The organism is Pauljensenia sp. C0254C2 (genome assembly GCF_056583835.1).
On record NZ_JBWPJO010000012.1, the window covers coordinates 1 to 57,671 of the forward strand.

At 59.7% G+C, this 57,671-nt stretch carries 50 protein-coding genes (1 of these 50 running past the window's edge); 43 read left to right on the forward strand and 7 right to left on the reverse strand.

Annotated features, from left to right (window positions below; genetic code table 11):
• Nucleotides 1-309 precede the first annotated feature (309 nt).
• From AC1DA5_RS08560 to AC1DA5_RS08630, 15 genes are all read left to right on the forward strand, one after another.
• Nucleotides 310-2,934 (forward strand): HAD-IIA family hydrolase, encoded by a 2,625-nt coding sequence (locus tag AC1DA5_RS08560; protein ID WP_480289897.1) that lies wholly within the window; start codon nt 310-312, stop codon nt 2,932-2,934.
• On the forward strand, nt 2,927-3,112 hold the full coding sequence (locus AC1DA5_RS08565) for a hypothetical protein (protein ID WP_058236824.1): 186 nt from the start codon (nt 2,927-2,929) through the stop codon (nt 3,110-3,112). Before AC1DA5_RS08560 ends, AC1DA5_RS08565 begins: the two co-directional genes overlap by 8 nt.
• A gap of 1 nt (nt 3,113) precedes the next feature.
• The gene (locus tag AC1DA5_RS08570; RefSeq protein ID WP_070727363.1) at nt 3,114-3,950 is read left to right on the forward strand and encodes a TlyA family RNA methyltransferase; all 837 of its coding nucleotides are present in this window, start codon (nt 3,114-3,116) and stop codon (nt 3,948-3,950) included.
• Entirely contained in the window at nt 3,950-4,789 is an 840-nt protein-coding gene (locus AC1DA5_RS08575) for an NAD kinase (RefSeq protein WP_058236919.1), read from the forward strand. Before AC1DA5_RS08570 ends, AC1DA5_RS08575 begins: the two co-directional genes overlap by 1 nt.
• Nucleotides 4,790-4,828: 39 nt before the next feature.
• Nucleotides 4,829-6,505, forward strand: a complete 1,677-nt coding sequence (gene recN / locus AC1DA5_RS08580; RefSeq protein ID WP_480289899.1) for a DNA repair protein RecN — start codon at nt 4,829-4,831, stop codon at nt 6,503-6,505.
• Complete coding sequence (steA, locus tag AC1DA5_RS08585) at nt 6,498-7,679, forward strand: putative cytokinetic ring protein SteA (protein ID WP_480289901.1); 1,182 nt, start codon at nt 6,498-6,500, stop codon at nt 7,677-7,679. Before recN ends, steA begins: the two co-directional genes overlap by 8 nt.
• Nucleotides 7,680-7,690: 11 nt before the next feature.
• Nucleotides 7,691-8,695 carry a copper transporter gene (locus AC1DA5_RS08590; RefSeq protein WP_480289903.1) on the forward strand — a complete coding sequence of 335 codons (1,005 nt, stop codon included), beginning with the start codon at nt 7,691-7,693 and terminating at the stop codon, nt 8,693-8,695.
• Nucleotides 8,696-8,699: 4 nt separating this feature from the next.
• Nucleotides 8,700-9,353 (forward strand): NUDIX domain-containing protein, encoded by a 654-nt coding sequence (locus AC1DA5_RS08595; protein ID WP_480289904.1) that lies wholly within the window; start codon nt 8,700-8,702, stop codon nt 9,351-9,353.
• A 126-nt stretch (nt 9,354-9,479) separates the two neighbouring features.
• Complete coding sequence (locus AC1DA5_RS08600) at nt 9,480-10,175, forward strand: helix-turn-helix transcriptional regulator (RefSeq protein WP_070727355.1); 696 nt, start codon at nt 9,480-9,482, stop codon at nt 10,173-10,175.
• 70 nt (nt 10,176-10,245) lie between these two features.
• The gene (gene sufB / locus AC1DA5_RS08605) at nt 10,246-11,694 is read left to right on the forward strand and encodes a Fe-S cluster assembly protein SufB (RefSeq protein ID WP_058236818.1); all 1,449 of its coding nucleotides are present in this window, start codon (nt 10,246-10,248) and stop codon (nt 11,692-11,694) included.
• A gap of 1 nt (nt 11,695) precedes the next feature.
• On the forward strand, nt 11,696-12,847 hold the full coding sequence (gene sufD, locus AC1DA5_RS08610) for a Fe-S cluster assembly protein SufD (RefSeq protein ID WP_480289907.1): 1,152 nt from the start codon (nt 11,696-11,698) through the stop codon (nt 12,845-12,847).
• Between the two features lie 32 nt (nt 12,848-12,879).
• Nucleotides 12,880-13,629 carry a Fe-S cluster assembly ATPase SufC gene (sufC, locus tag AC1DA5_RS08615; RefSeq protein WP_070727349.1) on the forward strand — a complete coding sequence of 250 codons (750 nt, stop codon included), beginning with the start codon at nt 12,880-12,882 and terminating at the stop codon, nt 13,627-13,629.
• A 16-nt stretch (nt 13,630-13,645) separates the two neighbouring features.
• Nucleotides 13,646-14,926, forward strand: coding sequence for an aminotransferase class V-fold PLP-dependent enzyme (locus AC1DA5_RS08620; protein WP_070727345.1), 1,281 nt, complete (start codon nt 13,646-13,648; stop codon nt 14,924-14,926).
• On the forward strand, nt 14,926-15,396 hold the full coding sequence (sufU, locus tag AC1DA5_RS08625; protein ID WP_058236814.1) for a Fe-S cluster assembly sulfur transfer protein SufU: 471 nt from the start codon (nt 14,926-14,928) through the stop codon (nt 15,394-15,396). Before AC1DA5_RS08620 ends, sufU begins: the two co-directional genes overlap by 1 nt.
• Nucleotides 15,389-15,832, forward strand: a complete 444-nt coding sequence (locus AC1DA5_RS08630) for a metal-sulfur cluster assembly factor (RefSeq protein ID WP_227469361.1) — start codon at nt 15,389-15,391, stop codon at nt 15,830-15,832. Before sufU ends, AC1DA5_RS08630 begins: the two co-directional genes overlap by 8 nt.
• 18 nt (nt 15,833-15,850) lie before the next feature.
• On the opposite strand, the gene AC1DA5_RS08635 is transcribed toward AC1DA5_RS08630, so the two are convergent.
• From AC1DA5_RS08635 to AC1DA5_RS08660, 6 genes are all read right to left on the reverse strand, one after another.
• Entirely contained in the window at nt 15,851-17,749 is a 1,899-nt protein-coding gene (locus AC1DA5_RS08635) for an AMP-binding protein (protein WP_082628525.1), read from the reverse strand.
• A 74-nt stretch (nt 17,750-17,823) separates the two neighbouring features.
• A complete protein-coding gene (gene ypfJ, locus AC1DA5_RS08640) occupies nt 17,824-18,711 on the reverse strand; it encodes a KPN_02809 family neutral zinc metallopeptidase (protein WP_058236813.1) in 888 nt (295 codons plus the stop codon).
• A gap of 16 nt (nt 18,712-18,727) precedes the next feature.
• On the reverse strand, nt 18,728-20,074 hold the full coding sequence (gene tgt / locus AC1DA5_RS08645; RefSeq protein ID WP_480289909.1) for a tRNA guanosine(34) transglycosylase Tgt: 1,347 nt from the start codon (nt 20,072-20,074) through the stop codon (nt 18,728-18,730).
• Nucleotides 20,067-20,768, reverse strand: coding sequence for a queuosine precursor transporter (locus AC1DA5_RS08650; RefSeq protein WP_480289911.1), 702 nt, complete (start codon nt 20,766-20,768; stop codon nt 20,067-20,069). Before AC1DA5_RS08650 ends, tgt begins: the two co-directional genes overlap by 8 nt.
• Nucleotides 20,769-20,801: 33 nt before the next feature.
• Nucleotides 20,802-22,814 (reverse strand): DEAD/DEAH box helicase, encoded by a 2,013-nt coding sequence (locus tag AC1DA5_RS08655; RefSeq protein WP_083314514.1) that lies wholly within the window; start codon nt 22,812-22,814, stop codon nt 20,802-20,804.
• Between the two features lie 228 nt (nt 22,815-23,042).
• A complete protein-coding gene (locus AC1DA5_RS08660; protein ID WP_480289914.1) occupies nt 23,043-24,434 on the reverse strand; it encodes an MFS transporter in 1,392 nt (463 codons plus the stop codon).
• An 89-nt stretch (nt 24,435-24,523) separates the two neighbouring features.
• Here AC1DA5_RS08660 and aspS point away from each other — a divergent pair, with 89 nt between their 5' ends.
• The gene (aspS, locus tag AC1DA5_RS08665; protein WP_480289915.1) at nt 24,524-26,380 is read left to right on the forward strand and encodes an aspartate--tRNA ligase; all 1,857 of its coding nucleotides are present in this window, start codon (nt 24,524-24,526) and stop codon (nt 26,378-26,380) included.
• Between the two features lie 60 nt (nt 26,381-26,440).
• On the opposite strand, the gene AC1DA5_RS08670 is transcribed toward aspS, so the two are convergent.
• Nucleotides 26,441-28,084: a DUF4091 domain-containing protein gene (locus AC1DA5_RS08670; RefSeq protein WP_480289917.1), complete on the reverse strand. Its 1,644-nt coding sequence runs from the start codon at nt 28,082-28,084 to the stop codon at nt 26,441-26,443.
• A gap of 153 nt (nt 28,085-28,237) precedes the next feature.
• Between AC1DA5_RS08670 and AC1DA5_RS08675 the strand changes: the two genes are divergently transcribed.
• The 27 genes from AC1DA5_RS08675 to AC1DA5_RS08805 all read left to right on the forward strand — a co-directional run.
• On the forward strand, nt 28,238-28,855 hold the full coding sequence (locus tag AC1DA5_RS08675) for an L-threonylcarbamoyladenylate synthase (protein ID WP_058236807.1): 618 nt from the start codon (nt 28,238-28,240) through the stop codon (nt 28,853-28,855).
• Between the two features lie 140 nt (nt 28,856-28,995).
• Complete coding sequence (locus tag AC1DA5_RS08680; protein WP_480289919.1) at nt 28,996-30,441, forward strand: L,D-transpeptidase family protein; 1,446 nt, start codon at nt 28,996-28,998, stop codon at nt 30,439-30,441.
• An 11-nt stretch (nt 30,442-30,452) separates the two neighbouring features.
• Nucleotides 30,453-31,793 carry a replication-associated recombination protein A gene (locus tag AC1DA5_RS08685; RefSeq protein ID WP_480289921.1) on the forward strand — a complete coding sequence of 447 codons (1,341 nt, stop codon included), beginning with the start codon at nt 30,453-30,455 and terminating at the stop codon, nt 31,791-31,793.
• Nucleotides 31,794-31,905: 112 nt separating this feature from the next.
• Nucleotides 31,906-32,529 carry a 30S ribosomal protein S4 gene (gene rpsD / locus AC1DA5_RS08690; protein ID WP_058236804.1) on the forward strand — a complete coding sequence of 208 codons (624 nt, stop codon included), beginning with the start codon at nt 31,906-31,908 and terminating at the stop codon, nt 32,527-32,529.
• 124 nt (nt 32,530-32,653) lie between these two features.
• Nucleotides 32,654-35,344, forward strand: a complete 2,691-nt coding sequence (gene alaS / locus AC1DA5_RS08695) for an alanine--tRNA ligase (RefSeq protein ID WP_480289923.1) — start codon at nt 32,654-32,656, stop codon at nt 35,342-35,344.
• A 24-nt stretch (nt 35,345-35,368) separates the two neighbouring features.
• A complete protein-coding gene (gene ruvX / locus AC1DA5_RS08700; protein WP_480289948.1) occupies nt 35,369-35,866 on the forward strand; it encodes a Holliday junction resolvase RuvX in 498 nt (165 codons plus the stop codon).
• A gap of 136 nt (nt 35,867-36,002) precedes the next feature.
• Entirely contained in the window at nt 36,003-37,151 is a 1,149-nt protein-coding gene (mltG, locus tag AC1DA5_RS08705) for an endolytic transglycosylase MltG (protein WP_480289924.1), read from the forward strand.
• The gene (locus AC1DA5_RS08710; protein ID WP_058236801.1) at nt 37,117-38,001 is read left to right on the forward strand and encodes a shikimate dehydrogenase; all 885 of its coding nucleotides are present in this window, start codon (nt 37,117-37,119) and stop codon (nt 37,999-38,001) included. Before mltG ends, AC1DA5_RS08710 begins: the two co-directional genes overlap by 35 nt.
• Nucleotides 38,002-38,003: 2 nt before the next feature.
• Nucleotides 38,004-38,699, forward strand: coding sequence for a prepilin peptidase (locus AC1DA5_RS08715; protein ID WP_480289925.1), 696 nt, complete (start codon nt 38,004-38,006; stop codon nt 38,697-38,699).
• A gap of 57 nt (nt 38,700-38,756) precedes the next feature.
• Nucleotides 38,757-39,968 (forward strand): chorismate synthase, encoded by a 1,212-nt coding sequence (gene aroC / locus AC1DA5_RS08720; protein WP_480289927.1) that lies wholly within the window; start codon nt 38,757-38,759, stop codon nt 39,966-39,968.
• Entirely contained in the window at nt 39,965-41,563 is a 1,599-nt protein-coding gene (gene aroB, locus AC1DA5_RS08725) for a 3-dehydroquinate synthase (RefSeq protein WP_480289928.1), read from the forward strand. Before aroC ends, aroB begins: the two co-directional genes overlap by 4 nt.
• A complete protein-coding gene (locus tag AC1DA5_RS08730) occupies nt 41,553-42,086 on the forward strand; it encodes a shikimate kinase (protein WP_480289930.1) in 534 nt (177 codons plus the stop codon). The genes aroB and AC1DA5_RS08730 overlap by 11 nt, the downstream gene beginning before the upstream one ends.
• Nucleotides 42,087-42,128: 42 nt before the next feature.
• A complete protein-coding gene (gene efp / locus AC1DA5_RS08735) occupies nt 42,129-42,692 on the forward strand; it encodes an elongation factor P (protein WP_058236796.1) in 564 nt (187 codons plus the stop codon).
• A 2-nt stretch (nt 42,693-42,694) separates the two neighbouring features.
• Entirely contained in the window at nt 42,695-43,360 is a 666-nt protein-coding gene (gene nusB / locus AC1DA5_RS08740; RefSeq protein ID WP_480289931.1) for a transcription antitermination factor NusB, read from the forward strand.
• A gap of 153 nt (nt 43,361-43,513) precedes the next feature.
• Nucleotides 43,514-44,086 carry a bifunctional pyr operon transcriptional regulator/uracil phosphoribosyltransferase PyrR gene (gene pyrR, locus AC1DA5_RS08745; RefSeq protein WP_070727319.1) on the forward strand — a complete coding sequence of 191 codons (573 nt, stop codon included), beginning with the start codon at nt 43,514-43,516 and terminating at the stop codon, nt 44,084-44,086.
• A complete protein-coding gene (locus AC1DA5_RS08750; RefSeq protein ID WP_058236793.1) occupies nt 44,086-45,078 on the forward strand; it encodes an aspartate carbamoyltransferase catalytic subunit in 993 nt (330 codons plus the stop codon). Before pyrR ends, AC1DA5_RS08750 begins: the two co-directional genes overlap by 1 nt.
• Complete coding sequence (locus AC1DA5_RS08755) at nt 45,071-46,393, forward strand: dihydroorotase (protein WP_058236792.1); 1,323 nt, start codon at nt 45,071-45,073, stop codon at nt 46,391-46,393. The genes AC1DA5_RS08750 and AC1DA5_RS08755 overlap by 8 nt, the downstream gene beginning before the upstream one ends.
• A complete protein-coding gene (gene carA / locus AC1DA5_RS08760; protein WP_058236791.1) occupies nt 46,390-47,592 on the forward strand; it encodes a glutamine-hydrolyzing carbamoyl-phosphate synthase small subunit in 1,203 nt (400 codons plus the stop codon). Before AC1DA5_RS08755 ends, carA begins: the two co-directional genes overlap by 4 nt.
• Complete coding sequence (gene carB / locus AC1DA5_RS08765; RefSeq protein WP_480289936.1) at nt 47,576-50,890, forward strand: carbamoyl-phosphate synthase large subunit; 3,315 nt, start codon at nt 47,576-47,578, stop codon at nt 50,888-50,890. The genes carA and carB overlap by 17 nt, the downstream gene beginning before the upstream one ends.
• On the forward strand, nt 50,887-51,735 hold the full coding sequence (gene pyrF, locus AC1DA5_RS08770; protein ID WP_070727309.1) for an orotidine-5'-phosphate decarboxylase: 849 nt from the start codon (nt 50,887-50,889) through the stop codon (nt 51,733-51,735). The genes carB and pyrF overlap by 4 nt, the downstream gene beginning before the upstream one ends.
• 101 nt (nt 51,736-51,836) lie before the next feature.
• Entirely contained in the window at nt 51,837-52,148 is a 312-nt protein-coding gene (gene mihF / locus AC1DA5_RS08775; protein WP_058236788.1) for an integration host factor, actinobacterial type, read from the forward strand.
• Nucleotides 52,149-52,157: 9 nt separating this feature from the next.
• A complete protein-coding gene (gene gmk / locus AC1DA5_RS08780; RefSeq protein ID WP_480289938.1) occupies nt 52,158-52,730 on the forward strand; it encodes a guanylate kinase in 573 nt (190 codons plus the stop codon).
• 43 nt (nt 52,731-52,773) lie between these two features.
• Entirely contained in the window at nt 52,774-53,040 is a 267-nt protein-coding gene (gene rpoZ, locus AC1DA5_RS08785) for a DNA-directed RNA polymerase subunit omega (RefSeq protein ID WP_058236787.1), read from the forward strand.
• A gap of 2 nt (nt 53,041-53,042) precedes the next feature.
• On the forward strand, nt 53,043-54,263 hold the full coding sequence (gene coaBC / locus AC1DA5_RS08790; protein WP_480289940.1) for a bifunctional phosphopantothenoylcysteine decarboxylase/phosphopantothenate--cysteine ligase CoaBC: 1,221 nt from the start codon (nt 53,043-53,045) through the stop codon (nt 54,261-54,263).
• The gene (metK, locus tag AC1DA5_RS08795) at nt 54,260-55,462 is read left to right on the forward strand and encodes a methionine adenosyltransferase (protein ID WP_480289942.1); all 1,203 of its coding nucleotides are present in this window, start codon (nt 54,260-54,262) and stop codon (nt 55,460-55,462) included. Before coaBC ends, metK begins: the two co-directional genes overlap by 4 nt.
• A gap of 4 nt (nt 55,463-55,466) precedes the next feature.
• Nucleotides 55,467-56,084 (forward strand): vitamin K epoxide reductase family protein, encoded by a 618-nt coding sequence (locus AC1DA5_RS08800; RefSeq protein WP_058236784.1) that lies wholly within the window; start codon nt 55,467-55,469, stop codon nt 56,082-56,084.
• A gap of 6 nt (nt 56,085-56,090) precedes the next feature.
• Nucleotides 56,091-57,671: the 5' portion of a primosomal protein N' family DNA-binding protein gene (locus AC1DA5_RS08805; RefSeq protein WP_058236783.1), read on the forward strand. Its footprint extends 417 nt past the window's final position; the window shows 1,581 of its 1,998 coding nt (coding positions 1-1,581); it begins with the start codon at nt 56,091-56,093; the stop codon falls past the right edge of the window.

Consider the following 57,671-nt stretch of genomic DNA (forward strand, 5'->3'; position numbering starts at 1 on the left):
AGTAAGACACTGCCGCAATCAACCGTGAGTTGGGGGTGGGGTACAGGCCTGGAGACAGGCACGTACCCCACCCCCCCCTTTTTTACGCGCACACGCAAGCCCGCACACCCAGCGGGGCTGACCGACCGGATACCCAGTCAACCAACATAGTAGTGCACGGGCAACTGCCCGCCTCAGACGTGTATCTGCGCACGAAATTCATGAGCTGACAGGTATGTCAGCGCATATCAGGTAGCATTAACAGCAGTATTAACGTGTGAAGCAGCTCCGTAGATAGGGCGGGACACAGACGAATAGGGGAGACCATTCATGGCAGACGAACGACACGATCGATCGAACGACTTCCGCTCACGAGGCGAGCGTTCATGGAGGGGCTCCTCAGACCGCCGAGGCTTCGGCCGTCGAGATGACCAGGGAGGTCGACGCTCTTCCGGTGGCTACCAGTCACGCAATCGTCGCTTCGATGACGGCGAATCACGGCGAGACGGTGGTTTTCAGCGTGACGGTGGTTTCCGACGCGACGGTGAGTCACGACGCGGAAGCGGACAATGGCAGCAGCGCGACAATGACCGTGATTTCAAACGCGGCAGCTTCAACCGCTCAGACCGTGACCGCGACCGTCATGGCGAGGGGCGCGGCTTTAGAGAACGTGACGATCGTCGCGGCGGACGTTCTGACGGTTTCGACCGCGATGGCAGAAAGCGCTTCAACAGACGAGGTGACGGTAAAGGCAGGAATCGGTCAGACCGAGGCGATCGGAATGACCGTCATGACCACTCCGAACGTGGCAGCCGTTTCGACCGAAACGATCGTGGAGACCGCAGGCGCGATGACCGCTCCGGTTCACGTCACGACCGAGGAAACAATCAGCGCGGCGATGCCAACTACGCGAGCACCGAAGAATACGTGTCACCTCACGGTGATGAGCCGACAATTCCAGCCGGCGTATCAGCCAGTGAACTCGACTCTGAAGCCCTGCGTTCACTCAAGACGCTATCGGGAGCTAACCATGACATCGTGGCACGCCACCTCGTTATGGCCGGTCAACTCATTGATCTGGATCCCGAGCAGGCCTACGAGCATGCCCGCGCCGCAGCCAAGCGAGCCGGTCGTGTCGATACAGTACGCGAAGCAGCCGCATTGACTGCCTACGCATCGGGACGCTATGAAGAAGCACTGCGTGAGGTGCGAGCCGTGCGACGCATGCGCGGAGACCAGTCTCTGCGCGCTGTGGAAGCGGACTGTGAACGCGGACTGGGCCATCCAGAACGAGCAGTTGACATTATTGACAAGACCGACACCGCCGCTCTTGACCTGGGTGAACAGGTCGAACTCGTCCTCGTTTCGTCTGGTGCGCGTGCGGATCTAGGACAAAACGAAGTCGGCCTGGTGCTGGTCGATGATGCGCTGGCAGCCTTGCCTGAAGATGCCGACACCGAATATGTGCGCCGCCTGATGAGCGTCAAAGCCGATCGTCTGCGCGAACTGGGGCGCGACGAGGAAGCCACTCAAGTCGAAGAATCGATGCCGCCAGAAATCGAAGATCCCGACATCGTGGACATCGAAATGATTGCTGATGCGGATGTCACCAAGCGTGGCAGCACGTTGCACGGAACCGACGAACCACTGTCCAGTCTCTTTGACACAGCGTTGCTTGACCTGGACGGCGTGGCATGGATGGGGTCAGACCCCATTGAGCATGCGGCCCCGTCCGTCGTCGCCGCGCGTGAGAACGGCATCAAGACGGTGTTCGTGACCAATAATGCCTCACGTCCGCCTCAGGCAGTCGCTGAAAAGCTGAATTCGATGGGATTCGAAGCGGACGAATCCATGATCATGACATCCGCGATGGACGTGGCGGCTATTATGAGCGACGAGCTCGATGACGGCGCCAAGGTCTTTATGGTTGGTGGTCCCGGACTGCGCGAAGCTCTCGAAAAAGCTGGATTCACCCTCGTTGAACGTGCAAGTGACCAGCCAGATGCAGTCGTCATGGGACTGGACCGAACTGTCGGCTGGGAACAGATGTCGCAGGCTGCCTACGCGATTCAGGCCGGCGCCCGATTCTTTGCCTCCAATATGGACTCCACACTGCCGACAGAAGAAGGCTTTGCCCTCGGAAACGGCTCTCTGGTGACCGCCGTAGAACATGCCACCAAACAGCGTGCAACCGCGGCAGGTAAGCCGACGCCCGGAATCTACCAACGCGGTGCGAACCTGGTCGAAGCACACAATCCACTGAGCGTGGGAGACCGACTCGAAACCGATATTGCCGGCGCTGTCTCAGCTGGCTACCCTGCCCTTCACGTGCTTACCGGTGTCCATCAGGCAGCAGATGTGATTCGGGCACGAAAGGGTCAGCGACCCACCTACCTCGCCCTTGACATGCGAGGGTTGAACGAGGCTCATCCTCATCCCAAACATCACAAGGACAACACGTGGACCTGTGGGTACTCCCAGGTAGCATCGGTGACCAAGTGGGGCACGCTGCGCCTGGACGGTATCGAGTTGACTGAACCGACCACGGTCACCCTGGATTCGTATCGTGCGCTGGCAGCCGCAGCGTGGGCTGTCGAATCAGATGAGCCCGTGCGGTGCCCGGAATTGACGGTTGTGCCCAACGACGATCCGGCAGGGATTGTGACCCCGCCTGAACCTCAGGACGAATCGGAAGACGAAGCGGAAAATCCCGAGGTTTCAGACGCCATTGACGCGGAATTGGCTGAAGATACGCGCCCGGATTCCGAAGTCGAAGAGGAAGCCCTCAGCACAAACAATCCGATCCCGGCGTTCCTTCCTGGTGAAGAAGAACTCGAAGCTCTGCTGCGCGAGGGCGCAGATGACGAGACCGGCGTGAAGACCGCTGAAAGCGAGGATGACGCTGCCGCAGCGGACAGCGCGCAGGACGTGTCGCAGGACAGCGCCAGTGAGTGAGAACGACCCCGTGACACCGCGCCCTCATGATCCGCATGATCGTGAGGACGCGGTCACAATTCCCAACGGAGAAGTCGAACTCGACGGATTGAACGAGGCAAGCGCACAGATTCAGGTACGCACGCTGGCAGGATTCGATGCGCAGCTTCGTGCTGCCCTCGAGCACGTGAGCCGCTGAGATGAAACTCAGGAGAATCGACTCCGAACTGGTGCGCCGCCACCTGGCACGCTCACGCACCCACGCTCAGGAACTTATCCACGATGGGCGCGTCAAACTCGACGGGCAGGTGGTGCTCAAGCCGGCTCGACAAATGGATCCTGCACAGGCAATCGTCATTACCGAGGGGGACGCCGTCGACTACGCTTCACGCGGTGCCTACAAACTTGCCGGCGCGCTGGACGCCCTCGGAAAATCAGCACCGCGCATACAGGGGCGACGGTGTCTGGATGCGGGAGCATCGACGGGCGGGTTTACTGACGTCCTGTTGCGGCGAGGCGCACAGCAGGTGATCGCTGTTGACGTGGGATATGGGCAGCTTGCCTGGAAGCTGCAGTCGGACCCTCGCGTCGAGGTGCGTGATCGCACCAATATTCGCACGCTCACGCCCGCTGATATCACGCCACCCGTTGACCTGGTGGTGTCCGACTTATCGTTCATTTCACTGACACTGGTGATCCCGCCGCTGATTTCCGTGGCAACACCCGACGCGGACTACCTGTTGATGGTCAAGCCTCAATTTGAGATCGGCAAAGACAGGCTCGGCCACGGAGGCGTGGTGCGTGACCCCGATCAGCACGTGGAAACGGTGGAAAAAGTCGCGCAATGTGCGCGTAGCAATGGGTTGGATATATACGCCGTTCAGGCTTCACCGTTGCCGGGTCCTGCCGGTAATGTCGAGTATTTCCTGGCGATGCGCTCAGGCCATCCGGATGCGATCTTGGAGCAAAACCTGCACAATCGGATTGTCAGAGCAGTACAGGAAGGGCCGGCAGTGAAGGGAAGGAAACATTCGTGATTCAGCGCGTCATGCTGGTGCGCCACATCAACCGCCCAGAAGCACAGGCAGCCGCCCAGGCAGCAGCACGTGAACTTTCGGTACGCGACATTGACGTGGTGCCTGAAGGAGACTGCACCGGCGATATCGACCTGGTGCTGGCCACAGGAGGCGACGGCACGATTCTTGCCGCAGCAGAATACGCCCGGAAATTCGACGCACCGTTGCTCGGCATCAACATGGGGCACATGGGCTTCCTTGCGGAAGTGTCTGCGGACGGCATCCTGTCAGTTGTTGACATGATTGCAGATGGGCGTTACACCATGGATACGCGCATGACGCTCGACATCCATGCGCACTTCCCCGATGGCACCGAATGGCACGACTGGGCGCTGAACGAAGCAGTCGTCATGCACACGGACGTGGCGCACCCGGTCCACTTGGGATTCGGAGTGGACGGACAGGCTGTATCCACCTACGGGGCGGACGGCATCATCTTCTCCACACCCACCGGCTCAACTGCATATTCGTTCTCTGCTGGCGGGCCAGTGGTATGGCCCGACACGGAGGCAATCATCATGGCTCCGCTGGCCGCGCATGGCCTGTTCACGCGGCCACTTGTTGTCAGCCCTTCGTCAGTGCTCAGCGTCAATATCCTCGAAGATGCATGGAGTGCGCCAGAAGTGTGGTGCGACGGTCTGCGTCAGCGCACCGTCCCCAGCGGAACAACCATCACTGCCACACGAGGATGTCGCCCCGTCCACCTGCTGCGCCTCGATGACACTCCATTTTCTACGCGACTGGTCAAACGATTCCAGCTGCCTGTGGATGGTTGGAGGAAACGCCCATCCGAGCGTTAATCTGTCACGTGAGAGCTGGAGAGGCGAGAGGAGGCCAACGTGATCGATGCGCTCCGCATCAAGTCCCTGGGCGTCATTGACGAAGCCGACGTGCAATTTTCACCTGGCCTGACTGTTGTCACCGGTGAAACCGGAGCCGGTAAGACGATGGTGTTGACCTCACTGTCACTTTTGCTCGGCACTCGGGCCGATTCTCAGACCGTGCGTCAGGGGTGTGAGCAGGCCGAAGTAGACGGCATTTTCGAAGTCGATGACATGGTTGCCGCACGCGCCCAGGAGCTTGGAGCCAACGTCGAAGACGGTGAGCTCATCGTGTCCAGAACGGTTAGTGCCAAGGGTCGATCACGCGCCCACCTTGCAGGACGCCCCATCCCGGTATCCATTCTTGCTGATATTGGCGATAGCCTCGTCACGATTCACGGCCAGGCCGACCAGATGCGTCTACGTCAGGCATCCGTCCAGCGCGCCACTCTCGATGAGACAGGCGACGATCAGCACCAGGAGCTTCTCCGCGACTACGCGCAAGCCTGGAAAACAGCAGTCGATGCGAAAAAACGCCTGGACATGGCGCGCTCGCACGCCGACGAACGTGCGACACGCATTGAGGAACTGACCCGCATCACTGACCAGATCCGCCAGCTGGACCCGTATCCGGGTGAAGACGACGATCTGCGCACTCAGACTGAAAGACTGACCAACGTTGAGGATCTGCGCGCCCAGGTGGCTCTGGCCTACGCATGTCTGCGCGGTGAATCTGACGAGACCCACCTGATCGATCTGCTGCACCGCGTCCAGGCCGCATTCGCAGATGCCTCGCGTTTTGATTCCACGCTCGATTCGTTCGCCCAGCGTGCCCACACTCTGCGTCTTGATGCCGACTCGCTGGCAGATGATGCCGAGGCCTACCTGTCCACACTGAACGCCGACCCGGAGCGTCTTAACGCGTTGCACCAACGGCGCGCCGACCTGAATCGCCTGCTGCAGGGGCGGGCCGCAGATGCCACTCAGCTGCTTGAATGGGAAGCTCAGGCGCGCGCTGAACTTGAAGAACTGACAGATCCGGATGTCAACGAAGACTCCCTCGCCGCTGAACTTGCGCAGGCTCAGCAGCGCGTACTGGAACTGGGGGAGCGCCTGAGCACCTCCCGCCGGCACCTCGCAGACGAACTCAGCGAGCACGTCGATGCCGAGCTGGCAGCACTGGCGATGAAAGGGGCACACCTGAACGTCGAACTGATGCACCGTAAACCCAACTCCACGGGGTGTGAAGACATCACATTCATGCTGCAGCCTCATCCTGACGCGCCCGCCCGGCCAGTGTCTCGCGGAGCATCAGGTGGCGAGCTTTCACGCGTCATGCTGGCACTGGAAGTGGCGCTCTCGCATCGTGCGACGCCCCGCACCTTCGTCTTTGACGAGGTCGACGCCGGAATCGGTGGGCGCACAGCCACAGAGGTGGGCGCGCGACTGGCACGGCTGGCACGCGTACACCAGGTGATCGTGGTCACCCACCTGGCTCAGGTGGCAGCCTATGGAGACACCCACCTGGTAGTGCACAAAGAGGGTGGAACTGCGCGTGTGACATGCGTTGACGGGGAAGAACGCATCGACGAGATCGTGCGAATGACCGGCTCGCCGACCACCTCAGAAACGGCACGCCGTCACGCGAAAGAATTGATTCTGGCCGCAACCGTGCCACAATCGCCCTGTGAGTGACAATGAGACAGGTATGCCACCATCGCAGGCTCCCAGCGATGCGGATGTGAGGGCACGGATTCGCATCGACGAGAATCCCGTGCGGCTCGCCCGGCGCCTCGAAGCCGGTGAAATTGCGGTTATCGACAGGCCTGACTTGGACCGGGCCACCGCCCGACTGCTCATTGACGCACAACCCACAGCAATTTTGAACGCGTCAGCGTCCTCTACCGGCCGCTACCCGAACCTCGGTCCAGCCCTCGTCCTCAAAGCAGGCATTTTGTTGCTCGATGACCTGGGTTCTGACATTATGACCCTGCGTGAGGGAGACACCATCACGATCAGCGGCACAGAGGTGACGCAAGATGATCGACTGATCGCATCCGGCCACGTGATGACTGACGAGGACGACCTGCGCGCACGCGAGGAAGCACGCCTGGGTCTGAGCACTCAGATCGAAGCGTTCGATGAATTCACAGATGACTATTTTGAGCGCGAATCTGACCTGCTCTACCACGAAAAAGGGATTCCGACCCTGCGCACCAAGATGCAGGGTCGCCCGGTTCTCCTGGTGAATAAGGCTGAAGATTCTGTCAAGGAACTCAAAGGGCTGCGTCGCTGGATTCGCGATACCAACCCCATCCTGGTCGGCGTTGACGGGGGAGCGGACCTGCTGCTTCGCGAACGCATGAAGCCCCACATCATCGTGGCCGACATGGATGCGGTCTCAGAAAAGGCGTTGGGATGCGGGGCTGAACTAGTGGTGCGGGAGAACCGTGACGGCACCGCTCCAGGACGCGAACGCCTCAACCGACAGGGACGCTCCTACGAAGTAATGACCGCATCTGGGACCAGTGAGGATGCAGCGATCATTCTGGCTGCCACGCAACGTGCCTCCGTGATCGCCACGATCGGTATTCACCTGACACTCCAGGATTTCCTCGATCGCGGACGCGCCGGAATGGCGTCAACCTTCTTCACGCGTCTCAAGGCAGGCGACGCGCTTATCTCATCGCGTGCCATTCGCGAAACCTACCGTCCACGCATTTCAGCGTTCTGGCTGATCGTATTCGTTATCGTCGCCGTCCTGCTGGCCGGTGCGGCACTGTGGTCCACACCGTGGGGGCAGGGTGCTATGGAAGTCGTAGCCCATTGGGTCGCAAGCTGGTGGCCCTTCAGCGCAGGGAGCAGTTAAAAGAGGTCATCATGGTTAATTTTCGCTATCACCTAGTCTCCATCATCGCGATCTTCATCGCGCTGTGCGTGGGCGTGATCCTCGGTGCCGGCCCCCTGCAGGTACGGCTCGATGACGCACTGAGCTCATCGCGCGCACAGGCGCAGCGAACCGCTCAGGAACAACTCGAAGAAGCCGAACACAGCCTCAAGCTGTCAGAAGCAGCCGTTGCGCAAATGGGCGACGAGATTGTGCCAGGAACCCTCGAAGGACGCAATATTGGTCTGCTGAAAATGGCGGCCACCGATCCTGCTGATATCGAGCAACTCAAGACTATGCTGAGCAAAGCCGGTGCAACAGTTGTCAGCGTCGCAACACTGACAGACAACTGGGATTCTCAGTCCATGACCGAGTATCGCAATACGCTGGCCACGCCAGTTGAGACCAACCTCGCCGGTGACGTTCCGGCAGATCTGACCAGTGACGGAGTGATCGGGCAGGCCATCGTGACTATTATGACCTCCTCTGGCGCCAACCAGGATCTGCTCCGTGACATCCTGACCGATGATTCGCGTCCCATTGTCACCTTCGATGAATCCGAGGGCGGTCAGGCTGACACCCTGATTCTGGTCGGGCCGCGCACGATGAAGGCTGGAATGGCAACTGCGCAGGACGCCCAGAGCGGCACAGGAGGCCCGACTTCTTCGAGCGCATGGGTCGGAATGGCTCGCGCATTGGCAAGTGCGCCCAACCCCGGCGTGATCGTGGGTGATGCCGGTGATGCGGACGCGATGATTGCCCAGCTGCGTGCACAGAACGCTCCAATCACCACCGTTGATTCCGTAGGAACAGCGATCGCCACGCTGACAACAGTTCTCGCACTTCCGAGCGCCCAGGCTCAGCCACGCGCACTGGGCGGCGAGGACAGCGCCACCAGCGTGTTCCCAGATCTTCAGCTCTCAGGCCGGCAAGCGGCTCCACCCGCGCCACACAACGAACCGGCAGACGGAGCCCAGTCACAAAGCGGAGGAGAGTAACACCGTGACGGCACACGAGGATGAACACATACCCATCGCTGATCGCAGCGGAAGCGCACCCGTCGCCAGTCACGACATCGTATGGCGCGGCAAAGTCTTTGACATGGCTGAAGACGAGGTCATCCTTGACGACTCTCACTCAGTGATTCGCCAGTACCTGTCGCATCCAGGCGCAGTCGGCATCGTCGCATTGCGCGGTGAGGACGGTAATGAGGAAGTACTGCTGGAATACCAGTACCGCCATCCAGTAGGCGCGCACCTGTGGGAGATACCGGCCGGCCTTCTCGATATCGAGGGTGAAGACCCCCTGACAGCGGCCAAACGCGAACTTGCTGAAGAAACGGATCAGAAGGCCGAGCGCTGGGATGTCCTCGTCGATTACTTCACCTCACCTGGAGGATCCGAAGAATCTCTGCGGATCTTCCTTGCCCGCGATGTTTCTCCGACTGGCACCACCTTCGAGCGTGAGGATGAGGAAGCGGCGATGGTGACCCGCTGGGTCAACCTGGATGAAGCTGTTCGCCTCGTTGCTGCGGGAAATCTGCATAACCCTTCAGCCTGCGTGGGAATCCTCGCCACCTTCGCTGCGCGCGCCCACGGGTGGCAGACCCTGCGTGCCAGCGACGCGCCGTGGATGCGTTCTGCGCGTCAGAACTGACTGCTCCAGACTCGAATCCTCCTTATAGCGTGCAAGTGATCTCAATCGCCGTAATTTAGAAAGCATCGTGTTGCTAAAAGCCGTACACTGGTGGGGTAGTTACTGACGGCGATAAGGAGGACAGTCATGGGAGAGCCGACTGAAATCGGCACCCGCGAGCAGGTGCTCGACCTAATCGTCGAAAAAGGTCCCGTGACCGCTACGGTCATCGCGAAGATCCTGGATCTGACCACGGCGGCGGTCAGACGGCACATCACCATTTTGCAGGACGCTGGAGAAATCGTTCAGTATCAGGACTACTCGACTGAAAAGCGTGGACGAGGGCGACCAGCGCGTCACTACGTGGCAACCGAGCGAGCACACGACAGGCTCCCAGAGGGATACTCCGAGTTGGCTGTCAAGGCTCTGGGCTACCTGGGACAGGTCGGAGGGGGCCCGGCCATTGACTCATTTGCCGCTGCCCGCTCACGCGAAATCGAACGTCGATACGCGCCGATCGTGCGTGAAGCAGGGAACGACCCGAAAGTGCGCGCACAGGCTCTGGCTGACGCGCTCACCCAGGACGGTTACGCAGCGACAGTGCGCGACATTGGCGATGGCACCTTCGCAATCCAGCTATGTCAGGGTCACTGCCCGATCCAGCAGGTAGCCGATGACTTCCCACAATTGTGCGAAGCGGAAACCCAAGCCTTTGCGCGTCTGCTGGACGTGCATGTTCAACGTTTGGCCACCTTGGCCGGAGGGGAGCACGTATGCACCACGCATATTCCCGTGGGTGCCCCCACAATCCGGCGCTCTGCGTTGGCGGCTCTCAGGCGATAGCGTGAGTGCTTTTGACACAGCGGCAAAGTCACGATCTTGACGCCAGTCAAGTCACTGAGGAAAGGACAATATGAGCCAGTCACCGCCAATCGTTTCATCTGAGGATAAGCGCAGAAGTGATGAAGCGATTATCGAATCCATCGGTGCATACGAATTTGGATGGCACGACAAGGACGACTACTCACATGATGTTCCCAAAGGCATCAACGAGCAGGTGGTGCGCCACATTTCGGCCGAAAAGAATGAACCCGAATGGATGTTGGAGCGCCGACTGAAAGCTCTGGAGATCTTCGAGCGCAAACCCATGCCGGCATGGGGTCCCGACCTGTCCGACATCGACTTCGGTGACTTCAAGTACTACGTGCGTCCCACCGACCGTCAGGTTAAAGACTGGAACGACCTGCCCGAAGACATTCGTCAGACCTATGACCGCCTGGGCATTCCCGAAGCGGAAAAACAGCGTCTGGTCGCAGGCGTGGCCGCGCAGTACGAATCTGAAGTTGTTTACCAGCAGATTCAGTCTGATCTGGAGAAGCAAGGCGTCGTCTTCATGGACACCGACACCGGCCTGCGTGAATACCCCGAGATCTTCAAGGAATACTTCGGGCACTCGGTACCTTCAGGTGACAACAAGTTCGCAGCACTCAACACGGCAGCATGGTCGGGTGGCTCATTCGTGTACGTGCCACCGGGCGTCCACGTTGAGATCCCTCTGCAGGCCTACTTCCGCATCAACACCGAAGCGATGGGCCAGTTTGAGCGCACGCTGATCGTAGCGGACGAAGGTTCCTACGTTCACTACGTCGAGGGCTGCACGGCCCCGATTTACGACTCCAACTCGCTGCACGCCGCAGTCGTGGAAATCTTCGTGCGCAAGGATGCCCGCGTGCGATACACGACCATCCAGAACTGGTCGACCAACGTGCTCAACCTGGTGACTCAGCGTGCCATCGTTGACGAGGGTGGAACGATGGAGTGGATCGATGGCAACATGGGCTCCGCGATCACGATGAAGTACCCCGCGTGCTTCCTCATGGGTGACCACGCCCGAGGCGAAACACTGTCAATCGGTTTTGCCGGCCCCGGCCAGAACCAGGACACGGGTGCGAAGATGGTGCACATGGCGCCGCACACGTCCTCGTCCATTGTCTCCAAATCAGTGTCACGAGGGGGTGGGCGCACCTCGTATCGAGGCCTCGTGCAGGTCAATGCGCGTGCGCGCCACTCCAAGTCGAATGTTCTGTGCGACGCGCTGCTGGTCGATAAGATCTCCCGCACCGACACATACCCGTATGTGGATGTGCGCACCGACGACGTGGAAATGGGGCACGAGGCCACCGTCTCGAAAGTGTCAGAAGATCAGCTGTTCTACCTGATGAGTCGCGGCCTGGATGAAAACGAAGCTATGGCCATGATTGTGCGCGGATTCGTCGAGCCTATTGCGAAGGAACTCCCCATGGAGTACGCACTCGAACTGAACCGCCTCATCGAACTACAAATGGAAGGATCGGTGGGCTGAGTTGGCTCAAGACCATCGCGAAGATCACGTCAGCCCACACCCATCGCGCGCAGATCGGCCGACGTCGTTCAACCTCGACGATATTCCCGTGCCCAAAGGCAAGGAAGAAGACTGGCGATTTACCCCGATGCGCCGTATCTCGATGTTGTTCGACCCGGCCAACTACGATACCGAGGACGCTCCGCTGACTGTGGAAGCTCCCGAAGGCGTCTGCGTTGAAACCGTCTCGCGAAACGATTCACGCGTGGGCACCGTGCTGGCTCCTGGTGACAGGACCGCGGTAGTTGAATGGAATACGTTCCATGATGCTCAGGTCGTGTCCGTTCCAGCCGGACAACGCATCGACGATCCAATTCTTATTACGGTGGATACGGCCTCTGACCAACGCAGCCAGCACCTGGTCATCGACGCTGGCGCACACAGCGAATCCACAGTGATCCTCAACCACACGGACAGCGCCGACGCGCGAATCAACCAGGGCATTGAGATCACTACCGGTGAGAACGCCTCGTTAACGTTCGTGTCCCTGCAGGAATGGGACGACAGTGTTGTACACGCGTCGAACCACCGCATCCGCATTGGCAAGAACGCGAAAGTGCGTCACATCGTGGTCACACTGGGTGGCGATACGGTTCGCCTGTGCGCCGATACCGACTTTGAAGGGCCGGGCGCTGAACTGACTATGCTGGGCGTGTACTTCGTGGACGGAGGACAACACCTGGAACACCGTGTGTTCGTGGACCACTCAGCACCCAACTGCTACTCACGCGTGACGTATAAAGGCGCCCTGCAGGGTAAGGATGCGCACTCGGTGTGGATTGGTGACTGCCTCATCCAGGAACCTGCTGACGGAACAGACACCTATGAGCTGAACCGTAACCTCATTTTGACCGAAGGCGCTCATGCTGATTCAGTTCCCAACCTTGAGATTGAAAACGGTGAGATCGCCGGAGCAGGACATGCATCAGCGACAGGACGCTTTGACGATGAACAATTGTTCTACCTGATGAGCCGCGGAATCACCGAGGAAGATGCCCGTCGCCTCGTGGTGCGAGGATTCTTCGCGGAACTGATTGACCAGATCGGTGTTCCGGCCATTGAAAAGCATCTGATGGAATCGGTTGAAAGAGAACTTGAAGTTACGGGACGCTGAGCCGCCCTCGAACGTAAGAGAAAGAACGCGACATGTCGACTTTGGAAATTCAGAACCTTCACGTCAACGTAGAAACACCTGAGGGCACGAAACAGATCCTCAAAGGTGTCGACCTCACCATCGAATCTGGCGAGATCCACGCCATCATGGGACCGAACGGATCAGGCAAATCCACACTCGCCTACGCGCTGGCCGGTCATCCAGCCTACGAGGTGACCGAAGGCGCCGCCTACCTCGATGGTCACAACATTGTGGACATGACCGTTGATGAGCGCGCCCGCAGCGGCCTGTTCCTGGCGATGCAGTACCCCGTGGCAGTGGCGGGCGTGTCAGTGTCGAACTTCCTGCGCTCCGCCAAGACCGCGATCGACGGGAAGGCGCCGAGTATCCGGACCTGGGTCAAGGACATGAACGCCGCGATGGAGAAATTGCGCATCGAACCGGCTTTCGCTGAGCGTGACGTCAACGTGGGCTTCTCCGGTGGTGAAAAGAAGCGCCTCGAAATTTTGCAGATGGAGATGCTGCGCCCCTCGTTCGCCATTCTTGACGAGACTGACTCCGGCCTTGACGTGGATGCGCTGAGGATCGTCTCCGAGGGTGTCAACCGGGTCCACGAGTCCACGAACTGCGGGATCATGCTGATCACGCACTACACGCGAATCCTGCGTTACATTCAACCCAGCCATGTGCACGTGTTTGTTGACGGTCACGTTGCCGCTCAAGGCGGCCCGGAACTGGCTGAACAACTGGAAGAAACAGGGTACGACTCATACCTTCAGTAAGCAGTAGGAGCAGATTGTGAGTGAGACGATCGGCGCGTTCACCGTCGATGAGATTCGTCAGGACTTCCCGTACCTGACGCGGCGCGGTAGGGCGGGTGGCCCCATCGCCTACTTTGACGCGTCAGCCACATCTCAAAAACCCTCGTGCGTCATAGACGCGGTTACTGACTTTTACCGGCACCACAACGGTGCCGTGCATCGCGGTACCCACGTGCTGTCAGATGACTCAACGCAACTGTACGAGGACGCGCGCGCCACCGTCGCACGCTTCATCAAAGCGCGGCCGGACGAAGTGGTGTGGACGAAGAACGCCACTGAAGCACTCAACATCGTCGCCTACGCGATGACGAACGGGTCAGCTGGTGACTCGACAGGCCACGATGTCCGCTTCAGCCTGCAGGCAGGGGACCGGGTCGTGATCTCACGCGCCGAACACCACTCGAACCTGGTGCCGTGGCAGCTGGCCTGCCAGCGCAGCGGAGCCGAGCTCAAGTGGCTCGATCTGGATCCCGAGGGACGAATCGACCTCGATACACTGGACGTCATCACGCCGAACACGAAGGTCGTCGCCGTCACACACGCATCCAACGTGACCGGAGCGATCACTCCGATTGAGCCGATCATCCAGGCAGCCCATAACGTCGGCGCACTGGTGGTTCTGGATACATGCCAGTCATCTGCGCACCTTCCAATTGACGTGACAACACTGGGCGCAGACTTCATTGCTCTGTCATCACACAAGATGTGTGGGCCGACTGGAATTGGTGCATTGTGGTCACGTCGCGACCTGCTTGAAGCGATGCCACCAGTGCTGACGGGCGGCTCAACGGTCGCATCTGTCACGATGGATTCCACTGAGTTCCTGCCTGCACCTGACTGCTTCGAAGCCGGATCGCAACCAGTGGCACAGGCGGTCGGGTGGGCACGCGCACTGGAGTACATATCCACCATTGGAATGGATGCCATTGCCAGGCGCGAAGAGGAACTGGCCACACTGATGCTGGAAGGATTGTCCGACATCGAAGGCGTGAAGATCCTGGGACCGACATCCACGCACGACCGTCTGGCAGTCGTCGCCTGGACGATGGACGGAGTCCACCCACATGATGTGGGCCAGTTCCTTGACTCACGTGACGTTGCGGTGCGAGTAGGACACCACTGCGCCATCCCGTTGCACCAGTTTTTCGGCGAGCGTGCATCGACACGGGCGACGGCAACAGTGACCACGACACGCGCCGAGATCGATCAGCTGATCGACGCAGTGAGCGCAACAGCAGGATTTTTCACAGGAGCATAATGAGCAGTCTTGAACAGATGTATCAGCAAGTGATCCTGGATCACTCGCGCGAACGCCGAGGCAGCGGCACGGTGGACAACATCCAGGCATCCTCACACCAGGTCAACCCCACATGCGGTGACGAGGTGACCCTAGGCATCAGAGTCGACGATGCCGGAAAAATTGAACACCTGGTGTGGGACGGGGATGGCTGCTCCATTTCGCAGGCCAGCCTGTCGATGCTCTCCGACATGGTCGAAGGCCAACCGACTGACACGGTGCGCGACCTGTACGCCGATATGGAAACCATGATGCATTCGCGCGGTCAGGGTGTGGACGATGCAGTCCTGGACGCGCTGGGGGATGCCGTGGCCCTTGAAGGAACCAGCCAATTCCCAAACAGAATCAAGTGCGCACTGCTGGGATGGTACGCCCTTCGTGACGCGCTGGCACAAGTTGGTATCGACATAGCAGGAGACGACCATGAGTGACACGCCTTATGCGCCCGAAGGTGCGCAGTCAGCAAACCCGATGGCTCAGACGGAACCTGTCGAACAGCGCTTTGCCCCCGCACCACAGCAACAACTGCCCACCGGCGTTGACTACGTGGAAAACGGCACAGTTCCCGCCGCAGACGTGGAAGAAGCACTCAAGGACGTCATCGACCCCGAGCTGGGAATCAACATCGTTGACCTGGGCCTGCTCTACGGCATCACGGTCAGTGAAGATGACAGTATCCAGCTGGATATGACGCTGACATCTGCTGCATGCCCACTGACCGACGTGATCGAACAGCAGGCGCAGATGGTGCTGCAGACGTTCACGGATCTGGTGATGGTCAACTGGGTGTGGATGCCCGCTTGGGGGCCAGAACGCATTACCCCTGATGGGCGTGATCAACTCCGCGCCCTGGGATTCAACGTCTGAGCATCGGCACTTTTGTGCTCAGTCGCGTGAGGATTTCTTGCCCGTATCCGTTTGTCCATCTGCGGCGCGCTTGGCAGCGTCGTGGCGGATCTGCTCTTCCTGATAGGACCGGATCGCTGCCTCGGTTGCATCGGATACTCCGCGGGAGAGCGTTGTGGCAGCTTCGCTGACACCTTTCACTACCGGGGTGACGGCGTCCTCAACCGCTTTCGACGTGGAATCCCACAACTTTGCTGCCGGATTCAGCAACTGCTCACGGACTTTGCGCCGCATGACCTTGCCCAGCTGATTACGCGGCATGGTGGAGATGAACGCGATCTGGCGCGGCAATGCGTAGTGCGAAATCGACCGCTCTGCCCATTCGCGGACCTGATCCAGCGAAATCAGGGGAGCGCCCTCGTCCATGATCAGCGCAGCGGTCACTTCCTCGGTCTCATCACCCTTCGGCAGACCGACAACGGCCACGTCCTTCACCCCCGGCATGGAACGAATCGCGTCCTCGACCTGCGAGGGATACACGTTGAAGCCGCCGGACAAAATGAGTTCCTTGCGGCGGTCCGCGAGCGTGATGAAGCCGTCATCGTTGACACCAATATCGCCTGTGCGAAGCCAGCCGTCCTGTGTGAAGACTTTTGCGGTTTCATCGGGAGCATCCAGGTAGCCTTCAAAGACTTGCGGACCGCGCACGATGATCTCGCCTGGCTCGCCATCGTCGACATCACGCGTGGGATCCTCAAGGTCGACCAGGCGCAGCTCGGTGGAAGCGAAGGGGATGCCTAGAGTTCCGTGTCGCCTGCCTGGTCCCAGAGGTGATCCGCAGATGACAGGAGAGGTCTCAGACAAGCCATAGCCCTCCAGGATAATGCCGCCGGTATATTCTTCCCATTCGTCGGCGAATGCGGTGGACAACGGCATCGCTCCGGAGACCGAATACCGGATGCTGTCGAGCGGCGTATGCGTCTTTCGTGCTTCCTTCAGGATCCTCTCAAACATCGCGGGAACACCGACAAAGAAGGTGACGGCACGACGACGATGCGCAGCAACAGCCATTGCCGCATCGAAAGTCGGCATCAGTACCTGCGTCGCCGCCTTCCTGACGGAAGCACACAGGAAGAACGTCAACCCGAATGCGTGGAAGTAGGGAAGCAGGGAGAAAAACGTTTCCGCGCCTTCGTGCAGCTTCCACACCCAGAACAGGTTCTGATTGACGTTGGCGCCGATGTTGGTGTGAGTGAGCGGAACCGACTTCGGAATACCGTTGGTGCCGCCCGTGTGCAAGATAACGGCTCGATCTGAGCCAGTTGGATGCGGATAATCGCGACGAATACTGTGAGCAGCGGCCACTGCATGATCCCAGGAACGCGTCGAATCAGGAACCTCACCACGCATCTTGTCATGCATCTGCTTCGCCTTGGCGACCGGCAACTTCAGTGCGAGGCGCTGAATGGTGGGAAGGCCGGCTGCGATATTGACGGTGAAAACCTTCTCGATGTCAATCGACCCGTCAGTGGGGTAGGAGCCGACGCATTTTTCCCACACAATGGCGACCTTGGCGTGGTGACGCTTGAGCTGGCCTTCAATTTCGTGGGCGGGTGCGAGCGGATTATGCTCAGCCGCTACGGCTCCGATCCTCATGCAGGCATAGAACGCAACAAAAGCCTGCGGGCAGTTCGGCAGTGCGATGGCGACCACGTCGCCCTTTCGCACGCCAGCATCCACCAGCACTTGGGCGGCACGCAGCACCTGAGCGAGGACTTCCCGATAGGTCGTGGTCGCACCCATGTAATCCAGCGCCACATGCGACGGGTACAGTCGGGCAGTCGTATTGAGCAGTTCGAACAGTGGCGTGTCCGGGATCGGAATTTCATACGGACATCCCGGCTCATAGTGGGCGTGTGCCTGCTCGACGATACTCATAGCGCAATCTCCTCACCGATACGGTTCGATGCTATCGCACCGCCAACACTGCCTCCCAATCGAGGCGCTTGCCGTCACACTTCCGGTGCAGCGAATGTATCGCACTTCTCCAGCGAGCCGTTTTGCACGCCAGTTTCAAGCCAGCGTTGTCGCTGTTCAGCTGACCCATGTGTCCAGCTTTCAGGATTGGTCGTGCCCTGCGCCTGCTCCTGAATACGGTCATCACCAATGGCTTCGGCAGTCTGCCATGCCTGCGCCAGTTCCTCAGAAGTCGGCTCTTTCAGGAATGCCTCGCCTGATTCGGGATCCTTGGTCTGTGAGGCCCAATGCATCCACACGCCGGCGTAGCAGTCTGCCTGCAGTTCAAGACGCACTGCATCACTTTGCTCACCGGTCTCCTGGCTGCGATGTTCGGCAAAGATGCCGCGAAGATGCTGGATGTGATGGCCCCATTCATGAGCGACCACATACTCCTGAGCCAAAGGTGCGTTGGCAGCACCGAGCTGCGATTCCATCTGCTGGAAGAAACCCAGGTCCAGGTTCACTGACGCATCTGAGGGGCAGTAGAAAGGACCGACCTGTGAAGAGGCCGTACCACACGCTGTGTTCACCGCCTGCTCGAAGAGCTGGAAGCTGGGCGGCTGGTAGTCCATTCCGGCCTGCTCGGGCAACTGAGTCTGCCAAACTACGTCCAGTGAATCAGCGGTCGTCACCATGCGGCATTCGACGTACTGATTGGCATCTGCACCAGTTTGGCAGTGTTCCAGAGACGATCCGGACTGTTCTTCCACGCTGGGCTGCGCCCCTCCGGCCAGGCCGGTCAGGTCGATTCCCGTCAGACGTGACAGCAGGAACAGGCCGATCAGTACGGCAACGGATCCACCACCGATGGCAACGCCACGTCCGCCGCGGCTGGTACGCACTCGTCCAGAATTAGACTGGACCCCCTCGTTAAAACTCATATCGCAAGAGCAGCCTCTAGCGTTGGTCAGCGTGATGATAGCGTCCGAGCATTTCATCACGGAAAGCATCGAAGTCACCTGACTGGATGCTTCCGCGGATCGCATCGACCAGGTGCACAGTGAACCACTCATTGTGAATCGTCGCCAACGTGGACGCAAGGATCTCCCTGGCCTTGAACAGGTGACGCACGTAGGCGCGGGTGTAGTGCTGACACGTGTAGCACCCGCATCCATCGACCAGGGGAGTGAAGTCGTCAGCAAAGCGCGCATTCGTCACGTTAAAGCGCCCGTCCGGGGTGTAGATCGCGGCATTTCGCGCTACGCGCGACGGATTCACGCAGTCGAACGTGTCCGCCCCAGCTTCCACTCCGGCAAACAGGTCATCCGGTTCGGAAATTCCCAGCAGGTGACGAGAACGATCGTCGGGCAGCTCCTCGCATACCCACGACACAATGCGCCCCAGATTCTCTTTCTCGAGGGCGCCTCCCACTCCGAACCCGTCAAAGGTGCGGCCATCGACTTCCATCTGCGCCAGGGTGCGCGCAGCACAGCGACGCAGATCCTCATACTGTGCGCCCTGGACAACGCCGAAGAGCTGCTGGTAAGGATGATCCGCGCGCTCGTGGGTCAAACGTTCATGTTCAGCAAGGCAACGCCGCGCCCACTCATGCGTACGCTCCAGGGATTCCTCCTGATACCAACGCGGATGCAGCAGCGAGGTCAACTCGTCAAATGCGAACATGATGTCTGCACCCAGCTGATGCTGAATCTGCATCGACTTTTCCGGAGTAAAACGGTGATGGGAACCGTCAATGTGGCTTTGGAACACCACGCCGTCACTGTCGACCACTGCGCGCGAAGATTTCACGGCCTGGCGGAACATCCAGTCCTGCTCGGCGGCAGAAGCCTCCTTGTAGACTCCCGAAAACTCCTGCGTGAGCACTTTCTTAAAGCCAGCGCCCAGTGAGAGCACCTGGAAACCACCCGAGTCGGTGAATGTCGGGCCGTGCCAATTCATGAATGCGCCGAAGCCGCCGGCACGATCCACGATGTCGGATCCGGGCTGCAGGTACAGGTGGTAGGCGTTCGCGAGGACCGCCTGGCCGCCCAGATTCGCCACCATCTCGGGAACCAGTGCCTTGACGTTGGCTTTCGTGCCCACTGGAACAAATGCGGGGGTGTGGATCTGACCGTGAGGCGTGGTAATGACACCCGTGCGGGACAGTCCCATACCGCTGTCGTGACGGTATGTGACCTCGAAACCGACTCCTCCCTCGCTCACTGTGCCAGCTTGGCCGGGCTGGGGCGTGATTTCTGGGTGCGGGCGGGACGGGAGCGCGATCCACTGCGGCGCGTCAGTCATGCGTTACCTCAAGTTCATGCGCGGCGTTGCGCTCTGGCTGTTCCCAGCGGCGCACCGCACCGATCACTGCGTAGGTCAGGGGCAGGAAAATGACCTCGACCCCCACCTTGTACAGGTATCCGACCACCACGTAGTTGACGAAGTCCCATCCGGGAATAATTCCGGCGAAGGCGATGGTGCAGAAAATCAGCGTGTCAGCCAGCTCGCCCACCATTGTCGAACCGATGAGTCGAACCCACAGGTTACGCTCACCCCACCGCTGGCGCATGCGCACCAGGACCCAGGAGTTCAGCAACTGCCCGACCAGATAGCCACACACCGATGCAGCCACGATGCGTGGCACGAAACCGAGCACGGCGACGAAAGCATCCTGATTCTCATACCCCGGGCCTACAGGGGCAGCCCCGACAACCAGGAAGGTCAGGGAGGCCAGGATGGAAACTGCAAAACCGGTGAGAATGACGCGCTTGGCCCGCGCAAAGCCATAAATCTCAGAGAGTAAATCGCCCAGGATGTAGGTCAGTGGGAACAAGACCGCGCCGCCATCGAAAACCAGCATGAGCGGGCCAATATGGATCCCGATCACTTTGGTTGCCACGATATTGGAGATCAGCAAGAACGCGACAAAACATATTGCGACGATGTCGTAGACGGATCGATGACGCTGGACGCGTGGTTGTGAAGAAGTACTCATGACGTGTTTCCGTACCTGGGTCTAAGGCCCGCTTTAGCGAGGCCTGCGCTGGCCGCGTGCACCGAAACGGTGTCCCGAGTGATGATCACCCGATCCGCTGCGGGGACGACGCACATGTCCTGCATCGGTGGCACGCGAACGCGGCCCGCCATCAACACGGATACGCAGCGTACGCCCGGCAACCTGGGCTTTACCGAGTTTTTCCATCTGATCGTCGGACAGGCTCGGGCCGATGTCCACCAGTGAGAATGTCGGGTAAATATCGATACGGCCCACATCAGAGCCTTTCAGATGAGCTTCGCCCGTGATTGCTCCAACAATGGATCCAGGTTTGACGCCATCCTTCTTGCCGACTTCGATGCGGTAGCGCGTCCCCATCGGGGCACGCTGTGGCTTGCCGCCGGCGCGCCGGCGGGCACCGTTCTTCCCACCCTTGAGCGGCTTCGAATCACGCCCGTTTTCAAAAGACGCAGACAGGAACTCACCGTTCTCATCGAGGACTTCCTCGCGGCGAATCTTGCCGTCGGAGCGGCGGTCCTTGTGATCGTGCGTGCCATTGTCATGGACAGTGCGCGCCAGCATTGCTGAGGCGATGATCAGTGGATCGCACGCGTGCTCATCTGCGAACTCGCGGATGAGCTGCTCGAACATGTCGAGTTGCCCGCGTTCAATACGCGTGGGCAACATGTCGAGGAAATGGCGCGAACGGAACTCGCTGACAGCCTGTGGCGTGGGGATGTGGACTTCCTCCATCGCAGTGCCCGTCAGTTTTTCGATACGACGCAGACGGTAGTGCTCGCGAGGAGTGAAGAACGACAGTGATTCGCCTTCGCGGCCGGCGCGCCCGGTGCGACCGATACGGTGGACGTAGGCTTCAGGTTCGCGTGGTACATCAAAATTGACGACCAGGCCGATCCGCTCCACGTCCAGGCCTCGGGCCGCCACATCGGTGGCAACCAGAACGTCCAAAGAACCGGACCGCAGACGCTCCACCATGCGCTCACGTTCCTGCTGTGCCACATCGCCGGAAATTCCGGCCGCGCGGAAACCTCGAGCCGTCAGATCCAGTGAAATCTCTTCAGCATCCAGTCGCGTGCGCACAAAGACGATGACGGCGTCGGCCGAGCGGGTCGACAAGACGCGGGCCAGCGCATTGTTCTTGTGTTTAAACGGCACAACCGCGTAGGTCTGGTGGATGGTGTCAACGGTCGACGACTCTTCCGACACCGCTATCTTCAACGGATCATGCAAGTGGGTTTGCGCCACTTTTTCAATCGCTGCCGGCATTGTGGCCGAAAAGAGTGCCGTGACGCGTTGGGTGGGAACTGTGGCGGCGATGGTCTCCACATCCTCGGCGAATCCCATGCGCAGCATCTCATCGGCTTCATCAAGGACGAGCATACGCACCGAGGACAGATCCAGCGCGCCCTTCTCGATCAGGTCGATCATGCGGCCAGGTGTGCCCACGACGATCTGCGCGCCATCCTTCAGCGCGCGAAGCTGCGGGCCGTATGCAGAGCCACCATAGACGGCGACAATGTTGATGCCGCGGTAGCTCGCCGCAAACTCTTCCATCGCATCGGCTGACTGCAGCGCCAGTTCGCGCGTCGGAGCCAGAACGACCGCCTGGACATCCTTTTCTTTCGGATCAATCAGCGTCAGCATCGGCAGTCCGAATGCCGCCGTCTTACCGGTGCCGGTCTGCGCGATGCCGACCACGTCACGCGCCTCAAGCAGTGCGGGAATCGCCTCAGCCTGAATGGGCGTGGGCGTCTCGAATCCCATCGCTGTGACCGTGTCCAGCAGGGGAGCGGGCAGACCGAGGTCAGCGAAGTTCACCTGATCGTCGGCGTCGTCATCCTCGTCGTCATTTCCATCGTAATCCTCGTCATCCTCGAGGTCGATGTCGTCCTGATCGACATCGTCGGCATGGTCATTGTCGTCAGTTCCATCGGCGAGGGCCTCGCTGTCAGCATCCGAATCCTGTGCAACGTCGTCCTCGTGAAACAGAACGTCATCGAGGCCGAGGGCATCGGATGTGGACATAGGGACAGAATCTTGTGAAGGCACGGTTTCCTCTTACTGTTGTGAACACAGGGCTCGCGGTTTCGAAAAATGCCACCAGGAACGCCTGGGGCTACAGGGCGCGACCCATTACACCAACAACACACATCGGCTCCTGGCCGATCACTATCACAGTGGGAAGCGCCTTGACGAGCTTTAACACTATTGCGTTTCGCGCTCATTTCCTAGCGTGAGCGGCGGTGAAATGCCTCACCGCGCCTGTTTTGAGCGGATTCTGGAGGAGGCGAACACCGCCAGCAGGCACACGCCCAGCGCGATTACGGGGGCTGGAACATACTGAATACCGCCCTCAAACGCCGGCATCCAGACGGCCAACACGACCGAAACGATTGCCAGTTCCACGGCGCCGCCCGCATTGTCAGCAATCTGGAGCCACGAGGAGGCCCGTCCGTGTTCAGACGGATCAATTGACCCGAGCGTGAGATCAGACAATGTTGAGTGCACCATTCCGATCCCCAGACCTGTAATACTCCACCCCACAAGGGCGACAACCGGCGGGAGCCCTTTCAACACCAGGAAACTCACGGGAAGAACGCCGACCACCATGAGGCTCGCGCCCACCAGCGGCAGTCTTTCACGCGTTGCCTGAGTGTTGACGCGCGTGGGAATCGCTGAGCCTATCGCCCACGTGATTGAGCCAATCGTCACGGCGAGCGATGCATGACTTGCACTCCATAAGTGCACACGCTGGAGAACAAGCGGCAGGAAAACCTCCGCGCCAGACAGACCGCCCATGACCAGTGCGCGAGTGGCAATGATTGAGGCAATACCGGGGCGAAGAGTAAACGTGCCGTCGGGAACCAGGCGCTTCAATGTCATGGCACAGCCGGCCAGGCCGAGAACAGTCGCCGCAACGAGCGCCCATCCACTCAGCGTTCCTGCAAATTGCACCAGCACAACGGAGCCACCCGCTCCGGCCGCCAACGCGGCCAGATGACGCATCGAACCTTCGACTGCCCCCTGACGAGAAGGGAAACGCCGCAGCACGGGGACCATTGCCGCCAGGCCGACGGCAGCGATGAACGGCACTACGCCGAAGACCCATCGCCAGCCCCACGTGGCCGTGACCCATCCGACAATCGCAGGACCGACCAGAGAGGGAAACACCCACGCCATCGAAAAGGCGGCGAAAAACGTGGGCCGATGTCGCGGTGACGCGATGGAGCCGACGAAAACATAGATCGGCACCATGACGAGGCCACCGCCCAGGCCCTGAATCATGCGTCCGATGACGAAGAGTGCGATATGCCCGGCGAATGTGCACAGCGCCAGCCCCACCACAAACAGTGCGGCACCCCACAGCAGCACCTTGCGCGGGCCGCGCGCATCACACAGAGGTCCGGCGATGACGGTGGAGGCAAGCTGCATGGCGATCGCCGCTCCGGACGCGACGGCGAACCACGTATCCGATCCCAGATCAGCCACAACATTCGGCATGATCGTCATAGCTGCCAGCGCTTCAAATGCTGCCAGGGTGATCAAGACGATGGAACCAGCCAGCAGAACTTTCTCATCGCGACTCCACCGCGTGACGGCGTCACCCTCGGTGATCTGAGCAGGCGTTTCGCGGTTGGTCTCCATGAGCCGTAGACTACCCTGTGTCACTCTGGATTGCTGCGCTGCCTGTTTCGCAGATGCGGCGACCAGTGAAGTCAATGAAAGGAAAACTGGTGTTACGCACACACACGATCTCTCAGATGGGGACCGACCTGGTCGGTCAGACAGTGACATTAACCGGGTGGGTTGACCGCCGCCGTGATCATGGCGGAGTGGTGTTCATTGACCTGAGAGATGCCAGCGGAATCGTGCAGGTTGTTGTCCGCGATGAATCCGTCGCCCATGAGCTGCGTTCAGAATACTGCCTGCGGGTAACCGGCGAAGTCAGCGCCCGTCCCGAAGGCAACGAGAATCCGGAACTGACCACGGGGCAGGTTGAGATTCTGGGCGATGACATTGAGATTCTGAACACCTCGCCGGCTTTGCCTTTCCAGGTGTCGGCCCATGCCGAAGAATCCGGCAGCGTGGGCGAAGAGACACGTCTGCGCTACCGTTTTCTCGATCTGCGTCGCGCCCAGTTGCAGCATGCGATGCGTTTGCGCTCCCGCGTGTCGAGGGCGGCTCGCGAAGCCCTGTACGAACACGACTTCGTGGAAGTTGAAACACCGACATTGACGCGTTCCACCCCTGAAGGTGCCCGCGACTTCATCGTGCCGGCGCGCCTGTCTCCAGGCTGCTGGTACGCCCTGCCTCAGTCACCGCAGTTGTTCAAGCAGCTCCTCATGGTCGGTGGAATGGAACGCTACTTCCAGATTGCGCGCTGCTACCGAGATGAGGACTTCCGAGCTGACCGTCAGCCCGAATTCACTCAGCTTGATATTGAGATGAGCTTCGTCAGCCAGGACGACGTCATTGCCGTGTCCGAGGACGTGCTGCGAGCAGTGTGGGCTGAAATCGGTTACGACTTGAAGACTCCGATCCCACGCATGCCGTTCAACGAAGCAATGGCCAAATACGGCTCCGATAAGCCGGATCTGCGTTTCGGATGCGAACTGATCGACCTGACCGACTACTTCAAGGACACCCCGTTCCGCGTCTTCCAGAACCCGTATGTGGGTGCAATCGTGATGCCAGGCGGTGCTTCACAGCCTCGCCGCACCTTCGACAAGTGGCAGGAGTGGGCCAAGGCTCGTGGAGCCAAGGGACTGGCCTACGTGACCATTGCCGAGGACGGAACACTGGGCGGTCCCGTAGCAAAGAACATTTCCGATCAGGAACGCGAAGGCCTGGTCGAGGCCACAGGAGCCAACCCCGGTGACTGCATCTTTTTCGGCGCCGGAAAGCCCACAGCAACCCGCGAACTGCTTGGCGCTGTGCGCCTGGAAGTGGGACGCCGCTGCAACCTGATTGACGAGGACGCATGGTCATTCGTGTGGATCGTCGACGCACCCCTGTTCAAACCGACCGGCGAAGCTGAAGCAGAAGGTGACGTGGCGCTGGGGCACTCCTCATGGACCGCTGTCCACCACGCGTTCACCATGCCGCAGGACGAATGGCGTGACAACTTCGAGGACGATCCGGAGCACGCGTTGTCCTACGCCTACGACATCGTGTGCAACGGCAACGAAATCGGTGGCGGCTCGATCCGTATTCACCGTGACGACATTCAGCAGCGCGTCTTCAACGTGATGGGAATTTCCGAGGAAGAAGCCGAATCGAAGTTCGGATTCCTCATGAGCGCACTGAAGTTCGGCGCACCGCCACACGGCGGCGTGGCATTTGGATGGGACCGCATCGTCTCGCTGCTCACGCATGCCGACTCGATCCGTGACGTCATCGCCTTCCCGAAGTCCGGTGGCGGATACGACCCGCTGACCGACGCGCCCGCGCCGATCACGCCGCGTCAGCGTAAGGAAGCAGGGGTCGATGCGAAACCGCGCAAGCGCGGTGAAACAGACCAGGATCAGAAGGCCGACAAAGCCGACAAGGCGGAGAAGGCCGAAAAGGCTGGCCAGGCTGACAAGTCGTGATCGTCAGTGCCATTTTGTCAGGGCGGCTCGGACACACATGTGTCGGGTCGCCCTCGGCTTTTACGACGCCAGGCGTTCAAACAGTCTGGCACGCCGCGCAAGATAGTCGCCCTCGCTGATCCATCCGGACGAAAAATCAACAGTGCGATCCGGATCCATGATGCGCAGCACCTCCTCGCGACCAATACGCTTGGCGGCGTCGTGGAACAGGACGAGGTCTTCGAAGGCAGCTCGGAGCATTTCGTAACGTAGCGAGTAATACACGTCGAGGTCGTCCGCCGGATACACGACGAATGGGTCGCCTGAGAAGAACGCTCCGCCGGCGCTGGAATCGGCGAACGGATTAATGGGACGCACCGACAGCTGCGAGTAGTAGAAGTCAAACGCCCAGTGCAGAAAACCGCGACTGTTCGCGCAGAACAGCTGCAGACCGAGCATGCGGTGACGAATCGGGCGCTGCGCGATGAAACGGTTGGCCACAGCGTTCGCCTGACCCACGCAGTAGTACACCCAGGATGGCTCGTAGCCAGCCTCACGGAAACGCGTCACCGCAGTGGTGGCCACGATCGGATGGTCAACCAGGTCGATGTAATCCGGATCGGACAGTGCATCGCCCACCATCTGCCCTTCCAGCAGATCGATCACCTGCTTGCGCGCCGCCTGATAGCTGGAACGGTTGGTCTCATCAGGCTCGTCTGAAATATGCCACCAGATCGCATCACCGAGGTTGCGTCCACGGAAATAACCGATGAGGAATGGGATGAGCTGTTCGACAAACGCGCGGTACTTGGGCGAGGTTGCCTCCGTGTCCCATCCGAAACGCCGTTGTTCCCCCTCAGTTGTTTTCACGATGAACTGCGGACACGCGTGCGCACCCCACTGCGTGAACAGGTGTGGCAGTTCGAGGTAGCGGATACCCGCATCCAATGCCATATCAACCCACCGATCGAGACGCTCCGTGGCGAAGTGGTACGTCCCGTCATAGCTGATATCCAGTAACTGTGTCGCAGGCCTGTAGGTGCCGACCGCCGTGTCGAGTGGGGGAGACCAGATCGGGGTCAGCAAGCTGTTCACGCCCATCTGTGTAGCGGCCCGCACATGATTGGCGAGGGCGTGCCAATGCTGCTCGGACCACATGGGAACGTGAAAGTACGTGGCGAGGCAATCCGGATGCAGCCACTGGGTGTTGATGAAATCGCTGTCGTGGTGTGTCAGATCAACACCTGTGACAGATACGGTTTGTTCGAACAGATTTGAATCGGCGCGGGTGACAGTTACGGTGATTGTGCCCGAAAATGCCGGCACACTCACCCATACGGCATTCCATCCCATATGGTGCGCCTGCAGCACAACAGTCGTCAGAGCACCGTCGACGCTCGCGTCCAGAGGGGTCAGCAGATCGGGCAGCAGAGATGGTTGGGTTGCCAGATACCCGTCATCTGCATCTGCCGGTGCTGGCAGGCCGGCCGCAACCAGGTCAACGTGACAGACCGGGACGGGCTCACCGTCCGTGCGAATGGTCAACGTCAATTCAGAGCGCGACCAGTACACGTCCTGGTGCTCGTGCCAGGCCACCTGGAAATTGATCGACTGACCGGTGCGCGTGACCAATGGATGCGTGAGCGAGTCGGGCTCCTCGCTGGGAAGCACCTTTGTCAGGTCGTCAACCAATCGGATATCGACGCGTGAAGTGGGGGCAGCCATCAAGATCCTTCCGCACGGTGTCAGTTGCCTTCCACTGTGCCATGAAGTTCTCGCCCGTGCCGCCTAACGACGCTGATCAATGGGCACTTTCTTTTTGGAAGAGACACGCGACAAGTTCCAGCGAAGAGGACAAAAATGAGGCACACTAGAGACATGGCTCACATTGAAATGCATCCGGAGAATCCACAAGCCCGCCTGGTCACTAAGACCGTTGACCTCCTCAAGGAGGGTGGCACCATCGCATTACCGACCGACTCGGGATATGCGATTGCCTGCACCCTGGGGAACAAGGAAGGGATGGATGTCATCCGGCAGATCAGAAAACTCGACGAGAAGCACAACTTCTCGTTGCTGTGTCATTCCTTTGCGCAGCTGGGTGAGCTTGTCATCGTCGACAACCACCAATTCCGCACGATTAAGGCGCTGACGCCCGGACCGTACACGTTCATTCTCCAAGGCACCAAGGTCGTGCCTCGTATGACGCTGAACAAGAAGAAGCACACAGTGGGCGTCCGGCTGCCAGATCATGTGATTACTCAAACGATTGTCGAAGCTCTGGGGGAGCCGCTTCTGTGCTCGACTTTGATCATGCCTGGCGAAGACGAGCCGTTGGTGGACGGACACGATGTTGACGACCGCATCGGCAACATGGTGGATCTTGTCATTGTTGGCCCGGTCGGTCTGGCCGAACCGACAACCGTCATCGATTACACCGACGGTACGGCAGTGATCGCCCGTAAGGGCGCTGGCGACACGTCACTATTTGAATAGAAGTTTCCTGTGCGCTCTCGCACTGTGGAATGGCACAGCGCGAGAGTACACGAATTTGGGAATTTTGCTCACAATCAGTATCCAAATTTCAGTTCCTTAGGTAGCATCCGGCATGGAGCTATATTCGAAGGAGCGATGTTGTGAGCGAACACGTCAGGCGAGAACCGCGCAGGACACGTGTGTGGATCCTGATCGCGGCATGCACTGCCGTGCTGGTTGCGCTGGTCGGTTCGGGGGCTGCCTACGCTGCCCACTACGATGAGCGGGCGCTTCCCCGTACATCTGTTGCCGCTATTCCAGTTTCAGGAATGACGCATGACGAGGTCGTTGCCGCTATCAACGAACGTGCGCGGAACATTCGTGTCACCGCCCGGGTTGACGGCAAAGAAACTGAGATCGCTCTGGCTGACGCCGGTATCCAGATCGACGCCGAAGCCACAGCGACCCTGGCTCTTGAATCGAGCCGTTCCTGGACAAGCCGCCTGCAGGGACTGTTCACATCCCGACAGATCCCGGTGGTGACCACAACGGATGAAGAGGCACTCAGCGCGATGGCGGAAACGCTTGCGCGTCAAGCGGGACCTGCTGCCGTCGATGCGTCCGCCCACTACGACGCCGACCGTGATGCATTCGTGGTTGATCCTGCCGAAAATGGCACAACGATTGACGCGCAAGCACTGACGACAGCTCTGATGGACGCTGCGACAACGCTGGGCGACACGGAAGTTGACCTGTCCTCGACGCAGTCGGAGCCGTCCGTAACCACAGAAGCCGCACAGCAGGCTGCCCAGCAGGCAGATGAAATGCTGGAGCCAGACGTTTCACTGACCGACACGATCGATTCCTTCACACCCTCGCGCGCCGACGTTGCCCAGTGGATTTCCTTCGAGAACACGGACAGCAAGCTCACCGCCCACTACTCCTCTGAAGCTGTTGGCTCGTGGGTATCAGCAACTGCCCAAGCCTCAAATGTGGAAGCCGACCCTACGATCAACAACGTCAATGCTGCAGGCGACGTGCTGGTAGAAGCATGGCCAGGTAAACCCGGCCTGAAAGCCAATAATGTCGCTGACCTGTCGAACGCGCTGATGAGTGCCCTCGACAATGGCGAAACGTATGAAGGCACGATCACCTATGACGACGTGCCGCAGGAAACGAAGACGCGCCCGATCGCCCCGGGTGCGGAGAATCTGCCGTATCCGGCTGCTGAGGGCGAAAAGTGGATCGATATTGATCTGACCAGGCTGACGGTCACCCCGTACATCGGCACGAAACAGGCTCACGAACCCATCAGCATTGTTCCCGGCTCACCTGGCCACGAAACGGTCACCGGTCTGTATCACGTCTACCTCAAGTATGAGAAGCAGGACATGGGGTGCACACCCGAGTGGCCATACTGCGCCAAGGACGTGCCGTGGGTGTCCTACTTCACGGGCTCGTACGCCATGCATGGCGCACCGTGGGTGAGTGAATTCGGATGGTCCGGACCGGGCGGTTCGCACGGATGCCTGAACATGCCCGTGTGGGGCGCAAAACTCATCTACGATTTCGACGAAATCGGCACCCCTGTCATGAGTCACTATTAAGCCGTATCCCTATGGATTTATTTGACAGTGAAGGCATTGACACCAATGGGGTACCCTCGTTCGACGAGCATGCGCCGCTCGCTGTGCGGATGCGCCCCACCTCGATTGACGAGGTTGTCGGGCAGAACCATCTGCTGACGGCGGGATCGCCCCTGCGACGCATGCTGTCAGCGGCAGCAGATTCTGGACCGCTCTCCTCCATGATCCTGTGGGGTCCGCCGGGAACCGGTAAAACGACCCTTGCCTACCTCGTGGCACGCGCCTCACATCGACATTTTGAAGAATTGTCCGCTGTTTCATCGGGAGTCAAGGACATTCGCGATGTCATCGCATCGGCACGCCGTCGCACCGCTGCCAGCGGCGAAGACACCATCTTGTTCGTTGATGAGGTCCACAGATTCTCCAAGTCCCAGCAGGACGCACTGCTTCCGGCTGTTGAAAACCGGTGGGTCACACTCGTGGCGGCGACAACCGAGAACCCGTCGTTCTCCGTCATTTCGCCACTGCTGTCACGTTCTTTGCTGTTGACGCTGCATCCACTCGACGAAGACGGGATTAGCGCATTGATTACCCGCTCCCTTGACGATGCTCGCGGACTGAAGAGTGAATTCACCATCGACGAGGCCGCTTTGGCTAGCCTCGTCCGACTGGCAGGAGCAGATGGCCGGAAGGCGTTGACACTGCTTGAAGCTGCAGCAGGTGCGGCGCGCGATGCGGACGATACGGTCATTGCTCAACACCACGTGGAAACCGCCGCAAACCAGGCGCTCGTGCGGTGGGATCAGGACCAGCACTATGACGTGGCTTCCGCGTTTATTAAGTCAATGCGCGGATCTGATGTCGATGCCGCCGTGCACTATTTGGCTCGGATGATCGAAGCGGGGGAGGACCCTCGCTTCATAGCCAGGCGCGTCATGATCTGTGCCTCTGAAGACGTGGGAATGGCGGCGCCGGAAATCCTCGGAATCTGCGTGGCAGCTGCTCAGGCAGTGGCGATGGTCGGCATGCCTGAGGCGCGTATTATCCTGGCACAGGCCGTGATCGTGGTGGCGACCGCCCCGAAATCCAATGCGTCCTATCTCGCGATCGATAAGGCGCTGGCCGACCTGCGCAGCGGGAAAGGCGGCCCGGTGCCTGCTCATCTGCGTGATGCCCATTACGCAGGTGCGAAGAAACTTGGGCACGGGGAAGGCTACCTGTATGCCCACGATGCGCCGCATTCTGTGGCCGCACAACAGTACTTACCGGATGATCTGCAAGGCACTCAGTACTACCGTCCAACTGAAAACGGAACTGAGGCAATGATCACGAAGCGGCTGACAGTGTTAAGGCAGCTGCTGTCCATGGGGTAAGCTATGAGGGTTGTCCACGACAACACCTGGGGTCTTAGCCGTTTGTGTTGACCCCATGTTCGGTTCAACGGGAGCCGGACATGACCCATGAAACAGGAAAGGAAACCGTTTTATGTCGACGAATCGTTCACGGAAGCAGGTGCGCCAGTCACGCGCACTCGGAATCGCACTGACCCCGAAGGCTGTGCGTTACTTTGAGAAGCGCCCCTACGGCCCCGGCGAGCACGGCCGTACCCGCCGTCGCCAGGATTCCGACTACGCCGTTCGTCTGAAGGAAAAGCAGCGTCTGCGCGCACAGTACGGCATCCGCGAAGCTCAGATTCGCCGCATCTTCGAAGAAGCTCGCCGTCAGGACGGCCTGACCGGTGAAAACCTGGTTGAGCTGCTCGAAATGCGCATTGATGCTCTGGTTCTGCGTGCAGGATTTGCTCGCACCATCCAGCAGGCTCGCCAGGTGGTTGTACACCGTCACATCATGGTGGACGGCAAGATCGTTGACCGCCCCTCTTTCCGCGTGAAGCCCGGACAGACGATCCAAGTCAAGCCAAAGTCGCAGACCACTGTTCCGTTCGAGATCGCCGCCTCCGGCGTGCACCGCGATGTGCTGCCGGCAGTTCCGGATTACCTCGACGTTGAGCTGGAACGTCTCAAGGCCACACTGGTGCGACGCCCTAAGCGCGCTGAAGTTCCAGTGACCTGTGACGTCCAGATGGTCGTTGAGCACTACTCACGCTGAGTATGAACGTGTGATGAGGACCCCGGGTGCCTGTGCGCCCCGGGGTCTTTATCGACACGCCGTTCGAGGTCGCCCTTCAGGTGTATCTCGCTTTCCCTCTACTTTTCCAATACGATGAGGACACATGCGCACCTCTGAGATTCGTTCCCGCTGGCTCGACTACTTCGCTGCACACGATCACGAAATTCGTCCATCAGTTTCACTGATTTCTCCCGATCCATCGATTTTGTTCACGATCGCGGGGATGGTGCCGTTCATTCCGTATATCACCGGCGTTGAACCGCCGCCGTGGCCGCGCGTTGCATCGGTGCAAAAGTGCATCCGCACCAACGACATCGACAACGTTGGACGTACCACGCGACACGGCACGTTCTTCCAGATGAACGGAAACTTCTCATTCGGTGACTACTTCAAGGAAGGTGCGATCCACCTGGCGTGGAACCTGCTGACCGGCTCGCAAAAGGACGGCATGTACGGCCTGGACGCAGACCGACTGTGGACGACGCTGTGGGAGAATGATGACGAGTCCTACGACGTGCTGACCAAACAGGTCGGTATGGATCCGCGCCACATCGTCAAGCTTCCACGCGAGGAAAACTTCTGGGATACAGGCCAGCCCGGGCCAGCCGGTCCGTGCTGTGAGTGGCACTACGACCGCGGCCCTGAATACGGTCCCGAAGCTGTGGGCGGCACCGTTGACCCGGGCGGCGACCGCTACCTCGAACTGTGGAACCTCGTTTTTGACCAGTACATGCGTGGCGAAGGCAGCGGAAAGGACTACCCGCTGCTGGGCGAACTCGATGACAAGGCCATTGACACGGGTGCAGGTCTCGAACGCCTCGCATTCGTCCTGCAGGACAAGCCGAATATGTACGAAATTGACGAGGTTTACCCCGTCATCCAGGCCGTCGAAGAGATGTCCGGGCGCCACTACCATGACGATGCCGATGACGACGTTCGCATGCGCGTGGTGGCTGATCATATTCGCTCCGCGATGATGCTGATCCTCGATGGCGTGCGACCCGGAAACGATGGACGTGGATATGTTCTGCGGCGCCTGATGCGCCGAGCCATCCGGTCGATGCGTCTGCTGGGTGTCGATACATCCTCACTCCCGACGCTGATGCCGGTTTCACGTGACGCCATGGCGCCGTCGTACCCGGATCTTGTGACGAACTGGGATCTTGTCGCAGATGTTGCGTACGGTGAAGAAGAATCGTTCATGCACACCCTCACCTCGGGCACGACGATCCTGAACGCGGCAGTCAAGCAGGCCAGGGAAACGAGCCAGGAGGCGCATTCGACGGCCACCCTCAGCGGTGAAGACGCGTTTGCGCTGCATGACACCTACGGCTTCCCGATTGATCTGACCCTCGAGATGGCGGCCGAACAGGGCGTGAGCGTGGATGAACAGCGCTTCACGGAGCTGATGAACGAGCAGAAGCAGCGTGCTCGCCAGGATGCTCGCGCCAAGAAGACCGGACACGTTGATGTTCGCGTTTTCCACGAGATTGCACATGAGCTGGGCGGGCAGTCTCAGTTCCTCGGATATACGGACATGGCAGCCGACGCGCATGTGGCAGCAATTCTGGTGGATGGCCAGTCAGTGCCCGCAGCAACAGCTCCCGCACATGTTGAGGTCGTCCTCGACCAAACACCGTTCTACGCGGAGATGGGCGGTCAGCAACCCGACCACGGCACCATTCGCGTGGCAGAAGGCGGGGGAGTGGTCCGCATTGATGACGTGCAGGCTCCGATCAAGGGGCTGACGGTCCATCGCGGCGAACTGGTCGAAGGTACCATTTCTGTCGCTGCCGACGCGTGGGCGGAGATCGACACTGAACGCAGGCGCGCCATTGCGCGCGCACACACCGCCACTCACATGATTCATCGCGCTTTGCACCAGATCGTCTCGGACAACGCTACGCAGGCAGGATCGGAGAACTCGCCGTCGCGTCTGCGCTTCGACTTCCGCCACAACAGTGCGCTGGAAGCCAGTCAGGTTGATGACATTGAATCCCTGGTCAACGATCGGCTGTCTGATGATCTGGCTGTGACGGATGAAGTGATGCCAATCGAACAGGCTCTGCAGACTGGAGCTATGGCGTTGTTCGGTGAAAAGTACGGTTCCGAAGTGCGTGTTGTGTCGATCGGCGGCGACTGGTCGAAGGAACTGTGCGCAGGTACTCACGTCCCCACAACCGGACATATCGGACGCATCGCGCTGCTGGGTGAATCATCCATCGGATCCGGTGTGCGCCGTATCGATGCACTGGTCGGATCTGGTGCCTACGGATTCCAGGCTCGCGAACATGCCCTTGTTTCGCAGCTGTCATCGCTGCTCGGAGGGCGCCCCGAAGATCTGCCCTCGCGCGTTGAACAGCTGATGGCGCGTGTGAAGAAAGCAGAGAAAGCGCTCGAGGAGGCCGAAACGCGCGGCGCGCTGGCACATGTCGACCAGCTCATCGCTCAGGCCACGATGCACAATGGCATCCGCGCCGTTGCCGCATCGGCCGGCCAGATGAGTTCTGCCGACAACGTGCGTTCCCTGGCGCTCGCCGTGCGCGACAAGATGGGCGAGGGCGAGCCCGCGGTGGTGGCACTGATCGGAGATATCGACTCCAAGCCGAGTATCGTTGTCGCAACCAACCAGAGTGCGCGTGAGCGCGGCGTCAAGGCTGGAATGCTTGTGCGCACTGCTGCGCAGGTTCTCGGTGGCGGTGGCGGTGGCCGTGATGACGTTGCCCAAGGTGGCGGTCGTGATCTGACGAATATGGATCAGGCCCTGTCAGCGATCACCGACTCGCTGAAGTAAACAGGGAAGGTAGACCTGGTGAGCATGCGAACGGGAGTACGTCTGGGACTGGACGTGGGGACCGTGCGCATCGGTGTGGCCAGGTCCGATGAACGCGGGATCGTGTGCCTGCCGGTGGAGACCGTTCATGTTCAACGGGATCATTCTGAAATCGATGATCTGTTGGACATCATCGATGAATACGATCCGATTGAGATCGTGGTCGGGCTGCCTCGGCACTTGAAGGGGACAGAGGGACAAAGTGCCCATATGGCCCGCAGCGTGGCCAACCGAATTGCGGCACGCTGGCGTGGCGGACGCATCTGTATGGTGGATGAACGCTTAACCTCCAATCAGGCTCACAGCAGGCTCCGGGACAGTAAAGTGGAAACTCACCGCCATCGGGAGATAGTGGACCAGGTCGCGGCTCAGATTATTCTGGAGCTAGCGCTGGAGAGCGAACGAATATCGGGGACTCCGCCAGGGCAAACCGTGTCTCTGGGAGATCCATCGTTGAGTAGTGGAAAGGCCGAACGTGACTGATTCAGACCCATTGCGGCCACCGTTCCCTTCACGAAGGGATCGTCACCGTCACCGGCAAACCTCGCAAGAATCCAGGACCTCTCAGCCCTCACAGCGTGTACCTCGCCCATCGTCAGGGGGCACTCCGGCAGGTGGTGTGGAACTACCGACGCGCGCGCAGCGCCGTGCACAACTCAGTGCCGAGGCGCGCCGCAATGCAGCTCGTCAACAGCGCAAACGTCGAACTCGACGCAAAATTCGGACCTTTATCGTCATCATTGCCGTGCTGGCTGTTCTGGGCGGAGCGGCGTATGTTGCCGTGTCTGCACTGAAGTCCACCGGAGTTGTGGCGGACCAAAGCGATGACTACCCAGGCCCCGGCTCAGGAAGCGTCGAAGTCACCATTAACAAAGGCGAGATCGGTTCCGATATTGGAGTTAAACTTGTCGAGGCCGACGTGGTGAAGTCAGTTGCAGCCTTTAACCGCGCGTTTGAAGCAAATAAGGCGGCATCGGGCATCAAACCCGGCACGTACCAGCTGAAGAAACAGATGTCGGCTTCTGGTGCCGTGGCAGCGTTGCTGGATGAAACCAACCGTACGGAAAACACCGTGACTGTCACCCCAGGTTCGGTACTGAAGCAGACTCTCGATAAAATGCGTGAAGTGAGCGGCTTCAGTGACGAGGCGATTCAGGAAGCCATCAACAACCCTGAAGCACTGGGACTGCCTGCGCAGGCTCAGGGTAATCTCGAAGGCTGGCTTGAACCAGGTTCGTACGAGGTATCTCAGGACGATACGCCTGCTGACCTGCTCTCGGAGATGATTCAGGCGCGAGTCGACGCACTGGATCAGGCAGGAGTACCCGAGGACCAGCGCCAGACCGTCCTGATTAAAGCTTCCATTGTGGAGCGCGAAATGCACCTGGAAAAGTACATGCCGATGGTGGCACGCGTCATTGAAAACCGCCTGAAGGACACTGAAGGTGAAACTCGTGGCCAGCTCAAGATGGATTCCACCGTCCTGTACGGTGTGGGCAAGTATGGCGGCGTTCCTACGAAGGATGACCTGGCCAACGACAACCCGTATAACACCTACCTGATCAAGGGACTGCCTCCGGGGCCCATCGCCTCGCCATCATCCACAGCAATTAACGCGGTCCTCAATCCTGAACCCGGTGACTGGCTTTATTTCGTCACCATCGACCTTGACACCGGTGAAACCCTGTTCGCGACGACGAACGAGGAACAGGAAAAGAACAAGGTAAAGTTCGATGAATATTGCGAAGCCAATCCCGGAAAGTGCTGACACGAGCCGCTGGGCGGCGGTCATTGGGTCGCCCGTGGCGCACTCGTTGTCACCCGTCCTGCACAGGACCGCATGGGACGATCTGGGGTGTGACCCACGGTGGGCCTACCGACGCATCGAATGCGACAGGGACGGCGTTGCATCCCTGATCCAGCAGTGGGATCCGAACTGTCTGGGACTGTCAGTGACCATGCCGTGTAAGCAGGTCATTGCCCCGCTCATGGATGTAGTTGATCCGCTGGCCAAAGCAGTGGGATCCATCAACACTGTCGTCCCGGCAGGCGGGGTACTGACCGGTCTGAACACGGATGTCGAAGGCATCGTGGAAGCTGTCAGGCGAGCGCGCACTGGACTCGAGCCGATTCGCAGCGCAACGATCCTGGGGGGCCGCGCAACTGCCTCATCCGCGCTGGCTGCGCTGAAGAGCATGCACGTTGATGATGTCCGTATCGTCGCGCGGCGCTTTTCGGGGCCAGGATCCGTTGTTATGGCAGAAAGCCGCCTGGGCGTGACCAGTACCCACATCATGTGGGATGACACTGAACGCGTCATCGCCAGCCTGGATGAAACTGATGTCGTGATCTCCACTATGCCCGCCGGCGTGTGTGACAACATTGCCGCACGTGTACGGCCACGATCCGAACAGACTCTGCTGGACGTGGTGTATGCACCGACTATCACACCACTCGTTCAGGCCTACCGTGACCGTGGGGCGCGCATTGCTCACGGCCTCGACATGCTGGTATTCCAGGGACTGGCGCAGGTGCGCGTGATGACCAGTCGAACACCCCGAGTCGAACCCGTCATGGATGCGGTGTATCGTGCAGCGGAAGTACCTCGAGCATCATGATCATGGGCAACGATGTTGGAGCGCTGTCACTGGCGCTGTCGCTGATGGTCTGGATCGCGATCGCCATGTGGCTGAACCGCGCAGGATGGCGCGTTCAGCGTCGCTACTTCACCGCCATCAACATGAGGCCCATGAATCGCATGACGGTGGTATGGGTCTGTGCCCTCACCGGCATGGTCACCCTGCTTGCCGCGCATGCCTCACCGATGGCGCCCGCGATCGTCACTCTTGCGATGATCGGGCCTCTGAGCGCGTTCGTTGACGCCAAGACCCATAAGTTGCCCACGCGTTACACCCTCGTCCTTGCTGGGGGTGCCATCATCGGCATCGCGTCAGTCATTTTCTGCAGCGAGTACGCTCAACAGGTCAACGACACGTGGTGGATCTCCATGATCGGCGGAATGGTGATGTGGACTCTGCCCTTGTGGCTGTCAGCGAAGATTTCGCACGGAGCAGGCTACGGTGACGTCAAACTTGCGCCGGTGCTGGGTGCACTGACAGGTATCCCCGGATGGGCATGCACGTTGGGTGGTCTGGTCATCTGTTTTGTGGGAGCGGGCATCGCAGCGGTGTGGGCGATCATTGCGCTGGGAGCTCATGGCCGCACCCGCGTCGCTCTGGGCCCGTGGCTCATTGGCGGAGCAGCGCTGGCACTGGTCCTGTGGGAGATCATCCCGTCCTGGCAGATACCTGCGTGAGGCACACGGTAGTGGAATGAGATGCTTCGACGTCGCTCAATGTGACACACTCGGAGCATGCTCAGATGGATCACCGCTGGAGAATCACATGGCCCGGCTCTTGTCGCGACCCTGGATGGACTACCCGCCGGCATCACATGCACGACGCAGACCATCACGCAGGCATTGGCTCGCCGCCGCCTTGGATACGGACGAGGCGCACGTCAACGCTTCGAACAAGACGTCGTGCACATTCTGTCCGGTATTCGTCACGGCACCACCCTCGGATCTCCGATCGCCGTGACCATCGAGAACACAGAATGGCCCAAGTGGGAAACCGTCATGAGTGCGGATCCGGTGGATCCCGACGCATTGCTCGTCAATGCCGGAACCGGCGATGAGCGCGAAGTTGCCCGCAATAAACGCCTGACTCGGCCTCGTCCAGGACACGCTGATCTGCCAGGAATGCTGTCGTACGGCCACGAGGATGCCCGGAATATCCTCGAGCGCGCTTCTGCGCGCGAAACTGCCGCTCGGGTCGCTTTGGGAGCTATTGCCGAGGAATATTTGCGCCAGGTTGCCGGAATTGAACTGGTCAGCCACGTCGTTGCTGTCGGAGACCGCTATGTTGGCTCCACCACGCTTCCGACTCCGCGCGAAACCCAGGCCCTTGATAAGTCGCCCGTACGTACCCTGGATCCGCAGGCTGAACAGGAATTCACGGAGGCGATTGATAAGGCTCAAGGCAACGGTGACACGATCGGTGGTATTGCTGAAGTCATCGCCTACAACGTTCCGATCGGAATCGGCACGCATGTCAGTGCTGACCAACGCCTGGATACCCAGCTTGCCGGTGCGCTCATGTCCATCCAGTCCGTCAAGGCCGTCGAAATCGGTGACGGCTTCCTGCAGGCACGCATGCCTGGGTCAACCGCACATGATGAAATAGTTCATGCCGACGACGGCCACCTGACCCGAACTTCCAACCATGCGGGCGGCATTGAGGGCGGGACCAGCAACGGGCAGCCGATTATTGTGCGCGCAGGCTTCAAACCGATTTCCACGGTGCCGCACTCGTTGCGAACCGTGGATATGGCAACCGGTGAGGATGCGCAGGCACTGCATCAGCGCTCCGACACGTGTCAGGTTGTCCCCGGAGCAGTCATCGCGCAGGCGATGGTCGCCCTCGTCATGGCTCGGGCGCTTCAATCACATGCGGGCGGGAATTCACTGGAAGAATGCAGGCGCAATCTGCGAGCCTACATGGCCGCTATCGAGACGCGCGCATGAGCGCGATCCCCGCACATCTGCCGATTTTCCTGGTCGGACTGCCGGGGGCAGGCAAGACCCGCGTCGCACGGCTGTTGTCTGAACGCCTCGCAGTGCCGTGCGAAGATACTGATGAGATTGTTGTGCGCACCCAGGGTCGTCCCGTCACTGATATCTTCAGGGACGAGGGCGAAGCAGCTTTCCGTGAATATGAACGTCAGGCGATCGAATTGGTCTTGAACCACCGTTCGGTGATCTCACTGGGCGGGGGAGCTGTGACCTCGCCTCAGGTGCGGCAACTGCTGAAAGGTCAGACCGTTGTTTTTATCGACGCGGACCACGATGAACTGGTGCGCCGGACCTCGGGCAAGAATCATCGTCCGCTCCTGGCAGGTGATGCCGATGCTGCTTTACGCAGACTACGCAGTGAACGCGCAGGCTACTACGATGAAGTGGCGACCATACGTGTGACCTCGGATTCAGGTCCAGTGGAGCGTGTTGTGGAGGACATCATGATGACGTTCAGTGACGTGACGACACTGACAGTGGACGGACCTGCTCCCTATGACGTCCTGATCGGACACTCGCTTGTGCCACAGGTGTTGACCCACTACGTTCCCGGCGGGTCACGCACCCTCATTGTGCACCCACCGGCAGTGGCCGAGTACGTCGACCAGATCGCTGACAACCTGACGCGCCAAGGTGTTGAGGTGGCCGTCATGGAACATCCAGATGGCGAAAGCGGAAAAACCTTTGCGGTCGCGGAAGCTGGGTGGCAGGCAGCAGCTGAAGCTCACATTGGCAGACGAGACACCGTGATTGGGATTGGCGGGGGAGCAACCACTGACCTGGCAGGTTTCATCGCCGCCACCTGGCTGCGCGGAGTGGACGTGATCCAGATCCCGACGACGCTCCTGGGCATGGTCGATGCAGCGGTGGGAGGCAAGACCGGTATCAATACGCCGGCCGGCAAGAACCTCGTGGGATCATTTCACACGCCGCGCGTTGTGATCGAGGACGTCGCGCTGCTGGACACGCTGCCGAGCCAGCAGATGCGCTCAGCGATGGGCGAGGTCATCAAGTGCGGTTTCATCGCAGACCGCGCGATCATTGACCTGATTCGTGACCACATCGAAGACACTGCTGTGCTGATCGATCCGCACGGACTCTACCTGCGAGAACTGGTGGAGCGTTCCGTTGCCGTCAAGGTGCGTGTTGTCAGTTCCGACCTCAAGGAATCCGGTATGCGCGAAATTCTTAACTATGGCCACACCCTCGCGCATGCCATTGAGCGGCAGGAAAACTTCACGTGGCGACATGGTGACGCTGTGGCCGTCGGCTGCATCTTTGCCGCCGAACTCGCCCACGCCCGCGGCATGCTCACTGACGAGGATGTCCAGCTCCACCGCGACCTGTTCAGCGCGTTTGACTTGCCTGTGTCCTACAGCGGTGCGCGCCTCGACGACCTTGTCCAGATCATGAAGCTGGATAAGAAAGTGCGCAACGGCGAACTCAGGTTCGTCCTTTTGGACGGTAGTGGCCATCCGGTTGTGCAGGTGGTTGATCCTGAGCAGCTGCGCATTCCAGCGAGCAAGGTAGGCATTCATGCTGACTGAGAGTGGACCGAGTGTCGTCCTTATTGGAGTGACAGGATCGGGTAAGACGACGGTGGGACGGCTCTTGGCTGACCGTCTGGGATTGCGTCTCATGGAGACAGACGCCGTGGTCTCACGTGACCTGGATTTGTCCATCCACCAGCTGATTGTGAGCCGCGATCCGCGCCTGGAAGACGCGCAGCGGCGCACAGCTCTTCGTCTGCTCAGCCCAGACGGCCAGGCACGTGGTCAGATCGTCACCCTCAGCGCATCGTTGCCGACAGATGAAGGGGTGCGTGCCGCACTGCTCAAAGCACGCAGCAACGGCACAACCGTAGTGGAGCTGGCTGCCACCCCTGCAGAGATCGCACGCCGAGAGAATATGGGCGCCCCTCGGTCAGTCGCCCTGGGCGCTCCGCGCGCGATGATGACGCAGATGATGAAAGAACTGCGGGAGTCATATGCGCCACTGGTCGACGTGAGTGTGAACACGGTTGGGGTCAGTCCCGCTGACGTGGTGAGGAATATTGCTCAATCGTTGTAAGATAGCGGGCGATTAGGTTTTGTCGAGAGTGAAGGAATGCACGTGGCTACTACAAATGATCTGAAGAACGGCCTGGTGATGGTGATTGACGGCCAGCTGTGGCAGGTTGTCGAATTCCAGCACGTCAAGCCCGGTAAAGGCCCTGCATTCGTTCGCACGAAGATCCGCAACGTGATGTCCGGCAAGACCGTCGACAAGACGTTCAACGCAGGCGTCAAGATCGAAACAGCCACTGTGGATCGCCGCGACATGACCTACCTGTACCAAGATGGCGATGACTACGTCTTCATGGATCAGGAAACCTACGAGCAGATCATGGTGCCGCGCGAAACTGTGGGCGACGCCGTGAACTACATGGTGGAGAACCAGGATGTCATCGTCTCCCAGCACGACGGCCAGGTTCTCTTCATTGACCTGCCGGCAACTGTGACACTGACTATTACGCACACCGAGCCCGGCCTTCAGGGTGACCGCTCCTCGGCAGGCACCAAGCCAGCGACGCTCGAAACCGGCTATGAAATCCAGGTTCCTCTGTACATGGAGGAAGGAAGCCGCATCAAGGTTGACACCCGCACCGGCACATACTCCGGACGAGTCACTGACTGACCGTGTCCGCTTTCGCTTTCACTGCCCGCACCAAGGCCCGCAAGCGCGCAGCCGACGTCATTTACGAGGCCGACCAACGCGGTATGGGTCGCAACCCGGAAGTTCTGCGCGACCTTCTGCGTGAGCGGCGTGTCGTTACCGCAGCGCAGACACCGCTACCGGAATACTCTCTGCAGATTATCGAGGGCGTGGCAGAGCGCCTGCACGACATCGATACATTGCTGCGTCAACACGCAAAAGTGCACGGTCTGGATCGGATGCCGGCCGTTGACCTGGCCGTGTTGCGCGTTGCAGTGTGGGAACTGCTTGTGAACGAGGACGACGTTCCTCCGCTGGTTGTCATTGACGAGGCGGTGTCGATCGTGAAGTCCATTTCGACTGATGATTCGCCTGCTTTTGTCAATGCCGTGCTCGATGCGATTCGGCGTGACCTCGAGACGCCATCGTGGACGCGTGAGCGTGTGATGGACGAGCCTGCACGTCCTGACGAGCCTGACCCGGACAGCGTCAGCGAGCCTGCACGTCCTGACGAGCCTGACCCGGACAGCGGCAGCGAAGCTGACACGCAGAATCCGAGCTTTGCTGATGTTGAAAAGCAGCATCCAAGCCTTGCGGATGTTGAAAATATGAATATGGATGAGCTTGACGAGCTCTTGTCGGACTATTGAGCCTGGAGGCCGCTTCCACTAAACGGGAGCGGCCTTCACGTATGTAATGTCACCTCGGCGCGCCCGCCGACAGACGCGCGAGTGCGGTACTCTAAAAACCGGAACGATCAACCTTTAAGGTCCGTCCTGTGAGGCGGGGAAGGGAGGTCCACTGTGGGCCAGTCATATCCACAATCAACCGAGCGAGATGCCCGGGGCAAAGAAGTCCTGGGAGGTGATGACATCGCTCGTTCCCTGACCCGAATCGCCTACGAGATCATCGAACGCAACAAGGGTGCACGTGGCCTTGTCATTGCGGGAATTCCTACACGCGGTGAATACCTCGCCCGCCGCCTCATTGAACGGATCAAGGAAGTCTCTGGCGAGCAAGCCGATCTGGCGATCATTGACACCACCATGTTCCGCGATGACCTCCATCGTCATCCCATCCGCACACCCCACCCGAGCAGTATCCCTGCCGGCGGGATCGATGCGCGCGTGGTTGTCCTCGTCGATGACGTGCTGTATACCGGACGCACGATCAAAGCGGCGCTGGATGCCCTTGGATCACTGGGACGTGCAGATTCTGTACAACTGGCCATCCTCGTCGATCGCGGACACCGTGAGCTGCCAATCCGCCCCGACTTTGTCGGCAAGAACCTGCCGACCTCGCGTGAGGAAACAGTCAAGATTCTCCTGACTGAAACCGATGGGAAAGACGCCGTCATTCTGGGAGGACACAGCTGATGACTTTCTCGCACCTGCTCAGTATTCGCGACCTGACCCGCGAAGATGCCATCGACATCCTCGACACTGCCGAAGCAATGGCGGCCACGCAGTCCCAGCGAGTCAAGAAATTGCCGACACTGTTGGGACGCACCGTCGTTGACCTGTTCTTCGAAGACTCCACGCGCACACGCTGGTCGTTTGAGACGGCTGCGAAACGCCTGTCCGCCGATGTCATCACCTTCCAGTCCAAAGGATCATCGGTCGCCAAAGGTGAAACCCTCAAAGATACGGCCTTGACGCTGCAGGCAATGGGCGCAGATGCCGTCGTGATCCGGCACCCCTCATCGGGCGCGGCTCACCGCCTCGCTCACGCGGGCTGGATCGACCTGCCCGTCATCAACGCAGGCGATGGCACTCACCAGCATCCCACCCAGGCGCTGCTCGATGCGATGACGCTGCGTCGCCACTTCAAGCGTGACGTGAGCGACCCGTCCGTCAACCCTGTTCCTGCGGGCACGGATCTGGCGGGCGCACGCGTGACAATCGTGGGCGATGTTCTGCATTCGCGTGTGGCGCGTTCCAACGTTGACCTGCTGAGCCTGCTGGGTGCGCACGTGACCCTGGTGGCACCGCCCACATTGCTGCCGATGGGTGTGGAGCAGTGGGCCTGCGACATTGACTACGATCTTGATCATGCGATCGACGAGGCTCCCGATGCGCTCATGATGTTGCGCGTCCAGCGTGAACGCATGAGCGGTGCCGGTGGAGGATTCTTCCCGTCACCGGGTGAATATCACGATGCCTACGGCCTGGACGTGCACCGCTATGCGCGTCTGAGCGACCACTGCATCATCATGCACCCCGGCCCCATGAACCGCGGCCTCGAAATCTGCGCAGAAGCGGCCGATTCGCCGCGATCCGTTGTTGTTGAACAAGTTGCCAATGGCGTGAGCGTCCGTATGGCGGCTCTGTACATGCTGCTTGCCCCGGAAGGAACCCACCGTGACTGATCACCCCACTCAACTGCTCATCACCGGACTCAACATCGAAGGAGACGGTCAGACCGACCTGCTCATCGAAGACGGAGTCATCATTGCCGAGGGCGACCAGGCTCGCGTCGATGGCGCCCACGCACACACGCTGGATGCAGACGGGCTCATTGCACTGCCCGGACTGGTAGACCTCCACACGCACCTGCGTCAGCCAGGCAAACAAGACGCCGAAACCGTCGAATCAGCCTCCCGCGCTGCGGCGGCAGGCGGCTTCACCTGCGTGCACGCCATGGCGAACACGTTACCCGTAGCCGACACAGCATCGGCAGTTGAACAGATCTGGTGGATGGGCCAGGAAATCGGATTGACCGAGGTACGCCCCGTCGGCGCCGTCACGAAAGGTCTTGAAGGCAAACACATGGCCGCACTGGGCGCGATGGCGAACTCGCGCGCTCAGGTTCGTGTCTTTTCAGATGACGGCAAGTGCGTGTCGGACCCGGTGCTCATGCGCCGCGCTCTCGAATACGTCAAGTCCTTTGGGGGAGTAGTCGCCCAGCACGCGCAGGATCCTGGACTGACCGAGGGCTCCCAGATGAATGAGTCAGAACTGTCCGGTGAACTGGGCATGCCCGGCTGGCCTGCAGTGGCAGAAGAGTCCGTGATTGCGCGCGATATTCTGCTGGCTCAGCACGTGGGATCTCGCCTGCATGTGTGTCACGTGTCGACCAAAGGATCGGTGGAACTGATCCGCTGGGGTAAGCGCATGGGTGTCAATGTGACAGCCGAAGCGACCCCGCACCACCTGTTCCTGACGGAGGACCTGGCTGCCACCTACGATCCGATCTATAAAGTCAACCCGCCGCTGCGCTCACGAGAAGATGTGGACGCGGTGCGTGAAGGCCTGGCCGACGGCACGATTGACATCGTCGCAACGGATCATGCGCCGCACAACATGGAAGAAAAAGACTGCGAATGGCAAGCCGGCGCATTCGGCATGCTTGGACTGGAAACGGCGCTGCCCATCATTATCGAAACGATGGTGAAGCCCGGACTGATGGACTGGCACGACGTGGCCCGCGTCCTGTCACGCACCCCGGCGCGCATCGGCTTGGTTGACCATCAGGGGCTGTCTCTCACCGTCGGTAACCCCGCGAATATCACGCTGGTCGATCCGACCGTGCGTGTGCGCGTCAACCGCTCTGACTTGCATTCACGCTCCGTCAACACGCCGTATGACGGAATGGATGTCACAGGTCGGATCATTCATACGATCTTCAACGGGAAGGTCACCGTCCGTGACGGTGCTTTGGCGGCAGAAGGGACCGCACAATGACCACACACGATGATCTGGCCTTGCTCGTCCTCGAAGATGGGCGCATTTTCCGTGGACGTGCGTGGGGAGCGCGTGGCCGCACGCTGGGTGAAGTCGTCTTCGCCACGTCAATGACGGGGTACCAGGAAACATTGACGGATCCGTCCTATCATCAGCAGATTGTCGTCATGACCAGCCCACATATCGGCAATACCGGCGTCAATTCGGAGGACTCCGAATCCTCACAGATCTGGGTCGCCGGATTCGTGGTGCGTGACCCGGCCCGTCGCGCGTCCAACTGGCGTGCCTCAGGAGAGTTGGAAGAAGAACTGATCCGCCAGGACATCGTCGGAATCGCAGATGTCGACACGCGAGCCATTACACGCCACATCCGCTCTCACGGTGCGATGCGCGGGGGGATCTTCTCCGGCACCGCGCTGCCTGCAGGTGCCGAGTACATGAGCGAGTATGTGTGTGAGTCACTGGTACGCATCGTGCAGGACCAGCCTCACATGGCCGGTTCATCGCTTTCACAGGCGGTGTCAACGTCGCACACGTACGTGGTGCCGGCAGCAGAAGACGGAGCCGACAATCACAAACGCGTCGTGGCAGTGGATCTGGGCATCAAATCACGTACACCCGAGCAGCTCGCAGCACGGGGTGTTGACGTCTACGTCGTGCCCCAGAACATCACCGCCGGTGAGATCCTCGAACTCGAACCTGACGGCGTATTCTTCTCCAACGGTCCGGGTGACCCCTCAACCGCCGAGCACCAGATTGGTGTGCTCCGCGCCATCTTGGACCAGGGGATTCCCTTCTTTGGCATCTGCTTTGGCCATCAGCTTTTCGGCCGAGCTCTGGGATTTGGCACTTACAAGCTGGAATTTGGTCACCGGGGGGTCAACCAGCCAGTGCGCGATGAGCGCAGCGGACGAGTGGAGATTACCTCTCACAACCACGGTTTCGCCGTGGACGTGCCAGTCGGTGAGCCGGTAGTTGCTCCCTTCGACAAGGGACGGTACGGACGAGTTGAGGTCAGCCACATTGACCTCAATGATCGAGTGGTGGAAGGCATACGCGCCCTCGACATTCCAGCATTCTCCGTCCAGTTCCACCCCGAGGCGGCGGCCGGTCCCCACGATGGGGAACACCTCTTCGACCAGTTTCTTTCCATGCTGAGCCACGATAAGGAGGATGCTTCCGATGCCTCAGCGCACTGATCTGAAATCCGTCCTCGTCATTGGTTCAGGCCCGATCGTCATCGGTCAGGCATGCGAATTTGACTACTCCGGGACGCAGGCCTGCCGTGTCCTGAAAGAAGAGGGCCTGCGGGTCATCCTCGTTAACTCGAACCCCGCAACCATCATGACCGATCCGGCGATGGCGGATGCGACATATGTGGAACCGTTGACCTGCGAAGTGGTCACCTCCATCATTGAAAAGGAACGACCCGATGCGTTACTGCCCACCCTGGGTGGCCAGACCGCCCTCAACCTCGCCGTTGAACTGGCAGAAAGAGGCGTACTCGAGCATTACGGCGTTGAACTGATCGGCGCCTCCATCGAGGCGATCCAGGCTGGTGAAAACCGTGAGACGTTCAAGGAAATCGTGGCGCGCTGCGGAGCTGAAGTTGCACGCTCAACCATTGCGCACACGCTGGAAGATTGCCATGCTGCTGCCGAAGAGCTCGGCTATCCGCTGGTAGTGCGTCCCTCGTTCACCATGGGCGGTCTGGGTTCGGGTATTGCGTTCACACCCGACGACCTTGACCGCATCGCTGGCGCAGGCCTCGAAGCGTCCATGACCACCGAAGTTCTGCTGGAAGAGTCCATCCTGGGATGGAAAGAATACGAGCTGGAACTGATGCGCGACGCCGCCGATAACGTGGTGGTTGTCTGTTCGATTGAAAATGTTGACCCTGTGGGCGTGCATACCGGCGATTCGATCACGGTTGCTCCGGCTCTGACCCTGACCGACCGTGAACTCCAGCGGCTGCGCGATATTGCGATCGCCGTGATCCGTGAAGTCGGCGTGGATACGGGTGGCTGCAACATTCAGTTCGCTGTGCACCCGCAGAGCGGGCGCATCATCGTCATCGAGATGAATCCGCGCGTGTCACGCTCTTCAGCTCTGGCCTCCAAGGCAACCGGTTTCCCGATCGCGAAGATCGCGGCACGTTTGGCCACTGGCTTCACCCTCGATGAGATTCGCAACGACATTACAGGCTCCACGCCGGCCTCGTTTGAACCGACGTTGGACTACGTGGTGGTGAAGGTTCCACGATTCACTTTCGAGAAGTTCCCTGAAGCCGATGAGACGCTGACGACATCCATGAAGGCCGTGGGCGAAGCAATGGCGATTGGGCGCAACTTCACCGAAGCCCTCAATAAGGCGCTACGGTCCCTCGACAAGACGGGCGTGCAGTTCCACTGGGACGGCGCCGATCCAACACCGGCAGATGTCGAGGACCTGCTCACCCGCATCGCCACCCCGACCGAGCACCGATTCGTTCAGGTCCAACAAGCCCTGCGCGGGGGTGCAACCCTGGAACAGGTATGCGAAGCAACCGGCATTGACCCGTGGTTCATCGACCAGATCATGCTGATCAACGAGGTCGCCCGCAGCGTCAGGAACGCGCCGGCGCTGACTCCGGACGTGCTCACCGCGGCCAAGCGGCACGGCTTTTCGGATCGACAGATCGCGGTATTGCGTAGCCTGACCGAAGAAACTGTGCGCCAGGTTCGCCACGCCTTCAACATCCACCCGGTGTTCAAGACAGTCGACACGTGCGCAGCCGAATTCGCGGCACGCACCCCGTACCATTACTCCTCCTACGATGAGGAAACGGAAGTTACTCCACGCAGTCGCGAAGCAGTGATGATTCTGGGTGCTGGGCCGAACCGAATTGGTCAGGGTCTTGAGTTCGATTACTCGTGTGTGCACGCAGCATTCGCACTGCAGGATACCTACGACACGATTATGGTCAACTGCAACCCAGAGACTGTGTCGACCGATTATGACATCTCAGATCGTCTCTATTTCGAGCCGCTGACCCTGGAAGACGTCATTGAAATCTACCGGGCAGAATGCGAGGCTGGTCCCGTTAAGGGTGTGTTGGTCCAGCTGGGTGGACAAACGCCACTGTCACTGGCCTCCGACTTAGAAGCGGCAGGTGTGCCGATTCTGGGAACTACACCCTCGTCGATTGCGCTGGCGGAGGATCGCGAAGCCTTTGGTCATATTCTCAGCGAGGTGGAGCTGCCCGCACCTGCCCACGATATTGCGCACACGCCGGCGCAGGCTTTGGGTGTGGCGCAGGCGGTTGGATACCCGGTCCTGGTGCGCCCCTCGTTCGTGCTTGGCGGGCGCGGAATGGCGGTCATTAACGATGCGGACGCCCTGCGCGCCTACCTCGACCGCCCCGACATTGACGAGCTGTTCACCTCAGGTCCGCTCCTGATCGATCGGTTCCTTGACGACGCCATTGAAATTGACGTTGATGCGCTCTACGACGGCACCGAGTTGTTCATGGGCGCAGTGATGGAACACATCGAGGAAGCGGGCGTCCACTCGGGCGATTCGGCGTGTGTGCTGCCACCCATGTCACTGTCGGAGCGGGAAGTTGCCCGCATTACAGCTTCGACGGAAGCACTCGCCAGCCAGATCGGAGTGCGCGGCCTGATCAACGTCCAGTTCGCGCTCATGTCGAACGTTCTGTACGTGATCGAGGCCAACCCGCGTGCCTCGCGTACGGTGCCGTTTGCATCGAAGGCGACAGGCGTTCCGCTGGCGCAGGCGGCAGCCCGCATCCAGATCGGCGCATCGATCCAGCAGCTCGTCGACGAGGGTGTCCTGCCCGCTGTTGACTCTCGGATCATCAATATGAATGCTCCCATTGCCGTGAAGGAAGCGGTATTGCCGTTCTCACGATTCCGCCGCGCTGACGGCGGGGTAGTGGACACAATTCTGGGTCCGGAGATGCGGTCGACCGGTGAAGTGATGGGAATTGACTGGCGTTTCCCGGCAGCCTACGCCAAGTCTCAAACTGGCGCGTACGGCGAGTTGCCAACGGATGGCACAGTGTTTATTTCGGTTGCTGACGGTGATAAGCGTGCCATGATTCTGCCGGTCGTGCGTCTGGCTGAATTGGGTTTCCACATCTTGGCAACGGAAGGCACTGCCTCAGTTCTGAGGCGCAACGGCGTGGATGCGCACATTGTGCGCAAGGGTTCTGACGGTCCTGGCCCCGACGGGGAACCGACCATTATTGACCTGATTCGTGACGGATTTGTCGACATGGTGGTGAACACGCCCCAGCGTTCGGCGCATCGCCAGGATGGCTTCATGATTCGAGCAGGGGCAACCGCAAACAACCGCACGATCATCACGACGCTGCAGGCATTCAGTGCCGCTGTTCAGGCAATCGACGTGCGCTTGGGTGGCACATATGACGTGTGTTCACTTCAGCGATGGGATGAGTTGCGTGCGCATGGAAACGAGAGCGGTGAAGACAAGTGAGCACAGCAGGTTTTGGTGATCGTCTGTGGGATCTGATGCGCCAGCGAGGCCCGCTGTGTGTGGGCATTGATCCCCATCCGGCGCTGCTTGATCAGTGGGGGCTGGAACGCAGCGCGCAGGGTATGCGCGAATTTTCGATGCGGGTTGTTGATGCCCTGGGCGATCATGTTGCTGCCTTTAAACCCCAAAGTGCACTGTTCGAGCAGTACGGCTCTGCCGGCGTAGCTGTCCTGGAAGAAGTGATCGCCCGCTGCGGCGACACGGATGCGGTATGCATTGTGGATGCGAAGCGTGGTGACATCGGATCCACGATGGATGCGTATGCGGCAGCATATCTGGGGGAGGGGTCACCGCTTGCCGGCGATGCACTGACCGTCAGTCCGTATCTGGGTGTCGGAGCGCTGGCACCTGCCTACGAGCAGGCACAACAATCCGGACATGGTGTGTTCACACTGGCCCTGACATCGAATCCCGATGGTCACGGCATTCAGCATGCGACGGTGGACAATGCTCACAGCGTTGCAGGGCTTATCATCAGCGAGGTCAACACCCTCAACACAAAATGTGATTTCCAACACATTGGTCCGTTTGGTTTGGTGATTGGAGCAACGATTCAGTCGGCGTTAACCGACCTGCACATCAACATTGAGGATTTCACAGGTCCAATCCTGTCTCCAGGAGTTGGCGCGCAGGGTGCCGGATCGGAACAGGTCAGAGATGTTTTTGGACGTGCTGTCGATCGAGTGCTGGCGTCTTCGTCCAGGCAGATCTTACGCTGCGGTCCGGAAAAAGACCGTTTGGTTGGTGCCGTGAAGGAGATCTGTGACTCTTTGAGGTTCCAGTGACACGGAGTTGATGACACGCCTCGAATTCCCTCGTAAGTGGCGCTTTGGGGCCATACTTAAAGCGTGAGTAACACATGTCACAATTAAGGGAGGTGAGCGGCGTGGCACTACCTAAACTCACTCCGGAACAGCGATCAGCTGCACTGGAGAAAGCCACGCAGGCGAGGCGCAGGCGTGCTGAAATTAAAACCGCGCTGAAGTCTCGATCCATGACATTGAGTGAAGTTTTTGACTTGGCTGAGTCTGATGAGGCAGTCGCAAAGATGAAGGTGACGTCCCTACTGGAGTCTCTTCCGCGCGTTGGAACCAATACCGCTGCAAAGTTGATGGCAGACATCGGTATTGCTCCCACTCGACGTGTGCGAGGTCTCGGACCTGTTCAACGGGAAGAATTACTCAAGAAATTCGGATGACGTGGCAAGATGGGGCTCATGAAACTTCATGAGCCCCGTCTTACTGTTCTGGTTGGGCCGACGGCGGTCGGTAAGGGAACCGTTGTGCACTCCCTCCTGAGCCGCCATCCCGAGATCGCACTGTCCGTATCAGCCACCACCCGTGCACCGCGCCCAGGTGAAATCAATGGCACGCACTACTTCTTTGTGAGCGACGACGAATTCGATCGCCTGGTCAATGACGGACAGATGCTCGAATGGGCATTGGTACACGGCGCACATCGATATGGCACTCCCCGCAAGCCGGTTGAACAATGGCTGTCAGAAGGAAAGAGCGTTCTTCTCGAAATTGACGTGGCAGGCGCACGACAGGTTCGTGCTTCCATGCCTCAAGCGCATTTCATCTTCCTGGCGCCTCCCTCGTGGGACGAACTGAAACGACGCCTCACTGAACGCGGCACCGAAACGCTCGAGGAGCAGGAGCGGCGCCTGACCACCGCGCGAGCCGAACTTGACGCAGCTCACGAATTCGACGTAATTGTGATCAATGACGACCTTGACCAGGCCGTGACGGACCTAGCCGTCTTGATGGGGCTGGAGTAGACTGGACAAGCTAATTAGCCAGATTTACATGAGAAGAGGTCCCATGTCCGGAATTGTTGCCCAGCCTGAAGGCATCACCAACCCGCCGATCGACGACCTTCTGAACCACGTCGACTCCAAGTATGCGCTGGTGATCTTCGCGGCAAAGCGCGCCCGGCAGATCAACACCTACCAGCTCCAACTCGAGCAGAACATGGTGCAGTTCGTCGGACCCGTAGTGGAAAGTGACCCCGACGATAAACCGCTGTCAATCGCACTACGCGAAATCAATGAAGGCAAGCTGACGCTCGAATCTGCGCCTGAGGCCTAACCGTGAAACCACTGGTCGTCGTCGGAGTTGGCGGCGGCATTGCTGCGTACAAGGTGACCCGCGTAGTACGCGAACTCCAGCACCACGATTATGCAGTGAGAGTCATCCCCACTCAGGCGGCCACCCACTTTGTCGGTGATACCACGTGGCATGCGCTCAGTGGGCAGGCCGTCACAACCAGCGTATTTGACGGTGGAGCAACCGAGCACGTCGAGATTGCCCGCCACGCGCAGGCCATTGTGATTGCACCTGCCACGGCAGATCTCATTGCGCGCCTGGCAGCGGGCATGGCAAACGATCTGCTCACCACCGTTGTGCTGGCTGCGCATCGCGATACGCCTGTCATTCTGGCACCCGCCATGCACAGTGCGATGTGGACTAACGCCGCAACTCAGGACAACATCCAGACACTGCGCACGCGTGGCATGATCATTATCGAACCGGATGACGGTCCGCTGAGCTCAGGAGACAGCGGCACAGGCCGTCTGCCTGATCCGCTCATCATCACGGAACGCGTCCTTGAAGCTCTCGAGCCGCACGAGGGGGACCTTGCCGGGCGCAGCGTCCTCATTACGGCTGGCGGTACCCAGGAACCGATCGATCCCGTCCGTTTTATTGGCAATCGCTCATCCGGCCGGCAAGGATGCGCATTGGCAGCTGAAGCGCGTCGACGCGGGGCAGACGTGACCCTGGTTGCCGCCAACATCGACGATCACCTGATTCCGCACGGAATTACCGTCATCCCGGCCCCGACAGCCGCTGAGATGTATCAGGCAGTCACTGACCGCATCGCGACAACGGACATTGCGATCATGGCAGCTGCGGTGGCAGATTTCAGACCCATCCACGTTGCCGACGACAAGATCAAGAAAGATCCGTCGACTCAGGATGCGCCTGCCATCGAGCTTGAACGCACCACCGACATTCTGGCGTCGGTTGCCCACTCGCCCCAGCGTCCACCGGTGCTTGTCGGCTTTGCCGCCGAAACCGGCTCGCCTCAGGTTGTGCTCGAGCGTGGTGCCGACAAAGCTCGGCGAAAGGCAGCCGACCTGCTGGCTATTAACGCCGTAGGGAACGGACAGGGATTCGGTGACGTGGAATCTCAGGTCGTGCTGGTTGATCGCGAGGGACAGCCCGTGAAAACAGTCAGCGGATCGAAGGTAACAATTGCGGCCGGCATCATCGATGAGGTCGCACAGAGGATAGGTAAGATAACCCGGTGACATCGCTTCGACTTTTTACTTCGGAATCAGTAACTGAAGGTCATCCAGACAAAGTCTGTGACCGCATCGCGGATTCAATCCTTGATGCATTGCTCGAACAAGACCTACATGCACGTGCCGCGATCGAGGTTTTCGCCACCACCGGCCAGGTGCATGTCATGGGTGAAGTAACCACGGACCGCGCCTACGTGGAAATTCCGCAGATCGTTCGCGAGGAAATCTGCCGCATCGGATACACCTCGTCGCGAATTGGATTCGACGGCGCCTCTTGCGGTGTCTCCGTGTCGATCGGCCAGCAGAGCCCGGACATTGCCGGGGGAGTGGAACGTTCTCTTGAAGCACGTGAAGGGGCTGATACAGCTGACCCTCGCGAACTTCAGGGCGCCGGCGACCAAGGCCTCATGTTTGGATATGCATCCGATGAGACACCGGATCTGATGCCTGCCCCGATCTGGACGGCACACAAGCTGTCTCATCGCCTCGCACAGGTTCGACACGACGGCACCATCGACGGTCTGCGCCCTGATGGCAAGACGCAGGTGACCTTCGGATACGACGAGAACCACACGCCCGTCAGTATCGAGACGATCGTTGTGTCCACCCAGCACGACGAGGCACTCACATTGGCAGACCTGACTCGGCAAGTGCGCCGCCATGTCATCGAACCAGTGCTGGACGAATCAGGTCTCAACGTGTCCTGGAAAGACGCCGAAATCCTCGTGAATCCATCGGGACGGTTCGTGTACGGCGGACCAGCTGCCGACGCAGGCCTGACCGGACGCAAGATCATCGTCGATACTTACGGCGGAATGGCGCGGCACGGAGGTGGCGCGTTCTCAGGTAAGGATCCATCGAAAGTTGACCGCTCAGCTTCCTACACGCTGCGCTGGATTGCCAAGCACATCGTTGCAACAGGCATCGCGAAACGCTGCGAAGTTCAGGTGGCTTACGCCATCGGCCGCGCACACCCGGTAGGTCTGTACGTCGACACCTTCGATACGGGGCAGGTAGACGATGCGACCATCGCGCGCGCAATCACCGACGTGTTCGACCTGCGCCCAGCAGGTATGATCGAGGACCTCGATCTCTTGCGCCCGATCTACAAGGAGACCTCAGTGTACGGCCACTTCGGGCGACCGGGATTCCCGTGGGAAGACGTGACCCGCATAGAGGATCTGCGCGCAGCACTGAAAGGCTAAGACTATGGCGGACCAGGACGATTTCGATCTCGACCATGCTCCCTCGCGTGCGTGGATGATGCGAAGCGCCGTGGTGCTGGCCATTATGTCGGCTCTAGCCCTGATCGCCTCATTCGTCCTGTCCGTGGAAGCCTGGATCCTTGCAGGTGACCAGAACAGCCGCTTCGGATGCGATGTCAGCGATGCACTGTCATGCTCGGCAGTCGCATTGACACCGCAGGCCCGCGTCCTGGGATTCCCCAACGCATTTTTCGGAATCGCCTTTGGCGCAGCGGTGTTCACTATCGCATGCGCCCTTCTCAGCGGCTCGCGCCTGTCACGTCTGTTCCTCATCGGTGCGGAAGTCCTCGCCGCCGGCGGTCTGGCGAGCGCACTATGGCTGTTCTACCAGTCCTACGTTGTCATCCAGGTATTGTGCCCGTGGTGCCTGGTGGTGTTCGTGTCATCACTGCTGATCTTCGCCACCATGACGCGTATCTGCCTGGTCCGCGAAACGCTGCCCTCAAGTGCCAGCATTCGCTCCCTCATAGCCTCGGGCACGGACTGGTGGATCACGGGCGGTATCCTTGTCATCATCGCCGCACTGATCGTCCTTAAGTACGGCCCGGAGCTCATTGCGTGAGACGCAATGGAGTCATACCTGCCGGGCTTCGAACCACCGCCACGTGAGGATTTCCGTGACCCACTGACTGTCGCGCACGTTCTGGTCGACGTCGACTTGGCGCACCTCGATCATCCGCTTGACTACGCCGTCCCACCCGAACTTGACTCTGCAGTAACTGTCGGTTGCACCGTGCGCGTTGCATTGGCCGGTACACGCCAACGAGGGTGGGTTGTGGGTCGGGAGACCGTACCGCAGCACCGCGCCCTGTCACCCATCCAGTCCGTTGTTTCACGCACTCCGGTGCTCAACGAATCCACGCTGACACTGGCGCGCTACATTGCGCATAAACATCTGGCGACCACCTCACAGGTGCTCTCACTGGCGATCCCGGCGCGGCATGCACGCAGTGAAAAAAACGTCCTCGCTGCACACCGAGACTGCGCGGCGCCCTCGCCAATCTCAATGGATACGGAATTCCTGTCGTGGTACGAGGGGGACCCGACTGCGCCAGGGCGGATCGTCTGGCAGGTCGTGCCTCATGACTGGATACGCCAGCTGGCAACCGTTGTGGCAATCCGCTCGGCGCGCGCCCCTGTCATCGTGGTGGCCGCCACGCGTGAACAGGTGGATCGAATCGCTGCGCAGATCGCCCTGATCGTCGGTACCGACTGTGTTGAGACGGTCGGGTCGGATGATTCGGCAGCTCATCGATTTGCCGTTCATCTGCGCGCACTAGCCGGAGAACTGACCATCCTGGTGGGAACACGATCAGCTGTGTGGACACCAGTGAAGGATCTGGGAGCAATCATCGTGTGGGATGACGGTGATGACCGTTTAACCGAGGAGCGGTCTCCACGCGCAAGCGCGCTCGATGTTGCGATCGCGCGTGCCCACCTGGAAGGGGTCGACCTGCTCAGCGCAAGCCTGGCACGGTCGGTGAAATCGCATATGCTGGTCAATTCCTCATGGGCAGTGCCGCTCACACCGCTGCGCCACGCGCTGCGCGAACATGCGCCGCGCGTACGTGTCCTCGATGACTTTGACGCGGCCAGGGAAGGCCCATCGGCAGGTAATATTCCGACCAGCGTACAGCGCTTTATCCGGGAAAGTGCGCAGAGCGGGCATGTCCTGATTCAGGTGCCACGACGCGGCTATGTGCCGGTTATTGCTTGCGCACAGTGTCATCGGACGGCGCGATGTCAAAGATGCCACGGCCCATTGGCGATGCGAGGCGATCGCCAGATTGTGTGCCAATGGTGTCAGTGGGATGCGTCGGCGTTCACGTGCCCGCATTGCGCAGCGCACGCGGTGCGCGCACGCCAGATCGGCTCTGAACGCACGGCAGAGGAACTGGCTCGAGCTTTACCGGGATTGCCACTAGTGGTCTCTTCTGCAGACCATCGGATCGACACACTGCGTCCGACGGATTCACGAATCGTGGTGGCAACACCCGGCGCAGAACCTACCCTCGATGGCGGTTATGAGGCAGCCGTTATCCTCGATGCCGATACAACAGCCGCACGCCCTGAACTGTGGGCATACGAGGAAGCCATGCGCCGCTGGTTCGGAGCATTGTCACGTGTAGCGCCCGCACACCCTGCCATC

Bases quoted from the DNA above. Each gene is read 5' to 3' on its own strand.
- AC1DA5_RS08560 (WP_480289897.1), top strand. From the start codon at position 310: ATGGCAGACGAACGACACGATCGATCGAACGACTTCCGCTCACGAGGC.
- AC1DA5_RS08570 (WP_070727363.1), top strand. From the start codon at position 3,114: ATGAAACTCAGGAGAATCGACTCCGAACTGGTGCGCCGCCACCTGGCA.
- AC1DA5_RS08590 (WP_480289903.1), top strand. From the start codon at position 7,691: ATGGTTAATTTTCGCTATCACCTAGTCTCCATCATCGCGATCTTCATC.
- AC1DA5_RS08600 (WP_070727355.1), top strand. From the start codon at position 9,480: ATGGGAGAGCCGACTGAAATCGGCACCCGCGAGCAGGTGCTCGACCTA.
- sufB (WP_058236818.1), top strand. From the start codon at position 10,246: ATGAGCCAGTCACCGCCAATCGTTTCATCTGAGGATAAGCGCAGAAGT.
- sufC (WP_070727349.1), top strand. From the start codon at position 12,880: ATGTCGACTTTGGAAATTCAGAACCTTCACGTCAACGTAGAAACACCT.
- sufU (WP_058236814.1), top strand. From the start codon at position 14,926: ATGAGCAGTCTTGAACAGATGTATCAGCAAGTGATCCTGGATCACTCG.
- AC1DA5_RS08630 (WP_227469361.1), top strand. From the start codon at position 15,389: ATGAGTGACACGCCTTATGCGCCCGAAGGTGCGCAGTCAGCAAACCCG.
- AC1DA5_RS08635 (WP_082628525.1), bottom strand. From the start codon at position 17,749: ATGAGTATCGTCGAGCAGGCACACGCCCACTATGAGCCGGGATGTCCG.
- ypfJ (WP_058236813.1), bottom strand. From the start codon at position 18,711: ATGAGTTTTAACGAGGGGGTCCAGTCTAATTCTGGACGAGTGCGTACC.
- tgt (WP_480289909.1), bottom strand. From the start codon at position 20,074: ATGACTGACGCGCCGCAGTGGATCGCGCTCCCGTCCCGCCCGCACCCA.
- AC1DA5_RS08650 (WP_480289911.1), bottom strand. From the start codon at position 20,768: ATGAGTACTTCTTCACAACCACGCGTCCAGCGTCATCGATCCGTCTAC.
- AC1DA5_RS08655 (WP_083314514.1), bottom strand. From the start codon at position 22,814: ATGTCCACATCCGATGCCCTCGGCCTCGATGACGTTCTGTTTCACGAG.
- AC1DA5_RS08660 (WP_480289914.1), bottom strand. From the start codon at position 24,434: ATGGAGACCAACCGCGAAACGCCTGCTCAGATCACCGAGGGTGACGCC.
- AC1DA5_RS08670 (WP_480289917.1), bottom strand. From the start codon at position 28,084: ATGGCTGCCCCCACTTCACGCGTCGATATCCGATTGGTTGACGACCTG.
- AC1DA5_RS08675 (WP_058236807.1), top strand. From the start codon at position 28,238: ATGGCTCACATTGAAATGCATCCGGAGAATCCACAAGCCCGCCTGGTC.
- AC1DA5_RS08685 (WP_480289921.1), top strand. From the start codon at position 30,453: ATGGATTTATTTGACAGTGAAGGCATTGACACCAATGGGGTACCCTCG.
- rpsD (WP_058236804.1), top strand. From the start codon at position 31,906: ATGTCGACGAATCGTTCACGGAAGCAGGTGCGCCAGTCACGCGCACTC.
- alaS (WP_480289923.1), top strand. From the start codon at position 32,654: ATGCGCACCTCTGAGATTCGTTCCCGCTGGCTCGACTACTTCGCTGCA.
- ruvX (WP_480289948.1), top strand. From the start codon at position 35,369: ATGCGAACGGGAGTACGTCTGGGACTGGACGTGGGGACCGTGCGCATC.
- AC1DA5_RS08710 (WP_058236801.1), top strand. From the start codon at position 37,117: ATGAATATTGCGAAGCCAATCCCGGAAAGTGCTGACACGAGCCGCTGG.
- AC1DA5_RS08715 (WP_480289925.1), top strand. From the start codon at position 38,004: ATGGGCAACGATGTTGGAGCGCTGTCACTGGCGCTGTCGCTGATGGTC.
- aroC (WP_480289927.1), top strand. From the start codon at position 38,757: ATGCTCAGATGGATCACCGCTGGAGAATCACATGGCCCGGCTCTTGTC.
- aroB (WP_480289928.1), top strand. From the start codon at position 39,965: ATGAGCGCGATCCCCGCACATCTGCCGATTTTCCTGGTCGGACTGCCG.
- AC1DA5_RS08730 (WP_480289930.1), top strand. From the start codon at position 41,553: ATGCTGACTGAGAGTGGACCGAGTGTCGTCCTTATTGGAGTGACAGGA.
- AC1DA5_RS08750 (WP_058236793.1), top strand. From the start codon at position 44,086: ATGACTTTCTCGCACCTGCTCAGTATTCGCGACCTGACCCGCGAAGAT.
- carA (WP_058236791.1), top strand. From the start codon at position 46,390: ATGACCACACACGATGATCTGGCCTTGCTCGTCCTCGAAGATGGGCGC.
- carB (WP_480289936.1), top strand. From the start codon at position 47,576: ATGCCTCAGCGCACTGATCTGAAATCCGTCCTCGTCATTGGTTCAGGC.
- gmk (WP_480289938.1), top strand. From the start codon at position 52,158: ATGGGGCTCATGAAACTTCATGAGCCCCGTCTTACTGTTCTGGTTGGG.
- rpoZ (WP_058236787.1), top strand. From the start codon at position 52,774: ATGTCCGGAATTGTTGCCCAGCCTGAAGGCATCACCAACCCGCCGATC.
- AC1DA5_RS08800 (WP_058236784.1), top strand. From the start codon at position 55,467: ATGGCGGACCAGGACGATTTCGATCTCGACCATGCTCCCTCGCGTGCG.